Origin of the sequence: Candidatus Ulvibacter alkanivorans (assembly GCF_003333325.1) — a bacterium.
GTDB lineage: Bacteria > Bacteroidota > Bacteroidia > Flavobacteriales > Flavobacteriaceae > Ulvibacter_A > Ulvibacter_A alkanivorans.
On the sequence record NZ_QOLC01000115.1, the window covers coordinates 1 to 47,408 of the forward strand.

The 47,408-nt window shown below is 41.1% G+C and carries 49 protein-coding genes; 20 read left to right on the plus strand and 29 right to left on the minus strand.

The features are described 5' to 3' along the window. Nucleotides 1-131: 131 nt before the first annotated feature. The 3 genes from DWA30_RS12820 to DWA30_RS12830 all read left to right on the plus strand — a co-directional run bounded on the left by DWA30_RS12820 (nucleotide 132) and on the right by DWA30_RS12830 (nucleotide 6,437). Nucleotides 132-4,895: a RemA C-terminal-like gliding motility protein gene (locus DWA30_RS12820; protein ID WP_136073209.1), complete on the plus strand. Its 4,764-nt coding sequence runs from the start codon at nucleotides 132-134 to the stop codon at nucleotides 4,893-4,895. A 167-nt stretch (nucleotides 4,896-5,062) separates the two neighbouring features. Further along, nucleotides 5,063-5,425 (plus strand): DUF8840 domain-containing protein, encoded by a 363-nt coding sequence (locus DWA30_RS12825; RefSeq protein WP_114492928.1) that lies wholly within the window; start codon nucleotides 5,063-5,065, stop codon nucleotides 5,423-5,425. A gap of 1 nt (nucleotide 5,426) precedes the next feature. Next, nucleotides 5,427-6,437 (plus strand): FAD:protein FMN transferase, encoded by a 1,011-nt coding sequence (locus DWA30_RS12830; protein WP_114492929.1) that lies wholly within the window; start codon nucleotides 5,427-5,429, stop codon nucleotides 6,435-6,437. 2 nt (nucleotides 6,438-6,439) lie between these two features. Here the strand turns inward: DWA30_RS12830 and DWA30_RS12835 are convergent, their stop codons facing one another. The 6 genes from DWA30_RS12835 to DWA30_RS12860 form a co-directional block, all read right to left on the minus strand. Beyond that, entirely contained in the window at nucleotides 6,440-7,216 is a 777-nt protein-coding gene (locus tag DWA30_RS12835; RefSeq protein WP_114492930.1) for a methyltransferase domain-containing protein, read from the minus strand. 11 nt (nucleotides 7,217-7,227) lie between these two features. Beyond that, nucleotides 7,228-8,046, minus strand: coding sequence for a type I methionyl aminopeptidase (gene map, locus DWA30_RS12840; RefSeq protein ID WP_114492931.1), 819 nt, complete (start codon nucleotides 8,044-8,046; stop codon nucleotides 7,228-7,230). Nucleotides 8,047-8,055: 9 nt separating this feature from the next. After that, entirely contained in the window at nucleotides 8,056-8,457 is a 402-nt protein-coding gene (locus DWA30_RS12845; protein ID WP_114492932.1) for a BT0820 family HAD-type phosphatase, read from the minus strand. A 43-nt stretch (nucleotides 8,458-8,500) separates the two neighbouring features. Next, nucleotides 8,501-10,015 (minus strand): 2,3-bisphosphoglycerate-independent phosphoglycerate mutase, encoded by a 1,515-nt coding sequence (gpmI, locus tag DWA30_RS12850; protein WP_114492933.1) that lies wholly within the window; start codon nucleotides 10,013-10,015, stop codon nucleotides 8,501-8,503. A gap of 61 nt (nucleotides 10,016-10,076) precedes the next feature. Then, a complete protein-coding gene (locus DWA30_RS12855) occupies nucleotides 10,077-10,838 on the minus strand; it encodes a M48 family metalloprotease (RefSeq protein ID WP_438829902.1) in 762 nt (253 codons plus the stop codon). 30 nt (nucleotides 10,839-10,868) lie between these two features. Further along, complete coding sequence (locus DWA30_RS12860) at nucleotides 10,869-11,609, minus strand: M15 family metallopeptidase (RefSeq protein ID WP_114492935.1); 741 nt, start codon at nucleotides 11,607-11,609, stop codon at nucleotides 10,869-10,871. Nucleotides 11,610-11,645: 36 nt separating this feature from the next. On the opposite strand from DWA30_RS12860, the gene DWA30_RS12865 reads away from it, so the two are divergent. Further along, complete coding sequence (locus DWA30_RS12865; RefSeq protein WP_245933920.1) at nucleotides 11,646-12,092, plus strand: GNAT family N-acetyltransferase; 447 nt, start codon at nucleotides 11,646-11,648, stop codon at nucleotides 12,090-12,092. On the opposite strand, the gene pepE is transcribed toward DWA30_RS12865, so the two are convergent. Next, a complete protein-coding gene (gene pepE, locus DWA30_RS12870; protein ID WP_114492936.1) occupies nucleotides 12,076-12,786 on the minus strand; it encodes a dipeptidase PepE in 711 nt (236 codons plus the stop codon). The genes DWA30_RS12865 and pepE overlap by 17 nt on opposite strands. Before the next feature lie 72 nt (nucleotides 12,787-12,858). On the opposite strand from pepE, the gene DWA30_RS12875 reads away from it, so the two are divergent. From DWA30_RS12875 to DWA30_RS12920, 10 genes are all read left to right on the plus strand, one after another. Continuing rightward, on the plus strand, nucleotides 12,859-13,665 hold the full coding sequence (locus tag DWA30_RS12875; RefSeq protein ID WP_114492937.1) for a carboxypeptidase-like regulatory domain-containing protein: 807 nt from the start codon (nucleotides 12,859-12,861) through the stop codon (nucleotides 13,663-13,665). Then, nucleotides 13,652-14,425 (plus strand): carboxypeptidase-like regulatory domain-containing protein, encoded by a 774-nt coding sequence (locus DWA30_RS12880; protein ID WP_136073210.1) that lies wholly within the window; start codon nucleotides 13,652-13,654, stop codon nucleotides 14,423-14,425. The genes DWA30_RS12875 and DWA30_RS12880 overlap by 14 nt, the downstream gene beginning before the upstream one ends. A 52-nt stretch (nucleotides 14,426-14,477) precedes the next feature. Next, nucleotides 14,478-14,981 carry a DUF6702 family protein gene (locus tag DWA30_RS12885; protein WP_114492939.1) on the plus strand — a complete coding sequence of 168 codons (504 nt, stop codon included), beginning with the start codon at nucleotides 14,478-14,480 and terminating at the stop codon, nucleotides 14,979-14,981. A 69-nt stretch (nucleotides 14,982-15,050) separates the two neighbouring features. Further along, a complete protein-coding gene (locus DWA30_RS12890; protein WP_114492940.1) occupies nucleotides 15,051-17,354 on the plus strand; it encodes a M1 family metallopeptidase in 2,304 nt (767 codons plus the stop codon). Between the two features lie 83 nt (nucleotides 17,355-17,437). Further along, entirely contained in the window at nucleotides 17,438-17,725 is a 288-nt protein-coding gene (locus tag DWA30_RS12895; RefSeq protein ID WP_114492941.1) for a Sec-independent protein translocase subunit TatA/TatB, read from the plus strand. Next, complete coding sequence (locus tag DWA30_RS12900; RefSeq protein WP_114492942.1) at nucleotides 17,726-18,307, plus strand: phosphatase PAP2 family protein; 582 nt, start codon at nucleotides 17,726-17,728, stop codon at nucleotides 18,305-18,307. A gap of 573 nt (nucleotides 18,308-18,880) precedes the next feature. Further along, nucleotides 18,881-19,354, plus strand: coding sequence for a hypothetical protein (locus DWA30_RS12905; protein ID WP_114492943.1), 474 nt, complete (start codon nucleotides 18,881-18,883; stop codon nucleotides 19,352-19,354). A gap of 8 nt (nucleotides 19,355-19,362) precedes the next feature. Further along, nucleotides 19,363-20,004: a hypothetical protein gene (locus DWA30_RS12910; RefSeq protein ID WP_136073211.1), complete on the plus strand. Its 642-nt coding sequence runs from the start codon at nucleotides 19,363-19,365 to the stop codon at nucleotides 20,002-20,004. Continuing rightward, on the plus strand, nucleotides 19,974-20,744 hold the full coding sequence (locus DWA30_RS12915; protein ID WP_114492945.1) for a sensor histidine kinase: 771 nt from the start codon (nucleotides 19,974-19,976) through the stop codon (nucleotides 20,742-20,744). The genes DWA30_RS12910 and DWA30_RS12915 overlap by 31 nt, the downstream gene beginning before the upstream one ends. Next, nucleotides 20,738-21,379: a response regulator gene (locus tag DWA30_RS12920; RefSeq protein WP_438829903.1), complete on the plus strand. Its 642-nt coding sequence runs from the start codon at nucleotides 20,738-20,740 to the stop codon at nucleotides 21,377-21,379. The genes DWA30_RS12915 and DWA30_RS12920 overlap by 7 nt, the downstream gene beginning before the upstream one ends. A gap of 1 nt (nucleotide 21,380) precedes the next feature. Here DWA30_RS12920 and DWA30_RS12925 read toward each other — a convergent pair whose 3' ends face one another. The 8 genes from DWA30_RS12925 to DWA30_RS12960 all read right to left on the minus strand — a co-directional run bounded on the left by DWA30_RS12925 (nucleotide 21,381) and on the right by DWA30_RS12960 (nucleotide 29,354). Next, nucleotides 21,381-22,022 (minus strand): O-methyltransferase, encoded by a 642-nt coding sequence (locus DWA30_RS12925; protein ID WP_114492947.1) that lies wholly within the window; start codon nucleotides 22,020-22,022, stop codon nucleotides 21,381-21,383. Next, on the minus strand, nucleotides 22,022-23,104 hold the full coding sequence (locus tag DWA30_RS12930) for an amidohydrolase family protein (RefSeq protein WP_114492948.1): 1,083 nt from the start codon (nucleotides 23,102-23,104) through the stop codon (nucleotides 22,022-22,024). Before DWA30_RS12930 ends, DWA30_RS12925 begins: the two co-directional genes overlap by 1 nt. 173 nt (nucleotides 23,105-23,277) lie before the next feature. After that, nucleotides 23,278-24,063, minus strand: a complete 786-nt coding sequence (locus DWA30_RS12935) for an SDR family oxidoreductase (RefSeq protein ID WP_114492949.1) — start codon at nucleotides 24,061-24,063, stop codon at nucleotides 23,278-23,280. Between the two features lie 36 nt (nucleotides 24,064-24,099). Then, on the minus strand, nucleotides 24,100-25,545 hold the full coding sequence (locus tag DWA30_RS12940) for an aldehyde dehydrogenase (RefSeq protein ID WP_114492950.1): 1,446 nt from the start codon (nucleotides 25,543-25,545) through the stop codon (nucleotides 24,100-24,102). A gap of 18 nt (nucleotides 25,546-25,563) precedes the next feature. Beyond that, nucleotides 25,564-25,980: a RidA family protein gene (locus DWA30_RS12945; protein WP_114492951.1), complete on the minus strand. Its 417-nt coding sequence runs from the start codon at nucleotides 25,978-25,980 to the stop codon at nucleotides 25,564-25,566. Nucleotides 25,981-25,984: 4 nt separating this feature from the next. Further along, nucleotides 25,985-27,409, minus strand: a complete 1,425-nt coding sequence (locus tag DWA30_RS12950) for an FAD-dependent oxidoreductase (RefSeq protein ID WP_114492952.1) — start codon at nucleotides 27,407-27,409, stop codon at nucleotides 25,985-25,987. Beyond that, nucleotides 27,406-28,668, minus strand: coding sequence for a kynureninase (gene kynU, locus DWA30_RS12955; RefSeq protein WP_114492953.1), 1,263 nt, complete (start codon nucleotides 28,666-28,668; stop codon nucleotides 27,406-27,408). The genes DWA30_RS12950 and kynU overlap by 4 nt, the downstream gene beginning before the upstream one ends. Nucleotides 28,669-28,670: 2 nt before the next feature. Beyond that, the gene (locus DWA30_RS12960) at nucleotides 28,671-29,354 is read right to left on the minus strand and encodes a hypothetical protein (RefSeq protein WP_114492954.1); all 684 of its coding nucleotides are present in this window, start codon (nucleotides 29,352-29,354) and stop codon (nucleotides 28,671-28,673) included. A gap of 66 nt (nucleotides 29,355-29,420) precedes the next feature. Here DWA30_RS12960 and DWA30_RS12965 point away from each other — a divergent pair, with 66 nt between their 5' ends. Then, the gene (locus tag DWA30_RS12965; RefSeq protein WP_114492955.1) at nucleotides 29,421-29,834 is read left to right on the plus strand and encodes a (4Fe-4S)-binding protein; all 414 of its coding nucleotides are present in this window, start codon (nucleotides 29,421-29,423) and stop codon (nucleotides 29,832-29,834) included. Between the two features lie 3 nt (nucleotides 29,835-29,837). After that, nucleotides 29,838-30,128, plus strand: coding sequence for a GNAT family N-acetyltransferase (locus tag DWA30_RS12970; RefSeq protein WP_114492956.1), 291 nt, complete (start codon nucleotides 29,838-29,840; stop codon nucleotides 30,126-30,128). Nucleotides 30,129-30,343: 215 nt separating this feature from the next. On the opposite strand, the gene DWA30_RS12975 is transcribed toward DWA30_RS12970, so the two are convergent. Continuing rightward, nucleotides 30,344-30,502 (minus strand): lmo0937 family membrane protein, encoded by a 159-nt coding sequence (locus DWA30_RS12975; protein WP_114492957.1) that lies wholly within the window; start codon nucleotides 30,500-30,502, stop codon nucleotides 30,344-30,346. Between the two features lie 178 nt (nucleotides 30,503-30,680). Here DWA30_RS12975 and DWA30_RS12980 point away from each other — a divergent pair, with 178 nt between their 5' ends. Continuing rightward, nucleotides 30,681-31,478, plus strand: coding sequence for a class I SAM-dependent methyltransferase (locus DWA30_RS12980; protein WP_114492958.1), 798 nt, complete (start codon nucleotides 30,681-30,683; stop codon nucleotides 31,476-31,478). Nucleotides 31,479-31,522: 44 nt separating this feature from the next. On the opposite strand, the gene msrA is transcribed toward DWA30_RS12980, so the two are convergent. The 3 genes from msrA to DWA30_RS12995 form a co-directional block, all read right to left on the minus strand. Further along, a complete protein-coding gene (gene msrA, locus DWA30_RS12985; RefSeq protein ID WP_114492959.1) occupies nucleotides 31,523-32,203 on the minus strand; it encodes a peptide-methionine (S)-S-oxide reductase MsrA in 681 nt (226 codons plus the stop codon). A 112-nt stretch (nucleotides 32,204-32,315) separates the two neighbouring features. Then, the gene (locus tag DWA30_RS12990) at nucleotides 32,316-33,098 is read right to left on the minus strand and encodes a zinc ribbon domain-containing protein (RefSeq protein WP_114492960.1); all 783 of its coding nucleotides are present in this window, start codon (nucleotides 33,096-33,098) and stop codon (nucleotides 32,316-32,318) included. Nucleotides 33,099-33,101: 3 nt separating this feature from the next. Next, complete coding sequence (locus DWA30_RS12995; RefSeq protein WP_114492961.1) at nucleotides 33,102-34,217, minus strand: Nif3-like dinuclear metal center hexameric protein; 1,116 nt, start codon at nucleotides 34,215-34,217, stop codon at nucleotides 33,102-33,104. Between the two features lie 44 nt (nucleotides 34,218-34,261). Between DWA30_RS12995 and lpxK the strand changes: the two genes are divergently transcribed. Beyond that, the gene (gene lpxK / locus DWA30_RS13000) at nucleotides 34,262-35,272 is read left to right on the plus strand and encodes a tetraacyldisaccharide 4'-kinase (RefSeq protein ID WP_114492962.1); all 1,011 of its coding nucleotides are present in this window, start codon (nucleotides 34,262-34,264) and stop codon (nucleotides 35,270-35,272) included. On the opposite strand, the gene DWA30_RS13005 is transcribed toward lpxK, so the two are convergent. From DWA30_RS13005 to DWA30_RS13035, 7 genes are all read right to left on the minus strand, one after another. Next, a complete protein-coding gene (locus tag DWA30_RS13005) occupies nucleotides 35,269-37,467 on the minus strand; it encodes a response regulator (RefSeq protein WP_114492975.1) in 2,199 nt (732 codons plus the stop codon). The genes lpxK and DWA30_RS13005 overlap by 4 nt on opposite strands. Nucleotides 37,468-37,572: 105 nt before the next feature. After that, the gene (gene gap / locus DWA30_RS13010) at nucleotides 37,573-38,571 is read right to left on the minus strand and encodes a type I glyceraldehyde-3-phosphate dehydrogenase (RefSeq protein WP_114492963.1); all 999 of its coding nucleotides are present in this window, start codon (nucleotides 38,569-38,571) and stop codon (nucleotides 37,573-37,575) included. Nucleotides 38,572-38,580: 9 nt separating this feature from the next. Continuing rightward, complete coding sequence (gene lipA, locus DWA30_RS13015) at nucleotides 38,581-39,453, minus strand: lipoyl synthase (protein WP_114492964.1); 873 nt, start codon at nucleotides 39,451-39,453, stop codon at nucleotides 38,581-38,583. A gap of 66 nt (nucleotides 39,454-39,519) precedes the next feature. After that, on the minus strand, nucleotides 39,520-40,734 hold the full coding sequence (locus DWA30_RS13020) for an Nramp family divalent metal transporter (RefSeq protein ID WP_114492965.1): 1,215 nt from the start codon (nucleotides 40,732-40,734) through the stop codon (nucleotides 39,520-39,522). Between the two features lie 2 nt (nucleotides 40,735-40,736). Next, nucleotides 40,737-41,303 (minus strand): RNA polymerase sigma factor, encoded by a 567-nt coding sequence (locus DWA30_RS13025; protein ID WP_114492966.1) that lies wholly within the window; start codon nucleotides 41,301-41,303, stop codon nucleotides 40,737-40,739. Continuing rightward, nucleotides 41,294-42,388: a glycosyltransferase gene (locus DWA30_RS13030; protein ID WP_114492967.1), complete on the minus strand. Its 1,095-nt coding sequence runs from the start codon at nucleotides 42,386-42,388 to the stop codon at nucleotides 41,294-41,296. The genes DWA30_RS13025 and DWA30_RS13030 overlap by 10 nt, the downstream gene beginning before the upstream one ends. A gap of 25 nt (nucleotides 42,389-42,413) precedes the next feature. Next, complete coding sequence (locus DWA30_RS13035) at nucleotides 42,414-42,617, minus strand: membrane or secreted protein (RefSeq protein ID WP_114492968.1); 204 nt, start codon at nucleotides 42,615-42,617, stop codon at nucleotides 42,414-42,416. A 92-nt stretch (nucleotides 42,618-42,709) separates the two neighbouring features. Here DWA30_RS13035 and DWA30_RS13040 point away from each other — a divergent pair, with 92 nt between their 5' ends. Then, nucleotides 42,710-43,318, plus strand: a complete 609-nt coding sequence (locus tag DWA30_RS13040) for a fasciclin domain-containing protein (protein ID WP_114492969.1) — start codon at nucleotides 42,710-42,712, stop codon at nucleotides 43,316-43,318. On the opposite strand, the gene murB is transcribed toward DWA30_RS13040, so the two are convergent. After that, nucleotides 43,315-44,328 carry a UDP-N-acetylmuramate dehydrogenase gene (gene murB, locus DWA30_RS13045; RefSeq protein ID WP_114492970.1) on the minus strand — a complete coding sequence of 338 codons (1,014 nt, stop codon included), beginning with the start codon at nucleotides 44,326-44,328 and terminating at the stop codon, nucleotides 43,315-43,317. The two genes, DWA30_RS13040 and murB, sit on opposite strands and share 4 nt — an antisense overlap. After that, nucleotides 44,328-45,488 carry a pyridoxal phosphate-dependent aminotransferase gene (locus DWA30_RS13050; RefSeq protein ID WP_114492971.1) on the minus strand — a complete coding sequence of 387 codons (1,161 nt, stop codon included), beginning with the start codon at nucleotides 45,486-45,488 and terminating at the stop codon, nucleotides 44,328-44,330. The genes murB and DWA30_RS13050 overlap by 1 nt, the downstream gene beginning before the upstream one ends. 183 nt (nucleotides 45,489-45,671) lie before the next feature. Between DWA30_RS13050 and DWA30_RS13055 the strand changes: the two genes are divergently transcribed. Continuing rightward, complete coding sequence (locus DWA30_RS13055) at nucleotides 45,672-46,955, plus strand: aspartyl protease family protein (RefSeq protein ID WP_136073212.1); 1,284 nt, start codon at nucleotides 45,672-45,674, stop codon at nucleotides 46,953-46,955. 52 nt (nucleotides 46,956-47,007) lie between these two features. On the opposite strand, the gene DWA30_RS13060 is transcribed toward DWA30_RS13055, so the two are convergent. Continuing rightward, nucleotides 47,008-47,406, minus strand: coding sequence for a DUF1573 domain-containing protein (locus DWA30_RS13060; protein ID WP_114492973.1), 399 nt, complete (start codon nucleotides 47,404-47,406; stop codon nucleotides 47,008-47,010). Nucleotides 47,407-47,408 lie beyond the last annotated feature (2 nt).

Sequence of the window (47,408 nt, forward strand, 5' to 3'; positions counted from 1 at the left end):
ATTGTAACGGTCTTTTTTTATTTAATTAACGAATATTTATGTATTTTATCGATAAAAAGTTGTATTTAATCGATAAAATGCTATTTTTGAAGATTAACTTTTAGTTTTTACGCCCTCAACTTCATATGCTTATGAGAAATTATATACTCTGCCTATTGGTGCTGTCATGTTTTTCTATGACTGCGCAGCAACTTCAGAAAGTTCGTAACCTTCCGCAGCAACGAACCGATACGACTAAATATGCTACTGCCATCAATGCGATCATCGCGAGTTATGATCAAAATAAGCTGTCACAGCAGTTTCAAGAAGCTTCAGAAAAAGAACTTTTAAATAAAGAAATAGCAAGATCCTATGCTTTATTGCATAACATTCCATTAAAAAAGTACAATGAGGACGGCTCGTTTTCCGAATTACAAAAAATTACTACCAATGGGATACCCATCTATTATGAAGTTCACAATGTGGATGCTGCAATTTCTACACGTGCCAACTATCTAAATACAGGTGGTGGTTTAGGCCTTACCGTAGATGGAGACGATATGACAGCTCACGTATGGGATGGAGGACCCACACGGCCAACACATCAAGAGTTTGATGGTGCCGGAGGGAACAATCGTGTGGCTATCAACGATGGTGTCTTTGGGCTAAATGGCAACAGTTTTCACGCACAGCACGTTACGGGGACCATCGTGGCATCCGGGTTTATAGGTGCAGCCAAGGGAATGGCCTGGCAAGGTAATGCCCTAACACACGATTGGAACAATGACCTGTCGGAGGCCACTAATGAAGCCTCGAATGGAATGCTATTGTCTAATCACTCGTACGGATATCAAGCTCCTAGCATCCCTAATAGTTGGTTCGGTCAATACGGAAGTGATGCAAGGGACTGGGACGCCTTAATGTATAGCGCCCCGTACTACCTGCAAATAAAGTCGGCCGGTAACGACGGTAACGATAACACTTCCAACGCTTCACCATTAGACGGGCAGAGTGGGTACGATAAATTAAATGGAGATGCGTGTGCTAAGAATAATTTAGTGATTGCGAATGCTCAAGATGCTAGTATCAATCCGGATGGTAGCTTGAATTCGGTTACTAAGAACTCGAGTAGTAGCGAAGGTCCAACTGATGATTACAGAATTAAACCCGACATTGCAGGAAATGGGACGGGACTGTATTCTACATACGATAATTCAGATAGTGCTTATAATTCTATTTCAGGAACATCTATGGCTGCGCCTAATGTTACAGGTACGCTATTGTTGCTACAAGAGCATTATAACAATGTGAATAGTGTATTTATGAAAGCAGCCACTTTAAAAGGACTTGCTTTACACACAGCAGATGATGCCGGTACTTCCGGTCCAGATGCTCATTTTGGATGGGGCCTATTAAATGCAAAGAAAGCAGCGGAAGCTATCACAGATGCAGCTGCTAATTCGGCAATCATTTCAGAATTAACCTTAAATCAAGGACAAACCTACCAGATCACAATCCAATCAGACGGGGTAAGTCCGTTGTTGGCATCCATCTCATGGACCGATCCGGCTGGGACCGTAAACAATGGCACCAACAGTAACACACCCGCATTGGTCAACGATTTGGACGTCCGATTAAACAATGGGACAACATATACTCCTTGGCGCCTTACCGGAGTGACCACAAATGGAACCGGTGATAATGACGTGGACCCGTACGAGCGAATTGATATTACAAGTGGAGCGACCGGACAATATGTATTAACGGTTACTCATAAGGGATCCCTTTCAGGAGGGTCACAAGATTTCTCTTTGATCGTTACAGGCGGTGTGATCGCTGCGGCAACTCCTGAAATTTCCTTCGGAACCACTACGGCACAAACTACAGAAGGAAGCGATTGTAGCTACACCGATATTAACATACCTGTGAATATTGGTCAGGCTCCTTCGGCTAATGCCGATGTTAATTTTACGGTAGCCGGTGGCACAGCTTTAGATGGGATTGATGCAGAACTTTTAACCCCTCAACTTACTTTTCCGACGGGATCGGTGGCACCCCAAAACATTATAATTCGAGTGTATGAGGATGGTTTTATCGAGAGTGACGAGACCTTTGTTGTAGATTTTACAGTAAATGCAAATGGCGGTGATGCCACCGCAAATACCAATGCGGACTCAGTTACAGTGACAATTACCGACGATGATAGCGCTCCTCCGGTCTCCGATACCTATACGTTGTCTTCATACGATATGGAGGACACAACAGGTTGGCAAGGAATTGATGCCGATGGTGACGGTAATGCTTGGATATTGGTTTCAGGCTTGTCATATACAGGAATAGAGGGGACGTTTTTCGCTTCGGAAACCGATCTAACCATATTAACGCCTACCGCCAACCCACCTAATGCAAATCCGAATAATTACGTAATTAGTCCGATACAATCCATCCCTGCGTCTACTACCAATGTTTCATTTAGCTTTGGGATTGGAGGCTATCAAAACTCGGAGTACTATGCTGCCTATTGGACCACAGATATCAGCAATGAAGCTGCAATAACAAGTGGTATTTTATTATCACAAGGAAACACCCCAAATGGAGCCGGTGCTATTATTACGGTAAATGAGTCTTCTATTGCCGGACAAGATGGCTATTTTGTGGTAAGGCATCACAATTCCGATAGCAACAATGGCTTGTTATTGTTCGATACGTTAACAATCGATCTTACCGTCGATACTTCTGTACAAACGGCGACTAATATTGCTACAAGTGATGAAACCAACCTGCCTACTTCAGGAAGTATGTTTATGACCGATAGTTCCAGTGGAGCACTAATGGCGGAGATTGACAACAACACTATTCACGACTATGGTTGTGTCGAAGTCTATGTTTCACGTGCCGGCACGGGAGCCCAAGCCTATAATGGCAGCACTTCACCTAATCTTGTCATGGATAAGGTCTTTACAGTAAACAGAGACAATCTTGCTACTACCGGTGATGTTACAATTACATTTTATTTCACTGAAGCTGAAGTTTCAGGATGGGAGACGGCCACCTCACTTAATCGAACTGCGTTAGTTGCCGCAAGGGAAGATGGCGGGTTTTTAGCTGAAACATCCAATCTAACGATTGGCTCCTTTGGGGCGCATGTAACTTTGACCGCTACCTTCACCGAATTAAGCGATACCTTTTACTTTGGCCCGTCATCTGCATTTATTGCATGTCCCGGCGTGGCCAAGATATGGAATGGTGTAAGTTGGTTGCCACCCGGAGATCCAACTTCGCTAGATGCAGTCACGATAGATGGCGATCTTACGTTAGCTGCAAATGATCTTGAAGCTTGTACGCTAAGCATCAATGCCGGGAATACCGTAACCGTTACGGCCGATCAATATCTACGTGTAAATGGAGATATAACGGTAGACGGAAGCCTAATAGTAGAGCATCAAGGGAGTGTTGTACAAGTTGACCCTTCGGCAACTGTAACCAAAAATGCAGGAGGGGTGATAAATGTTGAAGTAACGACTCCGGTGTTAAGCCCAAGAGATTTTATGTTAATGGGAACGCCAATGTCTGCCGAAACTAGAGAAGGTGTTTATACCGATGCATTCTTGGTATTAGATTTTACTCCTCAAAACTTTATTCCACATCCGTTGGTGCCTGCAGGAGGTACGAATTTTGCCGATGATGACGGAGATTTCTACAATGAATATTCAGGAGGACTAACCGTGGGGGAAGGTTATTTGGTTCGTCCGCAAACCGGATATTCGCATCCAACTACCGAGTCATTCAATATGACCTATACCTTAGGCACCTTAAATAATGGGAACATATCGCATCCAGCGATCTTTAATAATATAACCGACAACCCTGACGGAACTCCGAATATTTTTGGAAACCCATATCCGTCGGCCATATCTGCTAACGACTTTATCAATGGAAACCCACTAATAAACGAAGTGTATTTCTGGGAGCATCTAACGCCACCAAGTAGTTCCTTTCCGGGTGCAAATCCTACTATGAATTTTAGCATGGACGATCTTTCTATGTATAATTTATCGGGAGGAACATCGGCAGCTAATGATCCTGGAACTAGTACAGAGCCAAATGGTGTCATTTCAACTGCTCAAGGCTTTGCTGTCAAGGTGTTCTCTGGAGGCAATGTAAATTTCACAAATAGCATGCGCCTAACTACCGGAAATACAACCTTACGACAAAGCGCTAATAATGACTTGATCGATAAGATCTGGCTCAAGTTGGCAAATACTACCTACGAATTAGGTAGTAATACGCTCATCGCATTTAACCCATTGGCAACACCGGATATTGATTCTGGATATGACAGTGAACGAATCTCTACCAATATTGGTCTATACTCGTTGCTAGAAGTTGGTGAAAACGAATTAGGCATACAAACTCGTGAGCAATTTGAAGACGGTATGAAAATACGACTTGGCTTTTCTACTCAAATCGCTGCGGAAGAACAGTACACTATTTCGTTGTCCGATTTGGAAGGAATTGCCATAAGTGAAGCAACTGTATATCTTATCGATACCTACGAAAATGTGATCACTAATTTGACTATGGAACCTTATAGCTTCCGAAGCAATAAAGGCGTATTTAATAATCGATTTGTACTTCAGTTTAAAAGTGATGACATTTTAAATAATCAGGAAGCAGCCTTGGAAATGATCTCTGTATTTCCAAATCCGACAAAAGATCGGGTGCATGTGGTGTCACCTCAAATTCAAATTGATCGAATTGAAGTATTGGACATGCAGGGTAGAACAATTCAGCAGTTAGATACTTCCAATCAATCAACGCATGAATTAGACCTTTCAGCATTGCGATCTGCAATTTATTTCGTTACTATTTCTACCAAAGAAGGAAGTGTAACGAAGAAGCTTATTAAAGAGTAAACACTAACGTATAATTCTCTAATTTCGCCCTCAAGCAGTTGAGGGCTTTTTTTGCTATATTTCTTAAAAACACTTTCTCGTGTTTGAATATACATGGGGTTCGATTGAAGCGAGTGGCTAAAAATGATTAATTTTGCCGATGAAAACGCTACAGTAATTTTATAACTATGGCAGTAAAGCTTACACAACAGGAACTCCATAATCTTGCGATGAATATTGTTGGCAAGGATCTGGAAGAAAATGGATTCGAATTTTTAGGGGTTAACTCAAAATTAAAACGCGACCCGCAATTCGTAGCACTTAAAGATAAAGATCTGCATTTTGTAATTGTAAGGGCTATCTCGTATCCCGATGATGCGAATACCTACGATGCAGAATTTATGCAAAAGATCAAAAAGCACGCCGATTCGTTTGAAGCCAAAACCTATTATGCAGGTGTTGGATTAGGTCACGGCACCGATTACGCTTTGCCCGTAATTAAGGACGAAGCCTATACCATGGTGTATAACGGACTGCAACAAATAGAATAGTATGACACGTGTTTTTTATTTTCTAATCTTCTTAATGGTAAGTGTCGCTTGCGTCGAAAAAACGCCACAGCCTAAGGTGCAACAAGGCAATGCGTTTGGAACGACCTACACCATTCAGTTTTATTCGGAAAGGAATGTTGATATGTCAAGAGGGGTCGATTCGGTGATTAACCAAATCAACCAATCGGTGAGCACTTATATGCCAACCAGCGATATTTCTAAGATCAACAAAGGCGACTCCACTATTGTAGTCGATGATATCTTTAAGGAGGTGTATGTTATTTCTGAAAAGGTATATAAGGAGTCCAGTGGATACTTCGACCCGACTATCGGAGTGCTTCGGAATGCATACGGATTTGGTGATGTAAAGCCATTAGAACGAATCGATAGCCCAGTATTAGATTCTTTAATGCGTTATGTTGGATTTCAGAAGGTGTCAATCACTTCCGAAGGAACCGTTAAAAAAGAACATCCCGAGATCTATTTCGATTTTAATGCTGTGGCCAAAGGATATGGAATTGATAGAATAGGTGCCTATCTCGAAGCTGAAGGTATCGAGAACTTCCTAATAGAACTAGGGGGAGAGTTATTAGCAAAAGGACAAAATATTGCCAAGAACAAGCCTTGGGTGGTAGGAATTGAAGCAGTTGATTCTGCATTGGATAATCGAAATTATGAAGCGACCGTGCCGTTGGTAGATCGAGCTATGGCATCTTCCGGGAACTACCGAAAATTTAGGATCGACTCCATCACCGGAAAACGATTTGTACATACCATAAATCCGTTAACAGGCTCTGCCGAAAAAAGTGATGTGACGAGTGCGACCATTCTTGCTCCAACCTGTGCATTAGCCGATGCATATGCCACCGCTTGCATGGCCTTGGGGTTAGAAAAATCAAAAGTATTATTGGCGTCGCTCCCCAATGTAGAAGCCTACCTTACCTATCAAGATGGTGAGCAATCAAGGGTGTATCAAACACCGGGAATGGCTGCGATCATGAAAACCAATTAAGATCATTTCTGTATTGGTTTTTTACAAACAGGCAAAAGCTCACCTTTTGCCAGACGATAGGTATTGATCTCTTCTTCGGAAAGGGTTGCGGTATAGTCTACGGCATTTACTTCAAATCCAACCGATCTTAGCTTGTCAAAGTAGTCCATTCCATACACACGTACATGGTCGTATTGTCCAAAGATGGCTGCCCGTTCTTTGGGATCGGTAATGCTATCGTCCTCGAATGTATGTTCTCTATCGGCCGCGTACGGCACTTGTAATATTGCCGTTCCTCCGGGTGCCAATACCCTGTAGAGTTCCTTCATCGCTTTGGTGTCGTCTGGGATATGCTCTAACACATGGTTGCAAAAGATAAAATCGTAGCTATTATCTGAAAAGGGGAGCGCGCAAATATCGGCTTTTACTTCTGCCAAAGGAGAGTTTAGATCGGTGGTGGTATATTTTATATGCTTCAGTTTTTTAAATCGATAGTAGAAGGCTTGTTCGGGTGCAAAGTGAAGTACCTTGTGTTCTTCTGAAAAAAAATTGGTTTCATTCTTCAGAAATAACCATAACAATCGATGTCGTTCTAACGATAAGGTGCTTGGCGATAATACGTTTTCCCGCACTTTTTCGTAGCCGTAGGGTAAAAATTTTCTAAAGGATCTTCCGTCTATAGGATCGGTATAAGTTTCACCACGCAAAAAGAAAGCTACCAAAGGGCGTACTAAAAAACTAAGTCGGATAAGAATGGTCCTTGGAAATAGATTCAGAAAGAATTTAAAGAATTTTTGCATGATGCCTTGTTTTAAAGCACCAACGCTTTTTCACGAAATTCATTTTCTTCATCACTTTCAATACCCAGCGCTTCATATACATAAGCGAAGGTTGAAAGTAATTCGGGCTTTCCGTTTATTAATGCAACATTGTGTTCAAAATGTGCCGAAGGTTTTTTGTCTTGGGTGACTATGGTCCAGCCATCGTTCAACTGACTGATTCGTCGAGTACCCATATTGATCATGGGTTCGATCGCAACCGTCATTCCTTCCACAAATTTTTTGCCTCTGCCACGACGGCCATAATTGGGCATCTCGGGATCTTCGTGCATTTTTCTACCTAGACCGTGTCCTACCAATTCACGGACCACTCCGTAGCCATGTGCCTCACAATATTTTTGAATGGCAAAACCAACATCTCCAACGCGATTATTGGCTTTAAATTCACGAATTCCAACATAGAGAGATTCTTTGGTCACTTGCAGCAACTTCTTGGTTTCTGCCGCCACTTCACCAACTTCGAACGTATAGGCATGGTCTCCATAAAATCCATGTTTTATCGCACCACAATCGATCGCAACAATATCGCCTTCTTCCAATGGTTTGTCGGTAGGTAATCCGTGGACAACTGCTTCATTTACGCTGGTGAGTAAGGTAGAAGGGCAATCGTATAAGCCTAAGAAACCCGGTATCGCATCTTGATCTCGTATATAGGCCTCGGCCATATCGTTGAGTTGTTGAGTGGTAACACCCGGCTTAACTTTGGTCGCCAGCATCCCTAAGGTTTTAGAAACCACTAAAGCGGCTTCTCTCATCAATTCAATTTCTTCTCTAGTTTTAGGTATGATCATGATGCATAATTAAAATGAAAACCAACCTTTTTTCTTTTTAGGTTGTGGGGTAGTGGGAGTACGCTCTCCGGTTAACAGTTGGTATATTTCTCCCCAACCCATGAGCCCGCCAATATTGCGGTCGTCTATAAAATAATCGGCATTTATTTTTCGACTATGACTAGGATCAAATTCTTCTTCGGGAAAACTCTTGTTAACAGCATAGAACACCACACCGTTATCTTTACAAAATTGTACGGCCTCATCTAAAGCTCTACCTTTTCTATACGTCCAAAGGATCAATCGATGTCCCTGCGACTGCAATTTTTTCATGGTATCGAAGGCAAATATGATCGGTTTCCCAATTTTGGGATATTCGTCTTCTACGATGGTACCGTCGAAATCGATCGCAATGTTATAGGTTTCAGTCATAATAGTGGGCAAAATTACAAAGAAAACTCTCGATTGGAAAGTTTTAAATTAAAGACTTACCGGTCATTTCTTTTGGTGGTTCAATTCCCATTAATTGCAATACAGTAGGCGCGATATCTCCCAAGACGCCGCTTTTTACTTCGGAAAGGTCATTGTCTACGACTATGATAGGGACCGGATTTGTTGTGTGAGCCGTATTTGGGGACCCGTCGGGATTTCGCATGGTTTCACTGTTGCCATGATCGGCTATGATAATAGTAGTATAGTCGTTCTCTAAAGCCGTTTGCACGATGTTCTTGGTGCATTTATCCACCGTTTCACACGCGGCAACAGCTGCTTCAAATACGCCTGTATGTCCAACCATATCCGGGTTGGCAAAATTTAAGCAAATGAAATCTGCCGATTTGTTTTCCAATTCGGGAATGATCTTGTCTCGTATCTCATAAGCACTCATTTCGGGCTTAAGGTCGTAAGTGGCAACTTTTGGTGACGGACATAAAATACGACGCTCACCGGTAAATGGAATTTCACGCCCTCCGGAAAAGAAGAACGTTACGTGAGGGTATTTTTCAGTTTCAGCAATTCGAATTTGTGTTCTATTATGTTGTTCCAACACCTCACCTAAGGTCATCTTTATGTTTTCTTTGCTGTAGACTACACGAATTCCCTTAAATGCATCATCATAATTAGTGAGTGTCACAAAATGCAAGGGCATTGTTTTCATACCAAAGCCTTCATAATCTTGCTGCGTGAGTACTTCGGTAAGTTGTCGTCCGCGATCGGTACGAAAATTAAAGAAAATGACTACATCCTCAGCTTCAATCGTTGTTAATGGTTTGTCATTTTCGGCATATACGATAGGCTCTAAAAACTCATCGGTAATACCGTTTTCGTAACTGCTGCGAATGGCTTGGACAATGTTCGTAGTTTGCTCTCCTTTTCCGAAGCGCAAAAGATCGTACGCCTTTTTTACCCGCTCCCATCTTTTGTCACGATCCATCGCATAATACCTGCCAATTACAGAGGCTAGCTTTGCCGAAGTTTGACTAAGTGTTTTTTGCAACTCTTCAATAAAACCTGCTCCAGATCTTGGATCGACATCACGACCATCGGTGAAGGCGTGAACGTAGACATTGCCTACTTTTTTCTCTGCTGCCGCTTTAAGTAGGCCTTTTAGATGATCTATGTGTGAATGCACACCACCATTAGAGACCAAGCCAATAAAATGAACGTTTTTATTATTCGCTTTGGCATAGTCGAAAGCTTCGGTTAAAGTGGACTCCTGCAGCAAGGTGTTGTTTTTTACTGCCATGTTGATCTTTGCTAGATCTTGATACACGATGCGTCCTGCGCCTAGATTCATATGCCCAACTTCACTGTTACCCATTTGGCCATCAGGCAAACCTACATTCATACCATGCGTGAGAAGTTGTGCGTTGGGATAAGCGGAATTCAGTGAATCGATAAACGGTGTTTTGGCTTGCGAAATCGCCGAAACTGAAGGATCTTGTGTAATTCCCCAGCCGTCGAGTATTAGTAAAAGGACCTTTTTGTTCATGGTACAAAGATAATGACAAAATCCTGCTTAGTGTAGCAATATGGCCGAAATGACCACTTGTTTAGCCGCCATATTTTTGAATAGATTCTTCGATCTTTTGTATCCTATTGTCCGGATCGGGATGTGTGCTTTTAAATTCTGGCGCGCGATTGGGCCCCGAAGCAGCTTTTAATATTTCCATGACGCGTATCATTTCACGTGGCTCATATCCGGCCTTGATCATAAAACGTACACCCAGATCGTCACTTTCCAGTTCGTCCTCACGACCGTTGCCTAACAATACATTTTGACCAATCCCGGCTACTAAACCGCCCGCATCGGCACCCACAGAAGCTCCGGTAGAAATAGTTTTCCAAAATTCGCTATTGGCAATTCGTTCTGCCGAATGTCGCCCTAAGACATGACCAATTTCATGCCCGAGCACTCCAGCTAGTTGGTCTTCGTTCTCCAGCTGAGAATACAATGCATAGGTGATGAATATTTGTCCGCCAGGCAACGCAAACGCATTTACGGTATTCGAATCGGCCAGTAAATGAAACTCGTATTGGTATGGAGTGTCGCGTGCAACACTATTTTGAACCAATTTGTTGCCTACCAAGTCGACCAATGCTTGTGCATTTTGGTCCGGATACATACCGCCATATTCGGCAGCCATTTGAGGCGCACTTTGTAATCCGATCCTAATTTCCTCTTCGGTAGACAAAGAGATCGCTTGGTCTTTACCGGTATACGGATTTTCTTCGGTATTTGCACATTTCTTAAAGAACGCAAACGCCACGATCGCTAAACCAATCAAAATTCTGATCTTCCAATTGCCTCTCATTCGCATACCACTACTTTTTATGATTTAAAGTTACGAAAGTAATTTGGGATTTATGTCTAGTATGTTGTTGGCTCGATACCGTTCAATAAATGCTTCGGAAAAATGCTCGGCGCCAAGAATCTTTTCCTCAAGCACCAATTGCTTTAGGTCTAATTTTTTATAGGCTTGTAGCATTGGTATGGAAACGGGAGCATAACTAAAATGCCATGGTTCGTACGCAAACCCCTTTCGCAAGGCGTTGTCGGTGTACGTTTCATAAAATCCGAATTCGGCTGCGTGCTCATCCATCCATGCTTTAAACTTGCAAAAAGGGCCATTGCCATGAAAGTGTTTTGCTTGTAATACGCTGGCCGGGCGCGGCGCATTGGCTTGAATAAGGTCTAGATCGGTGCCCCAATGATGTCTTGAGGTGCCAGGGATCGTAGAATACTCGATGATCTTTTCAATAGCATCGGTAGGTGATAACCCCTGCTTTGTAAATCGATCGTATTTTCCCTCAAAGATCTCTTTTTGACGCTGAAAACTCCGGTAGGCAGAAACTACTTCAATTTCGATATTGGCCTTAGCGGCGGCACGTTTCATTTTTGTTAATGCTTCGGAAGCTTCGCGATGCATGGTCGAGGTATAAGTATCACCAACAAGATCTTGATTTCCTTTGCCAATAAGTTGATTCCGACTAAAAGATTGTGTCCCGGAAAAAGACAACTGCGGTAGGACAGCTATACCAATTCCACCCAAGCCGGTAATTTTAATAAATTTATTTCGGTTCATTTTATATCTTAGTATGGATTTAAAAGTACTATAATTTTGAACGAATCTCCTATCTCCTTTCGTATTATTCCGGCTTCAGAAATACACAGCATTCTTCCTTTATTAAAGATGCTTAGTAAGAAAACACCTTCCGAAGCCATATTAAAAACTCGCCTCACCGAAATGGCACAACAAAATTACGAATGTGTTGGTATTTATCTCGATTCGGTACTTATTGGTTGTTGTGGGCTATGGTTTCAAACGAGACACTACGCAGGTAGAAGTATAGAAATGGACCATGTGGTGGTCACCGACGAACATAGAAACAGTGGCATTGGCAAGAAATTGATGAATTACGTATATGAGTACGCCAAAAAACATGATTGTAACTGGGTAGAATTAAATACCTATGTCGATAATTTTCTCTCTCACAAGTTTTATTACAGTCATGGATTTGTTGCAAAAGGCTATCATTTTATTAAGGATATTACACAAACAACCTAGCGAAATTGGTACCGGGACCTAGTTCGATTGCCGACTTGTTTTGTTCGAATACGCGCGCACTGAGGTCTCCTTTAAGAATAATTTCGTGATTGGTAGCTCGTAACCAACTCCCTTCTCGTAACCCTACGACAGGAACCGTATTTTGAGTATGAAATTCGTTGATACGAGTTTCACGCGTTTCACCCATATGCTCGCTATTGGATATAGGATCTAGATAGTGCGGATTAATATTGAACGGTACTATACCAAGCGTTTTGAATGAAGGAGGATATACAATAGGCATATCGTTCGTGGTTTGCATAGTGAGTCCGCAAATATTGCTGCCTGCGCTAGTACCAAGGTAAGGTAGTCCGTTTAAAATGGCCATTCGTAACGGTTGCATCATCGCATGCTTGTATAGTTGAGAGACCAACAAGAAGGTGTTTCCACCACCGGTAAATACTCCGGTTGTCTTTTTTAACGCGTCTAATGGATCGGAAAAGGTGTGAATACCGACAACTTGCTTGTCTATTTGCTGAAATGCTTCGGAAGCTTTTGCCGTGTATTCGTCATGCGATATACCGCTGGGGCGAGCGTAGGGGATGAACAAGATCTCATCGGTATCTTTGTAAAGTTCTGAAAGCGCGTTTAGTAGATAGTCAAGGTAACTCCCGCCGAAAAGTGTGGAAGTGCTGGCAATAACACAATTCTTCATAGAAATAATTATTGCATAAATTTAACAAACGAAAAGGAATAACTCTCGTCTTTATAATGTAATTTCAAACTTATGAAAGCTCGATTCCTTCTTATACTATTGCTGTTGCCATGTTTAATGTTGGCACAAGAAGTGGATCGTGTCACAATTAACGGAGTGATAACTGCACCCGAAGGGGATGACGTAGAAGGCGTGAATGTGTATAATAGCTCTTCCCAACGAGGCACTGTAACCGATGCCGACGGAACCTTTACTTTGGATGTAGCCGAAAATGACAGAGTGCAAATTACGGCCTTACAGTTTCAATCTTTTACGGTAATTGTGGATAAAGGCGTCCTGGATGCCAAGCAAATGGCCATTTATTTAAATCCGGCTGTAAATGTTTTAGAAGAAGTTATAGTGCGACCGTATGATCTTTCAGGAAACATACGAGCCGATGTGGCGCGCATAAAAACGGTAGACCTCGATACCGAATGGGCCTTAGACTATGAAAACCTTGAATTCGAATACGGTTTTATTGTGGATGCGCAAACATCGATTCGTGGGAATAAGGCCGAAGAAGCCTATTACAACGGACAAAAACCGTATGGAGGCAATATTTTGGGGTTAATCGGGTTGTTGCTTCCGAAGAAAAAGAAAAGAGATTCTTCGGCAAACGCACAAGAGTTGCTCTTGTACAACGCCCTACGCCAGCGATTTAGCAATGCATATATTGTGGAAACTTTCAACATACCACCTTCTCAAGCAAACGATTTTATCTACTTTGCAGAAGAAAATGGGGTTCGAGCGAGCATGCTACGCGCCGAAAACGAATTGGAACTGTTGGCATTTATGTCAGAAAAGGCAGAAGCCTATAAACAACGTCGTGCAAAACAATAGCAGCTATTTATGTGTTCTTCTTTTATTTTTTGTCGCTCTGGTGAACGGACAGGAAAAGGAGATTCATGGAACCATTACCAACGAATCTGAAGTGGAAGGGATTCATATTCTAAATACGACCTCCAGATATAATACAGTAACCAATGCCTTCGGAAACTTTTCGATCGAAGTAAACCTAAACGATACCCTATTAATATCTTCGGTAAAATATATGCCCGAAAAAGTGGTGATCACCGATTCGATTTATGAAAACCAAATATTGACAATAGAATTACGGGAGTTGATCAACGAGCTGGATGAGGTGTTCTTGAGACCCAAGCTAACCGGTAACCTAGAAACCGATCTCAAAAATATAAAGACCGAAAAACCCATTAATTTCGATGATGTTGGAATCCCCGGTTTTAAAGGAAAACCGGAAGAGAAGATCGTCCCTATTGTTCCATCGCTTGGAACGTTTACCACTGTAGATCTGGAAGCCATGTACAAACACATTAGCGGTTACTATAAAAAATTAAAGATTAAACGAAAGTGGGAGGCTCAAAACACCGACGCAGCCAAGATCATCAATTTTTATACGCGTAACTTTTTCTTCGAAGCGTACAATATCCCCGAAGGACGACTGTACGATTTTATGTTATTTTGTATCGAAACTTCAAGCCTGCAGCGTGACTTTAAAAACGAGAATTACAATGCGGTCTTGGCAATTTTTTCTGAAAAAAGCGAAATGTATGTAAACAGACTTTCCGAAAAAAAGGAATAGTTATTGTAACAATACCGTTTAAAAAACGTCTAACGCAGTTAGAATTTACCATATGAAGTTTGTAAAAGTTGCCCTTATCTTGTTCCTGTTCCCTTTGCTAACAGCATCGACAGCACATAAATTTTATGTAAGCATCACCAAGATCGAGCATGTTGAAGAAACAGAATCCCTACAGATTATCACCAAGATCTTTATTGACGATATTGAAGATGTGCTTCAAAAACGTTACGATCCTAACGTCTCGCTCGCAACCACTAAAGAACGTGAGCAAGACGCCGCACTTTTAAAAAAATACATTCTTCAGAAATTAAAAATAAAAGTAAACGGCAAGCCTGTTACGTACGATTATATTGGTAGAAAATACGAAACCGATGTGGTCAAGTCCTTTATTGAGGTAAAAGGGGTCAAAGACATAAACTCGATAGAAATTGAGAACAAAGTGCTTATGGACCTCTTTCCTGAGCAGCAAAACATTGTTCATGTTAAAACCGATTCAAACAGAAGAAGCCTCTTGTTGGATGCAGATAATCCTAAAGGATTGTTAAACTTCAATTAAATAAATCATAACCGCACTAGAAAAGTTATTTTTAGAACCTTAAAATTTAGAAACCATAACTAATTACAAATGAAAGTAGTAAAGTATCTCTCTCTGGTCGCCCTTTTTCTGGCGGCAGGTATGACCTATGCGCAAGAAGAAGAAACAACCGAGCGCAAACCCGGACATACCAATAACAACCGATTTAAGCAATTATACGAAGAGTTTTCAACGCCAAACATGTTTCGTACGGCGAGTGGAGCTCCAGGACCGGAATATTATCAACAACAAGCAGACTATGTGATGAACATTGAGCTTGACGATAAGAATGCGCGAATTTACGGTGATGAAACCATTACCTACACCAACAATTCGCCGGACGAGCTAGAATATCTTTGGGTACAACTGGATCAAAATGTGAGAGCTCAAGATTCTCCTTCACCTCTTATTGAACCAAGCGGTGCTGCTCCTGCAGACGCAGTTGGAAGTTTCGTAACGAATTATATGGGCGCCGGCTTTGATGGTGGTTTTAAGATAGAACATGTAAAAGATACCAAAGGCGGTGATCTTCCTTACATCATCAATCAAACCATGATGCGTGTCGAAATACCAGAAAATTTAGAACCGGGAGAAAAATTCAGCTTTTCTATCAAATGGTGGTATAATATCCCGGAGCATACCGTAGACCGTGCCAGAAGTGGATATGAAACTTTCGATGACGGCAATCGCGGATATGTGATCGCTCAATTTTACCCTAGAATGGCAGTATACAATGATGTCGAAGGATGGCAAAATAGTCAGTTCTGGGGGCGTGATGAATTTGCGCTTCCCTTCGGAAACTTTGACGTAAACATTACGGTACCAGCAGACCATACATTAGATGCAACCGGTAAGCTACTGAACAGAAAAGAAGTTTTTAGTAAAGAAATGATGAATCGCTATGAAAAGGCGAAGAAGACGTACGATAAACCGGTAATAATTGTAACTGAAGAGGAAGCGGAAGCAGCTTCTAAAGGATTTGCAACAGCAAAGAAAACATGGAAGTTCCGTGCCGAGAATGTACGTGATTATGGTTTCGCTACTTCACGACGATATATCTGGGATATGATGGCGGTCAAGATTGGAGATAAAGATGTCATGGCGGTTTCAGTATATCCTCCCGAGGGGAACCCTTTATGGGAAGATTACTCAACCAAAGCAGTGGCTAGTACCTTGAAGACCTACTCAAGAATGGCTTTCGATTATCCGTATCACAAGGCGATCTCGGTTCACGCAAAGAACCAAGGGATGGAATACCCTATGATCTGCTGGAACTACGGAAGACCCGACAAGGACGGTAACTACAGCGAACGTACCAAATACGGGATGATAAGTGTTATTATTCATGAGGTTGGTCATAACTATTTCCCTATGATCGTTAATAGTGATGAGCGTCAATGGACGTGGATGGACGAAGGGCTAAATACCTTTGTTCAATATGTGGCAGAGCAAGACTTTGGAGAATGGTATCCAGATGCGATCGCACCAAATACGAAATACCCGTCGAGAAGAGGTCCGGCCAAGAACATCGTAGATTATATGGCAGGTGACCAAGATTACATGGCGCCTATTATGACCAAAGGATTAAACACCTATAACTTTGGAGCAAATGCCTATGCAAAGCCGGCGACCGGATTAAATATACTTCGTGAAACGATCATGGGACGCGAATTATTCGACTATGCATTTAGAACGTATTCACAGCGTTGGATGTTCAAGCACCCAACTCCCGAAGATTTCTTCCGTACCATGGAGGATGCCTCTGCAGTCGATCTAGACTGGTTCTGGAGATCTTGGTTCTATAGCACCGACTACACCGATATTGGTGTAAAAGAAGTGAAGAAATTCTATGTTACTTCAAAAATGAACAAGCAGGTGAGAGAATTGATCGAAGCCCGTGGAATGAAAGAAAGCGACCTCCCACCACTGGTATATTTGGTTGAAGAAGGAAGTGAAGATTTTGAAGAGAGTATGAGAACGGCTACACTAAACGATGTAACGACCTTGCAAGAATATCTAATGGACAACATGACGCCACAAGAGCGTGCTAATTTAGAACAGCCTAAATATTTTTATGAAGTAACTTTCGAGAAGCCGGGAGGTATTCCTATGCCTATCATTGCAGAGTATACCTACAGCGATGGTTCTACAGAGCGCATAACCTATCCTGCACAGATCTGGAGAAAGAATGATAGTTCGGTTGGAAAAGTAATCGCATCCGATAAGGAGATTACTAAAATTGTTGTAGATCCCGATGAGGAAACAGCAGATATCGACACTTCCAATAACACTTGGCCACAGCGCAATAAAATGGGAGAGTTCAATAGCTTTAAAGAAGACGTAAAAGGAGAATAATCTTTTTAACTCACTAATTAAAAGCCTCGTTACTTTAACGAGGCTTTTTTATTTATAGGCCGAAACTTGTTTATATTTGCAGCATGATCGCACAAGCACATTTTCTTTTTATTAGTGGAGCAGAGATAGGTTTTATCCTGTTCATAGTGCTATTGGTGTTTGGAGCCGACAAAGTGCCGGAGATCGCTCGTGGTCTAGGTAAAGGAATGCGACAAATTAAAAACGCTACCAACGATATCAAATCTGAGATCACAAAAAGTGCCGAAAAACAAGGTATCGATGTCGATATCACCAAAGATGTACGTGAAGAGATCGATAAAGTAAAAGAAGACATCGAAGAGGTTACAGGATCTGTAAAAAGAAAGTTCTAAATGCTGGAAACGCTTAAAGAATGGGATCGCGAGTTATTTCTATACCTTAACGGACTCGGTATCGAACGATTCGATAATTTTTGGATCTTCGTCACACAAATCGAAAGTTGGACTCCGCTTTTTGTACTTTTTATCGTGCTAATATTCATTTTTTATAAATGGCGAAAAGGAGGTGCTGTAGTCTTTTTTCTATTGCTCACTTTTGGCATTACCATGCTATTCACAGGTATCACTAAAGACTTTTTTGCGAGACTTCGTCCAAATAATGTAGAATCGTTTGCAGAATTGATACGCATCCTACAAAAACCGACCAACTATAGCTTTTTCTCAGGTCATGCTTCTTCCAGTTTTTCAGTAACAACCTTCATGGTACTGGCCTTGAGGCACTATACCAAATGGATCTATTTCGCCTTTATATGGCCGTTTATCTTTGTGTTGAGTCGAATTTATGTAGGTGTACACTATCCTAGTGATATCTTAGTTGGAGCACTGGTAGGGACCTTATTTGCATTTTTCTTTTATTATCTATGCCGAAAGGCCTTGATCCAAGTGTCACCCGAATCTGACGATATTGTTGTGTAGTACTGTTTGCTTCGGAAAGATGCTGGTCAATTGTTTAAGTTGTATCTAGTTTCCATCTAAATTTTTTATAACCATACCCCTAAAAAGGAAAGAGCTGAGCTTGTTAGATGCTCAACTCTTATTTATTGGTTAGTTAAATATGATATAAGAAACAAGGCCCTCCCCAAAGCTGCTTACGTCTTGAAGAGGGCTGTGCTTTTTCTTATAGGTCCTTCACAGGCTGCAAAGGATGGAAAGTTATGTTTAGTTGATCCATTCATACTATTGGTTAATAATTATACTACAAAGATGGTCGAAAAGTAGAGTCGAATCAAGAGGAAAAACACTGAAAATCATTACTATATAACCTGTTTTTTATTAGGTAAATTTCCAATTTGCTTACTTTTTTACTACCGTGAACATAGGGTAAAACCCCCTGTTTATGGGGGTGATTTCCACCTTTTTTACAGTGCAAAATTATTTAAGTTGCTATAATACAGTAGGTTGAGATGCTTGTGAAAAACCTGACCTTTCTTGGATATGCTGATTATTAGGATTTTAGTGTTAAATTTATAGAAACCTAAAACCTTTATTATGAAGCGCCCACTCACTTTTGTGCTACTAGTATTTATAACTTGTTTCTCTATTTCTTGCGAAGAACCACCTCAGGCACCACAACAAACGATCTCGGCCGAAGAGGCCAACACATTGGAAGAGGAGTTTAAGCAAACGCGAGCGGCAATAATTAACGATTCACTTGGATTTGAAGATACGCGTGAATTCGTATTCTCGCTTGATTCATTAAAAAAGTATATTGAATATGTAGAACATACTGCAGACGAACGCGGATTAGAGAACCTCGGATTACGAATCTACTTTGCAGCCTACCCCGAAAACAGTAATTACCCCGATGCCGGATATGCAACCGTATTTTTAGTCCCAACGGCACAGCAACAACCATCTAATGTGAGGCAAGGATTTTGGCCTACACAACCTAACGATGAAAATATAGAGGATATTGACCCATTGAATTTTTCACAAGGCGGTAGACCCCCAACCGACTATTAATATGATTAATGAAGTTAGAATACCTATTTTTTATTCCGGTCGTACTAGAACTAATGGCAGCCGTTACAGCTACCGTTCTGTATGACAAATATAAAGATGCACCTGAGAAATACTTTTTATATTTTTTGTGGTATACATTTTTGGTGGAGGTCATTGGAGCGATTTTAAAAAGGTATTTTGAAGTTGAGAATTATTGGCTGTACAATGCCTATATGATCACTAGCTTTCTGTTTTATTTTAGTTGGTATTATGCGATCTTAAAGAATCTGATCTTTAAAAGAACCGTAATAGTGTTCAGTATACTATTTATGATCGTGGCTTTACTAAGCGTAATTTTTGAAGATTGGGCCGAATATCATAGCTATACATTTGCAATGGGAGCACTATTTGTTTTGGTCTTGACGGTCTTCCACTTTTACCAATTGCTGTATAGCGATGTAGTATTGAACATAAAATACCATCTTGGATTTTGGATATCCATTGCACTATTGTTGTTCTACATGGGGATGCTTCCGTTAATGTTCTTATCCGAATTTCTCGATATTGAAGGCGTTAGCTACCTCATTATATTACTTATTTTAAATGCAATCCTTTATGGTTGCTATATTACAGGGTTCCTATGGACGAAAAAGAAGCACAATTATTTTTAATAATCTTTTCACTCATCGCTTTTTGCTTGGCCCTAACGGTGATCTTTATTTTTATCATCTTTCAGAAGAGAAAAAACAGATTGATTAGAGAACAGCAAGAAGCCGAAAACAGATTTAAGGAAGAGATCATTGAAACTCAGATCGAGATCAAAGAAGATACCTTGCGAAACGTTAGCTGGGAGCTACACGATAATATCGGGCAACTACTAACCTTAGCTAAAATTCAGCTACAAAGCGACCGAGACAACCCCGAAAGCGTAGACCAAGCAATAGAAACCATTGGAACCAGCTTAAACGAATTGCGAAGCTTGTCCAAGATGATTAACCCTTCTGCTTTAAGTAGTGTTTCGCTTTCTCAAGCACTCACCCAAGAAGTAGAACGCTTTAATCGATTAAATTATTTACAAGCTTCGATCCAACATACAGGTGATGATTTTTCACTGGATAACAAGATCGAATTGATCATTTTTAGAATGTTTCAAGAGTTTTTTACCAATACCATGAAACACTCAAAAGCAAGTAACCTTAGTGTTACCGTTGATTGTACCCAAAGCGTCCTTCGAATTACAGCCAAGGACGATGGCGTAGGATTCGACACCGGTACGCTCCACCCCAAAAGTGGTATTGGGCTAACAAATATGAAGAATCGAGCCGAACTAATTGGAGCAAAAGTTACTATAACTTCTCGGCTAAATGAAGGCACCCAATTAGATTTCGTGTATAAAATAAACACATTATGAAATATACTGTAGTGGTCGTCGATGACCATAACTTACTCTCACAAGCCATTGGCGGATTGATCTCCGATTTCGAAGATTTCGAAGTGTTATATCTCTGTAGTAATGGTAAAGAATTACTCGATAAGCTCAAGAACCCTAAGAACATTCCCGATATCGTCCTTATGGATGTAAACATGCCAATAATGAACGGTATCGAAACAACCACAATATTACGTGAAGAATACCCGCAGATTAAAGTGTTGGCACTTTCCATAGAAGAAGACGAAAATATAATCTTAAAAATGTTGCGAGCTGGAGCCAAGGGGTACTTGATGAAAGATACCAGAAAATCTGAATTAAAGAATGCACTTTCCGAAGTAATGGAAAAGGGCTATTACCACACCAATACAGTGGCTAAGGTATTGGTAAACTCATTAAAAACTGAAAAAACAGGTGTTTCCGCACTAAAAGAACGAGAGATCGAATTTATAAAACACGCGTGTACCGAAAAAACCTATAAAGAGATCGCCGATGAAATGTGCCTAAGTTATAAGACCATAGAAGGATATCGCAACGCCCTTTTTGAAAAATTGAATCTGCGCAATCGCACCGGACTCGTAATTTACGCGATCAAGAACAAGATCTATACCCCTTGATCTAAATAACCCTCGATATGGTAAGTCCGTCACGTATAGGAAGCACCACTGTTTCCAACTTCGGGTGTTCATTCAAAGCCTTGTTATACTTTAATAAGGCCTTCGTATCGGCATCATCTGGGGCAACGGCTTGGGTAACCTTGCCGCTCCATAACACATTGTCACTTAATAGTACAGAGCCTTTGGTGAGCTTCGGAAGCACGATCTCTAGATAATTCGGATAATTGTGCTTGTCGGCATCTATAAAGACCAAGTCAAACGTAGGACTAAGCGTAGGGATAATATCCAACGCATTTCCGGTATGTTGCACGATTTGCGAACCATAACCGGAAGCATCAAAATAACGACGCTGTAGATCGTGTAATTCTTCGTTAATATCAATGGTATGTAGTTCGCCACTAGTCTGCATTCCCTCGGCCAAACAAATGGCAGAATAACCGGTATAAGTACCTATCTCCAAAATATATTTTGGAGCGATTAACTTGGAGAGCATGCTCAACACTCTACCTTGCAAATGTCCGCTTAACATTCTTGGGGCTAGTACTTTTTGCCAGGTCTCTCGGCTCAATTGTTGTAGCAATTCAGGTTCGGCTTGCGAATGCTCGATTACGTAATTCTCAATGTGTTCAGGTAGAAAGTCCATTAGCCTAGTATTCGATTTACCAGTTTGGTTTTTGCGGCTTCATCTTCGCCACACAGCCATTGTATCACATTGTCATGCCACATCGCATCACATTCTTCCGAAGAAAGAATATTACGCTCCATCGCCAAGTCGAGGATCTTACCCGGATACGAAGATTGAGGAGCACTCTCCATCTCCCCTAAAGGATAAGGATCATCTAAGCCCACCAACACTTGCTTCGAGCCTTGGTTCTCCACTAGCAATTTTAAAGATCCGGTATCATGAACCAGCGTATCAAAAAAGATGTTCTTATGCCCAACCGATTTTCGTGGGTGAACTTTCCCTTCAAATAGATCGGGTCGCCCGTCAAACCCTTGTATACGACGTCCTAGATTTATTTGTGCCAACTGACCGCCATGGGCAAAACAGGTGCGCATATTCGGATACTTATCAGCATAGCCGTTCAACGTTAAAAAGTGATAGGCGTCTGCACATTGGGCTAACATCCAAATAAGATGAAAACGCCAAGAGGTGTTTTCTAACAAAATAAATTTTTCGCCGTCATACGGATGTATCTCCACCGCCAAATTGTACTTACTTGCAAGTTCAAATATAGGTTCGTTCTCCTCATCAAAAATACAACGCCAAGTCCCTATAGTATCCATATAATGCGTGGGCAGGCACAGTAGTTGTAGTCCCAATTCTTCGACACAGCGCTCAATTTCCCACAGTGCGCCACGCACAAAACCGGGATGCACCACAAATCCACACGTAAATTTCGACGGATGGTCGTGCTGTATCTTGGCATTAAAATCGTTCTGAAATCGCAACGCCTGCTTCATTTCTTCAACGCGCAACCCATTTCCATACAATTGCGACAAATTAAGTACCACTGCATGATCGATCTTAAATCGCTCCATCCAAGCCAACTTCTCATTCAGAAAAAAACTCGAATCGGTTACCGGCCTGCTCCAATTCTTTTGAAGCATGAACTTGCGATCCTTATCCACCCAAAAGATTCCCTTATCCTTCATAAACTGTGGGATCTCCTCGGGATACGGCAATAAATGCGAATGACCGTTTATGCGTAGTTTGCGTTTCATACAATAGTTGGGATTAGTTTAATTTGCTGAAAATTCGTTATCCTATCCATTCGTTGGGCGTGACCCGCCTTTGTCGGGTCGGGCTTTCCGCTGTATCTTTTTTAACGTTGTATAGCTTACAACGGTAACAAAGGATGCCGCTTCAATCCCTCACGCGTACAACTTGGTTAAAGTTACAAAGATTTTGTTCGACCACCATCAACCGGTAAGTTGATGCCATTTATATAGCTGGCAGCTTCGCTGGCTAAAAATCCAACCGCATTGGCGACTTCACCCGGCTGTGCAAATCGACGAGCCGGTACGAGATTCTTCATAAATTCACTGGCTTCTTCTTCGGTCTTGTTCATTTTTTTGGCAGCATTGGCTACTATGTCTTCTAAGCGATCGGTGGCTGTAAACCCGGGCAATACATTATTTACCGTAATTCCAAACTGACCCAATTCGTTGGCCAAGGTCTTGCTCCAATTGGCAACAGCACCGCGAATCGTGTTGCTCACTCCCAAGCCGTCAATTGGTTGCTTTACCGAAGTAGAGATGATATTGATGATGCGTCCGTAATCGGCCTTCTTCATCCCGGGAACAACTGCCTGTACCAAGAGTTGGTTACACACCAAATGTTGAGAGAACGCATTGGTGAATTCCTCGGTATCTGCAGCGAAAACAGGTCCAGGCTTCGGTCCCCCGGTATTGTTCAATAAAATATGAAAGGTCTTATTGGCTGCAGCCTTGTTTACTTTTTCTTTTAATGTTTTGGGATCGTTAAAATCAACGACCAAATAATTGTGTTTTTGCCCATCTTGAAATGGTAGCTCTACTAAAACCGATTTCAACTTATCCTCGTCACGTGCTACCAAGGTCACTGTCGCTCCCATGGCGGCTAACCGCATAGCAGTAGCTTTTCCTATGCCTGCAGTACTTCCGCAGACAAGTGCATTCTTATTTTTTAGGTCTATGTTCATAGTTGATTTTTTTTAAAGCGTATCGTTTAATATACATTATTCATAGCGAATACACACATTTTTCGCTTCCGTAAAGAACCGCAATGCCTCAAAACCACCCTCACGTCCAACACCACTGGCTTTCATTCCTCCAAAAGGCGTTCGCAGATCACGATTGAGCCAAGTATTCACCCAAACGATCCCGGCCTCTAATTCTTTGCTGAGTCGCATGGTTCGATCGATGTTGCTGGTCCATAGCGTAGCTGAAAGTCCGTACTTTACACTATTGGCCATTTGCAGCACTTCGGTTTCAGTATCAAAAGGCATGATGGTCACGACCGGACCAAAGATCTCTTCTTGGTTTACACGACATTGATCATCTTCAATTTCAATTACCGTTGGCTCTAAATAATAGCCTTCTTCAAGTCCCTTTACTTTTACTTCGTCTCCGCCACACAAAACGATACCTCCTTCTTCTTGTGCCAAGGCAATATATCCTTGAACTTTTTTCATATGCGATTTAGAGACCAAGGCTCCAACATTGGTTTTGGCTTCAAAAGGATCACCTACTTTTAACTGCTTTACTTTGACGACGAAATCAGACTTAAATTTATCATAGATCGATCGCTCCACAAAAATCCTGCTTCCGCAGAGACAGATCTGTCCTTGGTTAGCAAAGGAAGAGCGTACTGTGACTGCAAGCATTTTATCATACTCGCAATCTGCAAAAATTAAATTCGGATTCTTGCCACCCAGTTCTAGCGACAACTTTTTAAACATAGGTGCGGCCGTTCTGGCAATATGAGCGCCTGTTTCGGTCCCTCCTGTAAATGAGATTGCCTTTACCTCAGGATGTGCTACTATCGCTTGTCCTGCTTCAGGGCCTGTACCTTGCACAATATTAAGTACGCCTTTGGGTAAACCGGCTTCGTTGCAGATCTCACCCAACAAGTATGCCGTCATAGGTGTGACTTCACTAGGTTTAGCAATTACGGTATTTCCACTCGCCAAGGCCGGAGCGATCTTCCAAGTAAAAAGATACAAAGGGAGATTCCATGGGGAAATACATCCCACTACACCCAATGGCTGTCGTAGTGTAAAGTTCATGGTTTGCAGTCCCACACTTTCATGCGATTCGCTAGAAAATTGTGTTATGGCATTCGCAAAAAAGCGAAAATTGGACGCAGCTCTTGGAATATCTACTGCTAAGGCCAAACTTAGCGGTTTTCCGTTGTCTTTGGCTTCGGCTTCGGCCAATGAAAGCAATCGGTCTTCTAACAGATTACTAATCTTAAGCATGATTCTACTTCGTTCTTCTAAGGTGGTGTTAGACCAAGTAGGAAAGGCTGCTTTGGCCGCTGTATAAGCGCGATCTACATCGGAAGCGTTCGAACGTGTGATCTGCGAATAGACCGCACCATTCGACGGGTTGTAATTATCTAACCACTTCCCACTTTGAGATTCGCAATAGGTTCCATCGATAAAATTTAGGATCTTTTCCATAGCCTTGCTTGTTGTGTACTACAATGGTTTATAAGCCATCGCTTTAATCTCTACCACTAAGTGTGGGTGAGGTAATTGATGCACCGCCACCGTAGTTCGTGCCGGTCCTGTTTCTGCCTTAAAGAATTGACCATACACTTCATTATAACCGGCAAAATCGTTCATATTGACAAGAAAGGTAGTTACATCGACCACGTCTTCCATGGTTGCGTTTTCAGTAGCGAGGTAATCGCGAATGTTTTCGAGTACCGCTTTGGTCTGTTCTTTCACATCCAATCGCATGCTGCCCATCTCATCTACTTGATGCACACCGGCAAAGGTGTTGTCGGGTAGTCGTGAACTCGTACCTGAAACAAAAATAAAATCACCCACACGTTTTACATGTGGATACGCACCTCTTGGTGTGGCTTTTCCGTCAACTAATCTGCTTTTCATACACTTATTTTAAGTTCTTTACCACTGCATCGTCATGCAGGATCTCTTTGGTTTCTCTCTTAACTAATTTCAACTTTTCTTCCAACGACATGTTATCGGGAAATTTTCTGTCGTCTAATAAATTGAGTATGGCCTTGTCTTGAGCCCGACCTTGTTTCAATGCTTGCTCATAACTTATATCTTCGTTGAACGTTACTAGTGAGTATTTAGAGTAATACTGACTAGGGAATTCGGCTTCAAAGGCGGTTTCTAATTTTCTTTTTTGTTGAAACAATTCGCTAGCCGTGTGTTCTTTCATTTCGTGGAAATTGTCAACCGCAAGATCGGCAATCGCATCGGTGTCTTTCTTTCGCATTGCTTCATATTTTTGAAAAACCAACTTCCAGTCGAGTGCCGACCCGGAACTGTTTTCTTCATGTGCTCCCAATAAGGCGTCAAAAACCAATACGTCTTCAAAAGAAGCATTCATACCTTGACCGTAGAACGGAACGATCGCGTGCGCCGCATCGCCCAGCAATAAGGTTTTACCATAGCTGCTCCATGGTGAACATTTTATGGTTCCCAATGGACCTGTTGGGTTTCCGAAGAACTCTTCAACCAGATTGGGCATCAATGCTACCGCATCCGGAAATTCTTGTTTAAAATATCGATTTACCATCTCGGGCGTAGTTAACGTATCGAAACAATAGTCGCTATTAGAATACGGCAGGAACAAGGTCACAGTAAAACTACCGTCCAAATTTGGTAAGGCGATTAGCATATCTTCCCCACGCGGCCAAATATGCAATGCATTTTTATGAGTTCGATAACCTCCATTCTTGGCCGGAGGTATCGAAATTTCTTTATATCCGTGCGTTAGCCATTCTTGAGAATAGCTGAAGAGAAATTTTTTATGTAGGAACATGCTCTTGCGGACAGCAGAGCCCGCTCCATCGGTTCCAAACAACACATCGCCACTCATTTCGACTTCTGTGTTGTTTTCGTAATTTTTAAAGGTAGCTTTTGCTTCGGAAAGTGCTACCGATTTACAACCGTGGTTAAAGTAGATCGTTACATTGTCCATGGCTTCAGCAGCATCTAACAACAAACTGTTAAGACCGGGTCTCGACACCGAATTTATATATTCATTAGTTCGTCCACTGTACTTGCTCAAAAAAGTATTGCCTTTTTTATCGTGGATCATTCGGCCGTGCATTGGAATACACAGTTCTTTTACGGCTTCTTCAACTCCTGCGAGTCGCAATGCTTTTAAACCGCGATTAGATAATGCTAGATTGATCGATCGCCCTGCATCTTGATCGATCTTGCGAAGGTCGGGTCGTTTTTCGACCAAAGTGATTCTATAGCCGCGCTGGGCCATCCGAAGTGCGAGTAAGCTACCACAGAGACCGGCTCCAATTATTAAGAGATGTTGCTTTTCGGACCTCATGTACGTAAAATGTTTTTTAAGCGGGTTACAAAATGATATACGTCTTCAAAACTATTGTAGAGCGGAGCAGGCGCCACACGAATTACATCAGGTTCTCGCCAATCGCTAATCACGCCGGCTCCTGTTAATTTAGCATGCATTTGCTTGTCGGTCTCTGCCACTTGAATAGAAAGTTGACAGCCACGTTCTTCCGGGTTCGTTGGGGTAATAATTGAAATACGTTCATCCTGAAGGTCGTTAAGTAGAAATTCGAGATAACCGGTAAGCCGTTTGGATTTTTCTCTTAAATTCATTATTCCGGCCTCGGCAAATAGATCAAGTGACGCGCGAATTGCAGCCATGGAGAGAATTGGCGGATTACTTAATTGCCAACCTTCTGCACCCGGCAGAGCATCAAATTCGTGTCGCATGTTAAACCTAGTGTGTTTGTTGTGTCCCCACCAGCCGGCGAAGCGTTGTAATTCTTTATTGTCTGCATGTCGCTCGTGTACAAAACAGCCACCTAAACTTCCAGGTCCGCTGTTCAGATATTTATACGTACACCAAACTGCGAAATCGGCACCGCTCTCATGAAGGTTTGGTACAATGTTTCCGACGCCATGCGCAAGATCAAATCCAACGATGCATCCATGTTTATGACCAAGTTCCGTTATTTTCTGAAGCGGGAACGACTGCCCGGTGTAATAATTTGTACTACCGATCATTAGCAAAGCGATCGCATCACCTTGTTCGTTCATAATGGCCTCTAAATCTTCAAAACGGCACAGGTCTTCTCCTTGTCGTGGTTTCCAAAGTATTAATCCGTCGCTAGGATCGATTCCGTGAAATCGCAACTGACTTTCCACTGCGTATTTATCGGAGGGAAAGGCATCACTTTCGATCACGATCTTGTATCGAGCTTTTGTTGGACGGTAAAACGACACCATCATTAAATGTAGGTTGGTGGTGAGCGTGTTCATAATAACCACTTCTTGTGGTTTAGCACCTACGACATCAGCCATCGCTTGGGTTAGAAATTCGTGATACGGCATCCAAGGATGCTTTGCATCTGTGTGGCCTTCTACGCCTAAGGCCGCCCAATCGTCTAGTTCTTGTTGTAGATAGGACGCGGTAGACTTTGGTTGTAGGCCCAATGAATTTCCGCAGAGATAGATCAGTGGGTCACCATTTGTGTGGGTGGGAATATGAAATTTTTCTCTAAAGGAGCGAAGGGAATCATTTTGATCTTGTTCTTTAGCGTATGTAAGTGTGTTTTCCATTGTTATTGAACCGAAATATCTGAAAAGTAGAGTTTAAATGTTCCGGTACTGTCCGTATGCATTTTTGCGATTTTAATCGAGTTGAACGTTTCGTAATCTTCCCAAGTGGTTGCCATGGTAGGCACCGAATCATTTCCTTTTCTAAAAATCCATTCGCGTACTATAAAATCATCCGAATAGAAGAAATCGTAGGCATCTCCGGGCGTATATCCGCCCTCGTTCGAATAGGTCACGGTTAATTGATTTAAAGTGTCTTTGGAAATAGGAGCGACCACGTTCTTTTTTTCGGTAAAGGAAGTGCCTTCGTCCCACATAAGATTAAACGGCGCAAGTAGCCAGTACTTATCATTAATAAAGGCTTGGTCGGCCTTAATTGAGGTACTGTCCAGTTGCGATCGGTTGTATTGAATGGTATCGTTAGCCGATTGCAGCATTACCGTATTTTTTTTTGGATGCCATGTCCAAGTACGTTCAAAGTGATTTTCGCCTCTGTCTACATTAAAGGTAAATTGAATGCGTGCTACAGAATCCCAGTGTTCATAACCGTTTTTATATGCGATCGCCTCTACGGTAGTAAGAGTATCGTTGTTTTTTGTTGTTTCTTCGGAAGCTTCCGAAGTCGCGATATCGTTCTTACAACTTATAAAAAATAGGCAACAGCAGCAAAGGAGTGCGAATCGAAACATGGAGAATGGTTTTTCAGTAAAAATACATAAACTATTAATGTTGCCATAATTTTCGTATTTTTAAATATGGCTACAAACAAAGAATATACAAATGGTGAGGTGACGGTAACATGGAACCCTAAATTGTGTATACATTCGGGTAAATGTACCAAAGGGCTTCCTGCGGTATTTAGACCCAAAGTGCGACCTTGGGTACAAATCAATAATGCAACCACAGACGAGATCATAGAAACGGTAAACGCTTGCCCCAGTGGTGCGCTAAGCCACTATATGAATGCCATGGGACAAACAGAGGTAGATAAGGAAGACAAAAAGGATATGATTAAAGTAGAAGTGATGGAAGGCGGACCACTTATGGTCTATGGCGCATTGGCGGTGAAGCACGATGATGGTAGGGAAGAGCAAAAGCACAAGGCCACTGCATTTTGTCGCTGCGGAAAATCCGGGAACAAACCATTTTGTGATGGTTCGCATAAATAAGATATGGAAGTAGTGGTTACACAAAATGAAGCGCGTAAGCGTTTTGAAGCAGAGGTAAACAATAAGTTAGCACTTATAGAATACATAAAGACAAAAGACAAGATCTATCTAACCCACACCGAAGTGCCTAACGAACTAGAAGGGCAGGGAATCGCATCTAGCATGGTGAAACAGGTTCTCAATCGTATTCGTGAACAGGAACTGGCACTTATTCCTTTGTGTCCGTTCGTCGCAGGATATGTGAATCGGCATCCGGAATATGCATCCTTGCTTGCAAAAGGCTATAATGTGTAAAAGCCCTTTTAGAAAACGATCTAAAAGGGCTTCAACATAAGAAGGAAGTATAGATTAATCTACGGCATCTTCAGCATCATCTACCACATCTTCTACTTCGTCTTCTACTGTATTTGTTTCGCGGCAGCCAATAAAGCTAGTGCCTAATAATCCGACTGCAAATAACATTAAAATTGTTTTTCTCATAATAGTTTGGTTTAAAAGTTAGTTGTTAGTTAAGGTCTTCGGCCTGTTGCTAACCGATAAAGTATACCGATGATAGCAAGTACCAATAAAATGTGAATTAAACTACCAACAGCATCGCCGAAACCGAAGTATCCAACTAGCCATCCAATAATTAAAATTACGACAATCAACCAGATTAAATCTCTCATAAGGATTGGTGTTTAAATTAGTTACTTAAAAGTACAGGAATCAATTATACCAAAAAAGAGGTTTAACCTTGGTTTAACGAATGTTGTTAGTAATTAGTGAAATATGATCACCGGTAATTTTGAAACTTTTTGGAGTGTTGGCGCCTTCAAAATAGTATTTTAGCGTAAAATTTATTCCATGGATTACCACAAAGCCTTTGAAACCAATCGTGAAACTTGGAACAAGAAAGTGGCTATTCACGCGGCAAGTGATTTTTACGACCTACAAGCGTTTAAGCAAGGTGCCAATAGTTTAAAATCATATGAGCTAGCAGCCTTAGGAGATGTTGCCGGAAAGTCATTGCTGCACCTGCAATGTCACTTTGGACAAGATACATTAAGTTGGTCACGCATGGGTGCCAGCTGTACAGGAGTCGATATCAGCGAAGAGGCGATCAAGCTCGCAAGACAACTTAATACAGAATTAGAGTTGGATGCAGAATTTGTGTGTTGTAATGTATTGGACACAAGCAATAATGTTTCTAAGACCTTCGATATTGTGTTTACTAGTTATGGTGTAATTGGCTGGCTTCCCGATCTTAAGCCTTGGGCAAAGATGATCGCAGAACGATTGAAAACCGGCGGCGTATTTTATATGGTCGAATTCCACCCGATCGCCTGGATGTTCGATTATACGGTAGCACCACCTGCTATGCGCTATGGCTATAGGCAAGAAGATGCAATTTATGAAGAATACCAAGGCACCTATGCCGCAACCGATTCAGAAATGACTAGTAAGGAGTATGGATGGAATCATGGCTTAAGTGACGTGGTAACAGCATTATGTGAAGCCGGATTGACCATCGAATATTTAAACGAACACGAGGCATCGCCCTATGATGTTTTTCCAAATTTAGAAAAACAATCCAACGGGATGTATAGACTGCCGGAAGGGTTATATCCATTATTATTCGAACTTAAAGCCTCCAAAAAATAAAGAAGCAGCCAATGAGTGGCTGCTTCTTTTATAAGGTTTGCATCTTAATGGGATGCATCTTCTTTAAGTATGTCAGGAAATTTTTCCTGAAATCTTTTTAAACGAGGTATGGATACATTCTGTATGTATGGATTCCCAGGATTATTTTCTTCATAATCTTGATGGTACTCTTCGGCTTTCCAAAACTTTTCAAACGGCATCACTTCTGCGGCCACTTCATCGTTGGTAAGTTCTGCGTTTAATTCTGCGATTTTATCATTGATAATTTTTTTCTGGGCATCGTTCTGATAAAAGATGATCGAACGGTATTGTGAACCTCGATCCGGACCTTGTCCGTTCTCTCGTGTAATATTTTGTGAACCAAAATATACATCTACTAACGTTTTAAAGCTTACCACATTCGGATCGTAGATCACTTCTACTGCTTCAGCATGCCCGGTACGACCTGTGTTGCTCGATTCGTAGGTAGGATTCTTTGTATGGCCGCCGCTATAGCCCGATATGGCTTCTTCTACACCTTTAACACTTTCGTAAATGGCTTCAACACACCAAAAACAGCCACTTGCAAAATAAGCGCGCTCCATGCCATTTTGGGCAGGAACTTCGACGGGAGTGATTTCTTTTTGGGCTACGTTATCTTTCGAATTATCCTTGTTAGAAGGTTTACAAGCAGCGGTAGTAGCAAACAGTATACATGCAGTTACTAATAGTGTGTATTTTTTCATCTCTTTTTCTTTTTTTTACTCTGACGGATTTCGTTTTAAATCCTTTCAATAAGGTAATAAAAAAAGCCCTCACAATACGTGAAGGCTTTGTTATACAAATGCTAAAGTGTTACTATTTTACTTTATCGAATAGTTTGTCCATTTTTTCTTTTTCTTCGGAAGCCAACTCAGGGTCCACCAATATACGACCACTGTGCTCATCGGTAATGATCTTTTTGCGAGAAGCGATCTCCATTTGCACCTGTGGTGGAATGGTAAAGAAAGATCCTCCAGAGGCCCCTCTTTCTACAGGCACTACAGCGAGACCATTCTTAACATTGGTTCTAATTCTGTGGTAGGCCTTTACCAATCGGTCTTCGATCTTTTTCTCGTAGCTGTCTGACTCCTTCATCAAGGCTTTTTCTTCTTTTTCAGTTTCAGCTAAGATCTCATCCAATTCGTTTTGTTTGTGCTTTAAATGCTCTTCACGTTCTTTTAAACGCTCTTTGGTTTCATCGATCACTGCTTTTTTCTGCTCGATCTGTGCCTTGAATTCTTTAATGTGCTTATCGGCCAACTGGATTTCAAGCTCTTGAAACTCGATCTCTTTGCTTAAAGAGTTGTATTCTCGATTGTTTCGAACATTGTCCTGCTGTGCAGTATATTTTTTAATAAGTGATTTTGCTTCCTCGATGAGGTTCTTTTTGCCTTTGATATCCTCCTCGAACACCTCAAGCTCATCTTTCAGTTTATCAAGACGCGTATTCATACCGGCCACTTCATCTTCTAAGTCTTCCACTTCTAAAGGGAGCTCACCACGTACATTTCTAATTTCATCGATTCGAGAGTCGATCAATTGAAGATCGTACAACGCTCTTAATTTTTCTTCTACAGTAATTTCGGTCTTTTTTGCCATATTCTAATAATAGCTAATAGGATTGGTGTTTGTTTGTGATAAAACGATCCTGCCTTCCGGCAAGGCAGCTGCAAAATTACTAATTTTTTTTGTAAGGACATTAACTAAAAGGTCTTTTGTGTATTGCTCACTTTCATAATGTCCAATATCGGCTAATAGTATTTTATTCTCTGCTTTAAAAAAGTCATGATATTTTAAATCGGCCGTCACGAACGCATCCGCTCCGGCTCGCTTGGCGGCTTCAATCGCAAAACTGCCGCTACCTCCCAACACGGCTACCGTTCGTATGTCTTTCCGAAGTAATTGAGAATGACGTACACAACCGGTCTTCATCTTATCTTTCAGAAGCGCTAAGAATTCCTCTTCTGTAACCGCTCTCGATAAATCACCTACCATGCCCATACCTAAATGTTGATTGGTGTTTTCTAAGGTAGTAAGTTCGTACGCAACTTCTTCGTAAGGATGTGCCTTGAACAACGCCGATAGCACGCTAGATTGCAAATGCTTTTGGAAGGTGATCCCAATTTGTACTTCCGCTTCAGAATGTGTTTCTCCTTTTTTTCCCACCGTCGGATTCGAATCTTCATTACCTTTAAAAGTACCTTTCCCCGTTACATTAAAACTGCAGTGATCGTAATTACCTATTGCACCCGCTCCGGCATTAAAAAGTGCTTCGCGAACAGCATCGGCTTCATTCTCTGGCACAAAGGTGACTAGTTTTTTTACCGTTGCTTTTTTCGGAATTAAAATTCGTCGGTTCGTAAGTCCTAATTGCTCACATATCATTGCGTTTACACCATTCCAGTCGTTATCAAGTGCGGTGTGTATGGCATATATATGAATATCATTTTTGATGGCTTTTTGCACGACTCGCTCCACATAATTGCTACCGGTGATCTGTTTTAATCCTGAAAACACTATGGGATGAAAACTCACAATGAAGTTACAATTATTGGCTATCGCCTCGTCTACCACTGCTTCTAGCGTATCTAAGGTGACAAGGATACCCGTAACTGTAGCTTCGGAATTTCCTACCAATAGTCCTGTATTGTCAAAATCTTCAGCATAGTCCCTAGGGGCTATAGATTCCAAAATTTGTATCACTTCCTGTACCTTCATGGTTTTCTATTTTACGGTAAAGATAAAAAAGTTACTTTCGTTATATGAAATTGCTTCGGAAACTTCTTTTTCCTTTTTCACTTCTATATGGTGTAATAACCTATTTGCGAAACAAAGCCTATGATAAAGGGTGGCTGTCTAGTAAGCAGTACGATCTACCCGTTATCTGCGTAGGCAACCTTTCGGTGGGCGGCACCGGTAAATCTCCTATGATAGAATACCTACTGAGTTTTCTCTCCACCGACTATAAAGTGGCGGTATTAAGCCGTGGATATAAGCGAAAAACAAGTGGTTTTTTAGAAGTGTTAGAAACACATACGGCTGCAGAAGTTGGTGATGAACCGCGACAGATCAAACAAAACTTTAATCAGGTAACCGTGGCGGTTTGCGCCGATAGACAAGAAGGCATCGAGCGGCTAAAACAACAAGCTGAAGTTATTTTATTAGACGATGCGTTTCAGCATAGAAAAGTGGTTGCTTCCACGAATATACTACTCACCCCCTTCGACGATCTATACATTCACGATTCAATGTTGCCAACCGGCAATTTGCGTGAACCAAGGGCAGGAGCGAAGCGAGCCGATATAATTGTAGTAACCAAATGTCCCGATGGAGTCGCGTATTCGAAATTGCAAGAGATCCAATATGCATTAGGATTGCAATCACATCAAAAACTATATTTTTCAAAAATTAGTTATGATTCACAAATATTCGGTATTTCAGAAACACTTCCATTGCATTATTTGGCAGACAAGCGATTTACACTGGTAACCGGAATTGCGAATCCAAAACCATTGGTTGAATTTTTACTTCGGAAAGAATTTGATTTTTCGCATGAAAAGTTTCCCGATCATCACAATTTCACTGACACTGAAATTAAACGACTACAACAAAAGGAGTTGATCATTACTACCGAAAAGGATTTTATGCGATTACAACCAAAGCTGAAAAAGTTTGCTTTGTATTACTTGCCTATTAAGACGCATATTTTAAATGATCAGGAACAGTTTTTCAAGGAATTGATTCAGCGTCGTATAAGAGAAGCGATGCATTAACTGCCAATAGGCGCGTTCTTGCTTTCAAGGGTACGATAGATCTTTTCGAAGAAGTCTTCTGTTTTAAATGGCTTCGGAATAATTTCGTTGAATCCGGCGCGATAGAAGTCATCTAGATTCTCATCTATCGTTACCGCAGTCAGAGCTAAAATTGGAATCTGCTTATTAAACTCTCGTATTTTTTGAGTGGCTTCGATTCCGCTAATGCCCGGCATGTGAATATCCATTAGTATTACATCGAAATCATTTTCTTTCACCATTTTAATAGCGTCCATCCCATTGTCTGCTACCAAACACTTCATCTTGTTCTTCTCTAAGATCTTTTTGGTGATCATTTGGTTGATCTTATTGTCCTCTACAACTAAGACGCTTCTGTTCTCTAAAGCAACATAATCTACATCGTATATAACGTTTCTCGGATTCTTGTCTTCTTGTATTTCTTCAGCAATACCAAAATTGATATTAAACCAAAACTTTGAACCTTTCCCGAGCTGACTCTCTAAATGGATCTTACTGTCCATCAACTCTAACAAATTCCTAACGATGGATAATCCAAGTCCGGTACCACCAAACTTCCGATTGATTTGCAATGATGCTTGTGAGAAGGTCTCGAAAATACTCTTTTGTTTTTTCTTAGAAATTCCAACCCCATTATCTTCGATCTCGAAATGCAGGGTGACCTTATTTTGCTTCTGCCCAATATTCTTAATTCGCACCACGACATCACCATTCTGAGTAAACTTCACTGAGTTCCCAATTAAATTGATCAAGACTTGAGATAATTTAAGTGGGTCACCCATTAATTTGTTTGGGATGCTTTCGTCAAACTCAAGATGGAGGTTGTTCTTGCGGTCGTCTGCCGATTTCTTTAAGGCTATAAGTACATCGTTTATACGTTTCTTTAGATTAAAGCTGGTTTTTTCGATCTCAACCTTATTAGCTTCAAGCTTATTTAAGTCTAGAATATTGTTGATCAACGACAAAAGATAGTCTCCCGAAAATTTTAATGAATTTAAATGGTCCTTTTGATGTGGTTTTGGATCCTCTTCTAATAACAGATGTGTAAGTCCGGTTACAGCATAAAGCGGTGTTCGTAGTTCATGCGTAATCGTCGACAAGAACTGTGCTTTCGCTAACGATGCTTTTTCGGCCTTTTCTTTGGCTAGTTGCAGTTCACTATTCTTATCCTGTAACAAGTCGTTTGCCTTGGCCCGTAAATTATTGTTCTTATATAACGATAAAGTTAACAACGATAAGATCACGATAAGAGCGATACTTAAACCAGTTGTCATCTTACCAAAGTTTATCGACTTTTGCTGCTTATCCAGATCATCCTTTTGCGTGGCGATGATCTCGTTAAGATCTCCGACATTGGCTTCAGATTCTACACTTTTCGAAACCGCATTTAAGTAGACTTGATACAGCGAATCACTTTTTCTTTCATACAAATCGATGTTGCGTTGGGCCTCGCTGTATTGGTTGCTCTTCATTGCCAGATAAGAGGCAATTCGATAACTTTCAATTCTTAATTTGTTAAAATTGTGCGTATCGATGATCTGTGATGCGTTTGCTAAGGCTGTTCTTGCCTGCTGTAGCACATTTTGATTGGCTGCATTGTTAAGATAATGAAGCGCCTCGGCTTTGTTTAGATAAGCCGTTGCTTCTTGATACGGTGAATCGTGGTCTCTAAATAATGGAATGGCCGCTTCAAAATAATTAATAGCAGGGGTGTAGTTGCCTTTTTTTAATTCGAGCAGTCCAAAACCTAAAATCACATTGGCTTGATTCAACTCATCGTTCTGCTTGGTATAGATCTTATCGGCATCTTTTAAAAATCGCTCTGAAGCATTGTAATCTCCCATTTTGGTCAATACCAGACCTTTTAAGAGGTAGGCTTGTGCCAACGCAGCTTGATCATTGTTCTTTTCTAGGAATACCAAGGCATTGTCTAATTCTCTTGACGCTTTGGTATAATTCTGTAAATAATAATGTAATTCAGCCGTATGTAGACGTACAGCGATCTTAGCAGGGATGTCTTGAATTCTTGCGGCTAATTTATTTGCTTTATTCAATTCTAGGACGGCCGTGTCGAAATCTTGTTTAGACATGGCCTCATAGGCTTGCTGTCGATACGTCTCAATTTGTACAATAGAGTCGTTCTTGCGCTCCTGTGCCGAGAGGACAGAAACGGCCATAAACAACAGCAGATTAAGGGCTACTAGGTAGCTTTTTTGTAAGACAGGGCGCATCTTTCTTATGTACTTAGGCGATAAATATAGTTATTTCCTCGAAAAAATTAGCTATTTCCTTGATATTTGTAGGATTAAGTCCTGAATTCGAGCAGCATAAGCCGTCTCATTGTCATACCAACCAATGATTTTCACCATCTTACCGATGACCGAGGTCATTCCGGCGTCAAAAATACACGAATGCGTATTTCCAACTATATCGATAGAAACGATAGGGTCTTCGGTGTATTGAAGAATACCTTTTAATTTTTTTTCTGAAGCTTGTTTAAATGCACTGTTTACTGCTGCTATCGAAACTTCTTGCTTTACGTTAATGGTCATGTCTGTCAACGATCCGTTTGGCACAGGAACTCGAATACCACATCCACCAATTACGGATGCCAGATCGGGAAAGATCTTTGTTAGGGCTTTTGCAGCTCCGGTGGTAGTAGGGACGATCGACTGGCCAGCTGCTCGTGCACGCCGAAGATCGCGATGTGGTTGATCATGTAAACTTTGGTCGGTGGTATACGAATGTACGGTCGTTATATACGCTTGCTCAACACCGCATAGATCACGTACTATTTGCAACATAGGTGCCGCATTATTGGTGGTGCAGGACGCATTCGAAATAATTTGGTCCGATGGTGAAATTATATCTTCATTTACGCCTAGAACGATGGTTTTAATATCATCTTCTAGCGGTGGTACAGACAAGATGACCTTATTTGCACCGGCTTTTAAATGAAGTTCAAGTTGGGATCTAGATTTAAATTTTCCCGTACACTCTACGACTATATCTATACCTTTCCAGTTGAGGTCTTTCAGATCTTTTTCCGAAGAAAAGCGAATAGCGGTATTATTTACTACGATCTCATTTTCTGAAGCTTGAATGCTACCATCAAAAACTCCGTGAATACTGTCGTATTTTAGTAAATGACCTAATGTTTTAGCATCGGCGGTGTCGTTAATTGCAACTACCTTAATTTTTGGATGATCTTGCAATAATCGGAAGAGTCGACGTCCTATACGACCGAAACCGTTGATTCCTACTTGTACTGTTTCCGCCATTATGGTAAACTATGTTAGATGTTTTTGAGCTTTATATGAAGATCGTACCAAAGGACCACTCTCTACATGACGGAAGCCCATTTCGAGTCCGATGGTCTCATATTTCTTGAATTGCTCCGGACTAATAAATTCTTTTACCGGTAAGTGTCGTTTGGAGGGTTGCAAATATTGACCAATCGTTACAATGTCCAGATCAACCTTGCGCAGATCTTTCATGGTTTGTATCACCTCGTCTTCTTTTTCACCCAGACCAAGCATGATCCCGCTTTTTGTACGCGTAATACCTTCACTTTTAAGATAGCGCAATACTTCTAAGCTTCGCTCATATTTTGCTTGAATTCGCACTTCGCGGGTCAAGCGCTTCACTGTTTCCATGTTGTGGGACACTACTTCCGGTTGCACATCTACAATGCGATCTATATTTCGGGTCACGCCTTGAAAATCCGGAATTAGGGTTTCTAGGGTGGTCTCCGGATTCATTCGGCGAATTGCCTTCACGGTTTCAGCCCATATAATTGATCCCATATCTTTCAAGTCATCACGATCTACCGAGGTGATTACGGCGTGTTTGATTTCCATGATTTTGATCGACCTCGCCACTTTTTCCGGTTCATCCCAGTCAACCGTTTCGGGCCGTCCGGTTTTTACGCCGCAGAACCCGCAGGACCGTGTACACACGTTTCCTAATATCATAAAAGTAGCAGTTCCTTCGGTCCAGCATTCGCCCATATTTGGACAGCTTCCGGAGGTGCAAATAGTGTGCAGATCGTACTTGTCAACGAGTCCGCGTAATTCGGTATACTTTTTACCGGTGGGTAGTTTAACCCGTAACCATTTTGGTTTTGGAGCCGGTTTTTTTATGTCTAAGGTTTCAGTACTCATAAGCGAGCACAAAGATACAATTTTAATACCACGAACAACAATTTAACGAATAAGTCCCATGGTGGATTAAGAGCCAAGGGTTTGTAGATACCACAAGCTAAATCCTACTAGGATCACAATCGATAGTACACTGTAAAAACGCATTGCACGGGAAGGGCGTTTAGCTTTCGGAGTATGTTTGCTGCAAATTAGTTTGAAGTTGATGATGGCGTAGAAAGGAGCGGTTAAAAACGACAAAATCGTTGCTATATCTATAAGTAAGGTCATTTCAGAAAGCAAGAAAAAGAAAATTCCCAGGGTTCCAACGATCAATATCAAGATCCAAAACAGATAACCGCGTTTAAATTTTTTATTTAGGATCAATTCCGAAGTGGTATGCATTACTCGTGGAGAGGCATCTAAAGTAGTTAGGGTAGTGCTAAACATGGTGGTTAACGCGGCAACACCAATTAAAATTTTTGTACTGTCCCCTAAGCTATAGGTGTACATAGAAATTAACTGATTGGCGAATTCTCCTCCTGAACTAGAGAAGGTAGCACCACTATTAAACATTACAAGTGCGCCCAATGCGAGAAAGCCAATGGCGAGAACAGTTGTGGTGACAAACCCTACGTTAAAATCTAAGCGGGATTGTTTGTGCGTGACCGTCGGGTCAATTTTTTTCTTTTCTACCGTCCAAATCGATTGCCAAATGGAAATATCTAAAGGAGCAGGCATCCACCCCATAAAAGCAATTAGAAAGGCAACGGCTGTAGTTTCCGAAGGGATTCGTTGCGACCATGAAATCGCCTCTTGCTTGGGTATGGCCAACACAACTGCGACTATGGTACTTAGGGTCAAACAGATCACAATGATTTTCATTAGCGTATCGAGCACCTTGTACCTACCAACGATTAGAATACTAAAACAAAAAGAGGTGATGATAGCGGTCCAAAGGACAATAGAGCCTGAGCCGAACAGGCTCTGTGCAATTCCGGCTGTAACGATGGTCACAGCTGTTTGAATTGTGAACATGGTGGCAAAAGTGAGGAGGAAGTAAGCAACCAACACGCCTTTACTCATGGTATGATACCCATGCAATAAACTGCGGCCTGTGGCAGATGCGTATCTTGGACCGTATTCAAAGAAGGGATATTTTACAATGTTAATTAACAACAGTGCCCAAAGAAGTCCGAAACCGAAATCGGCCCCTGCACGTGTAGATTGCACCAAATGAGACACTCCAATGGCAGCGCCGGCAAATAAAAAACCTGGACCCAGTCTTTTAAGCGTTCGACTCAAGTTTAATGATTTTGCGTAATTATTTCTGAAAGTAATTTACGAGCTCTAAGCAATCGTACCTTTACATTATTAAGCGGTTCTTCTAAGCGTTCAGAAATTTCGTTGTAACTCATTTCTTGAAAATATCTCAGGTTGATCACTTCTTGGTAATGCGGTTTTAACTGCTTGATAAAGCGCAGTAGTTCGGCTAAGTTCTGTTCTCTAATTAGTTCATCTTCAGGCGTGGGTGCAACATCTGGAATTTTCTTTATTTGTTCTTCGGAAGTATACGAGGTGTGTTGATAAAGCGTAGCATTCTTCTTTCTACTTTTATCTATTTGGATGTTTTTTGAAATAGCGATTAGCCAAGTTCCGAAGGTATAGTTCTCATCAAAAGTTTCGATTTTATCGAAGGCTTTTGAAAAAGTTTCTATGGTAATATCTTCGGCCTCATACTCATTGCGAACTCGTTTTAGCTGAAATCCGTAGACCTCATTCCAAAAATGGTCTAATAGAAAACTAAACGCTTTTTGCTTGCCATTTTTAGCTTTTTGAATGTGATGTAAGATATTCTTATCGGTTATTTCCAACGGCTGTTTTTTGATGTGCTCTTGGTAATAAAGATACTCAATTGTAGGCACACTAAAAATAATTCGTAAAACGGGAGTAGTGGAATAAGCGTCTCTTCTTTTAGTCTTTTCGCCGACTTGCCCACCACTATGTATTGCATAAGGAACCTAAAACCAATTAACACCAACGCAATTCTCCAATCTGAGAATACCAAAGCTGCAATGGCTAACAACCAGAATAATAGGTTAGATAAAAAGTAAACACCCAGCAATAATTTATGCTTGCTCTTATAGCGAGATGCCGTACTAATGTGTCTTCTTTTTTGACGAATCCACGCTTTAAATGTTTGCTTAGGAATAGAATAGGTGAATGCTTCAGGTTCTAAGCATAAACTCGTGTTCGAGGCCGTAGCTGTTTCGTTTACCAGAAGATCGTCATCTCCCGAGGGAAGTTTTATATGCGAAATAAAACCATTGTTCTCATAATAGACGCGGCTTGTATATGCCAAATTTCTTCCTACTCCCATATATGGCATTCCTACGGCTGCATACCCAAAGTATTGCATCGCTGTGTGTACAGTTTCAAATCGGATGAGTTGATTAAGTAGCCCCGGTTGTTTTTCATAGCCTCCATAGCCTAAGATCACTTCTTTTTCTTCGGAAAAATGAGCAGCCATATGCGACAACCATAAGGAACTGGCCGGTCGGCAATCTGCATCTGTAAAGACCAATTGGTTGTTTGCTGCTCTTTTAATTCCAAGAGTAAGGGCATACTTTTTACTAGCCCAAAAAGCCTCATTGTTTTCTACATTAACGATCTTGATACGGCTATCCTGTTCTGCAAATTGTTCCATCACTTCCAGCGTGTTGTCTGTGGAAGCGTCATTTATTAGAATAAGCTCGTAAGTAGGATATTGTTGTTCCAACCATAGCGGAATATATTTCTGAAGGTTGGCAGCTTCATTTTTAGCACAAACGATCAAAGAGACTGGTGCGGAGTCTGAAGCATCGGCATTTGTAGAAGATGAAAAGGCAAATTTTGAAAAAATAAAATAGTAGACGCAGTTAAGAAATACTACTGCAGCTAGGAAGTAGAGTAGCAGCATAGGCACTGAAACAGGTTAATTTAACTTATTGATGAGTTTCTTCTGTGCAGTTTTCAAATTGGTCGGGTGTTTTACCACAAAAGCCACAAGTTTCTCCTTCTTTGTTTAAAAAAGGATTCTGACTTGCACACGTACCTGCAAATTTTCCGTCTTTTTTTCCCCAGATTTTAATTGCGATTCCACCAACCGCCAGCGAGAGAAGAAGTAAGGTAATTAAAAATAGTTCCATGGTTCCAATTTTGAAGTACAAAAGTACAATCTTTCTTGGTGAAGTGGTGAGATTTTAAGTATTTTTAGCTTCACTTTTCAATAAATTTAACCATGAAGCAATTCTATCGCACTTTTTTAGTTTTTTCAACGATTGTTCTCTTGTTTTCTTGTAAACAAGATGTGAAAGAAACAAGTACTTCCGAAGCCATAAAAACGGACACACTTGTAAAAAAAGAGCGTGTAATTCCTACCCAGGAAGATAAAGATCGTGCCAACAGTGTCTTGACCAAGTTAATGGTAACCCCAGAGTCTAAAAAATTTACGAATTATTTGGTTACGGCGCAGATGACAGATGATCTCATGAAGAACAAAGGACCCTATACGGTTTTTGCACCTTCTGCCGAGGCGCTCGATGGACTTTCCGAAGAAACGCGTCAAGATTTTATGAAACCTGAGAATAAAGAAGCATTGGCAACCATGTTACGTCAACATATAGTCGAGGGAGGATTAGATTCTGCCACTTTGGTTCAAAAAATTCGTGAGAATAACGGAAGTCTGGCGTTAACGACTATTGGAGGTACACAACTAACAGCATCTAGATCTGGTAGTGATATTGTGATCACGCATAGTAATGGAACCAAAGCAGTTGTAGGTAAAAGTGATATTCAAGGCTCGAACGGCGTATTACACATTGTAGATGCCGCTTTTATTCAAAATTAAATAATGTTTACTTCGGGTTCAATGTAGATTCCGAATTGCGCTTTAACGGCTTTCTGAATACGCAATGCAAGTTCCCAAATATCATTGCCCGTTGCAGTACCGTGATTTATAAGAACTAAGGCTTGACGGTCATGAACGCCGGCGTCACCAAATCGTTTTCCTTTAAAACCTGCTTGTTCTATTAACCATCCCGCCGGAATTTTAAACTCGGTAGGTGACACCTCGTAGAAAGGTGCATCGGGAAAGTTAGAACGAAATTCTTGAAACGCATCACTATCTATTACCGGATTCTTAAAGAAACTACCGCTATTGCCCAACTTGGCCGGGTCGGGTAACTTAGATTGGCGAATAGCGATCACGGCTTTAGAAATAGCTTCTATGGTTGGTTCGGTAACTTGTTGCTCCTTCAATTCTTGCTGAATCGCACCGTATGAAGTACTTAAGGTATGGTCCTTTTTGGTAAGCGTTAAGGTAACACTGGTAATAATGTATTTACCTTTTGCTTTATTTTTAAATATGGAATCCCGATACTGAAATTCGCAATCGCTTTTATAAAAGGTCTCTTCTGTGAGGTCCTGTACATTTAATGCGGAACAACTGTGAAAAACATCCTTTAATTCTACGCCATAAGCACCAATATTTTGAATAGGAGCTGTGCCGATGTTTCCGGGGATTAACGACAGATTTTCGATGCCACCATACCCCTGCTCGATGCAATACAACACAAAGTCATGCCAATTTTCACCCGCCATTGCTTTTACTTGAACGTGTTGTTCGTCTTCGGAAACAACAGAAATACCCCTAATGTCAACGTGTACCACCAAAGCGTCTATATCCTTTGTTAACAACATATTGCTTCCGCCACCAAGGATAAATATCTCTTTGTTGGCATATTTAGATAACACTTCTTTAAGTGCTGTGACGCTTTTTGCAGAAATAAAATAACGGGCGTTGCAGTCAATACCGAACGTATTATAGGCTTTAAGTGATTTGTGCTCTTCCAATACCATTATCCCGGATATTGTTCTAGTGCGATCTTTAAAATATTCACAGCTTTGATCAAACTTTCTTTATTAAGCACATAAGCAATTCGAATTTGATTTTCTCCTACACCAGGGCTTGAATAGAAACCGGCAGCCGGAGCAACCATGATGGTTTCACCATTGTGATCGAAGCTTTCTAACAGCCATTGTGCAAAATCGTCGCTGTTGGCTACGGGCAGCTCTACGATACAATAAAAAGCACCTTTTGGTTCGCCTACTTTAACTCCGGGAATCTCTTTTAGGTGTTGTACCAACAGGTCACGTCTTTCTTTGTATTCTGAAATTACTTCATCAAAATAGCTCTGTGGGGTTTGTAAGGCTGCTTCACAGGCAATTTGAGCGAAGGTTGGCGGACTTAATCGTGCCTGCGCAAATTTAAGTGCAGTAGCGATCACTTGTTTATTTCTGGAAACCAAACAACCAATTCGTGCCCCACACATACTATATCGTTTAGAGACCGAGTCGATAATGATACCATGTTCGGCCATGCTTTCCTCTTGGAGGATGGAATAGTGGTCGACACCGTCGTAAGTAAATTCACGATATACTTCGTCTGCAACCAAAAACAAATCATGCTCCTTTACGATCGCCGCAAGTTTTTGAATTTCATCTTTAGAGTATAAGTAGCCCGTTGGATTCCCCGGATTGCAAATTAATATGGCCTTGGTTTTGGGTGTGATAAGTTTTTCAAATTCAGAAATAGGGGGTAAGGCAAAATTATTTTCAATTTTTGAGATCACGGGTACTATAGTTACGCCCGAGGCAGTGGCAAAGCCATTATAATTTGCGTAGAAAGGTTCCGGTATTATGATCTCATCTCCCACATCGGCAATACTTCCCATCGCAAATAGCAATGCTTCGCTGCCACCTGTAGTGACGATTATATCGTCTGATTCGACCGGAATTTGATGTTTATGGTAATATTTGGCAATCTTTTTGCGGTATCCTTCTGAACCTTCGGAGCGTGTATATGCTAAAATCTCTAACGAGTGCAATGCGACAGCATCCATAGCGATTTGTGGCGATTTAATATCCGGTTGTCCAATATTTAAGTGATATACTTTTTTATTTGGTTGATATGCCTTTTCAGCAAATGGAACTAAGTTTCTAATCGGAGATTCGGGCATGTTAGCGCCCTTTTTTTATACGATAGGCATATGACTGGATTTAAAGAACAAAGTTGCGAAATATATTTTATAATTCACAGCATGCACAACAGCAATGATTAAAATTTTATATATTTAATTCTCTTGAAACTCTCTTGTCAAATAAAGCACATACTACTATGTCTTTCGCTCCTATGTTGCGGTTTGCCATCGGTATTCGCGCAAGATGGATTTGCATTACCGGCTAACAAAAAGAAGGACAGGGTTTCTTTTAAGCTCGTCAACAATCTTATTATTATTCCGGTTACGGTTAATGGGACCGAATTGTCATTTTTATTGGATACCGGAGTAAACTCTACCATTATTTTTAGCTTGACTAGCGAAGACTCATTAGAGATTAAAAACACTACGCCTGTAAAGCTACGCGGATTGGGAGAAGGCGAAGCTGTCGATGCGCTTAGAAGTGATTTTAATACGGTAGTTGTTGGCGAAGCTGTAGACAATACACATAGTATATTTTTAATATTTGATGCATCACTTAATTTTTCTCCGCGTATGGGAGTCCCTATTCATGGAATCCTTGGCTATGATTTTTACAAGAACTTTATTGTAAAGACCAATTATGTCAATGAGGTGATCACATTTTATGATCCCACTAAATACAGTCCGAAGGTATGCAGGCGCTGCGAAGCTTTCGACCTAACACTGTATCGAAATAAGCCTTATGTGAATTTGGACCTTGTTATTAATAGCGAACGCATTAATTCTACATTGTTAATTGATTCGGGATCTAGCGATGCATTATGGTTATTTGACGATGAAGCATTTATACAAGAAGAACCTAAGAATTACTTCGAAGACTACCTCGGCTTGGGGCTTAGTGGAGGGATCTACGGAAAGCGATCTCGTATCGCCGAAGCTTCACTTGGCAACTTTAAGTTAAAGGAGATCAATGTTGCATTTCCCGATGAAGCCGCTATTCAAGGTGCGCGAAGCTATGAAGACAGAGTTGGAAGTTTAGGAGGCAACTTATTAAAGCGCTTTACTACCATTATAGATTACCCAAATCGGCAAATTATTCTAAAGAAGAATAAATACTTCAATGACCCTTTTCATTATGATATGAGCGGATTAACCATTCAACATGATGGGGTTACAGTTGTTAAGGAACGAAAGTCCAATAGTAATCGCAATATGGTAGGTGCCGAAAGTGGTGCGGTTTCCGGAATTGTTGAATCGCCTTCATTTACCTTCAATTTGGCGCCAAAGTTTGTAGTTGCTGAGGTGCGTGTAGCTTCTCCAGCCGATGAAGCAGGTATTAAAATAGGTGATGAGATTATTAGTATCAATAACAAGAAGGCTCAAAACTACGAGCTGTACGAATTAATTGAGATGTTCTCATCAAGACCTAATCGAAAATTTACACTTGAAATTGGTCGTGATGGACAAGTGCTTAAAAAAAGAATTGTCCTTAAAAAGGTATTATAAAAAAAAGCGCCTTCAAATGAAAAGGCGCTTCTTACTATAATTACTTATTTGGTTATTCTGTTTTTTCAAGAAGACTTTTGTCATCTCCTAAAACCTCACCCTTTATTTTTAACGCTTTAACAGGTTCACTGGCATTCGAATAAACGGTTACTGTTTTACGAATAGGACCAACGCGATTGGTGTCATATTTTACTTGGATCGTGCTTGATTCACCAGGTGCAACAGGGCCATCCGGTTTTTTTGGAACGGTACAACCACAACTCGATTTTACATCGGTTACAATTAACGGTGCATTTCCTGTGTTCGTAAACTTGAAAACACGTACTCCATCACTTCCTTTTGCTATTTCACCGTAATCGATGGTATCCGACTCAAAGTCGATCACTGCTTGCGAATGTGCAGTTGTTAGCCCAACGAATGCGATAATAGCTATTAGAACATATTTTTTCATAA

Bases quoted from the DNA above. Each gene is read 5' to 3' on its own strand.
- DWA30_RS12930 (WP_114492948.1), bottom strand. From the start codon at position 23,104: ATGAAACGCAAACTACGCATAAACGGTCATTCGCATTTATTGCCGTAT.
- DWA30_RS12945 (WP_114492951.1), bottom strand. From the start codon at position 25,980: ATGAAAAGCAGATTAGTTGACGGAAAAGCCACACCAAGAGGTGCGTAT.
- lipA (WP_114492964.1), bottom strand. From the start codon at position 39,453: ATGAGTACTGAAACCTTAGACATAAAAAAACCGGCTCCAAAACCAAAA.
- DWA30_RS12935 (WP_114492949.1), bottom strand. From the start codon at position 24,063: ATGAACATAGACCTAAAAAATAAGAATGCACTTGTCTGCGGAAGTACT.
- DWA30_RS12905 (WP_114492943.1), top strand. From the start codon at position 18,881: ATGAAGCGCCCACTCACTTTTGTGCTACTAGTATTTATAACTTGTTTC.
- DWA30_RS12820 (WP_136073209.1), top strand. From the start codon at position 132: ATGAGAAATTATATACTCTGCCTATTGGTGCTGTCATGTTTTTCTATG.
- DWA30_RS12845 (WP_114492932.1), bottom strand. From the start codon at position 8,457: ATGACTGAAACCTATAACATTGCGATCGATTTCGACGGTACCATCGTA.
- DWA30_RS12915 (WP_114492945.1), top strand. From the start codon at position 19,974: ATGGACGAAAAAGAAGCACAATTATTTTTAATAATCTTTTCACTCATC.
- DWA30_RS12965 (WP_114492955.1), top strand. From the start codon at position 29,421: ATGGCTACAAACAAAGAATATACAAATGGTGAGGTGACGGTAACATGG.
- DWA30_RS12910 (WP_136073211.1), top strand. From the start codon at position 19,363: ATGAAGTTAGAATACCTATTTTTTATTCCGGTCGTACTAGAACTAATG.
- DWA30_RS12895 (WP_114492941.1), top strand. From the start codon at position 17,438: ATGATCGCACAAGCACATTTTCTTTTTATTAGTGGAGCAGAGATAGGT.
- map (WP_114492931.1), bottom strand. From the start codon at position 8,046: ATGATCATACCTAAAACTAGAGAAGAAATTGAATTGATGAGAGAAGCC.
- DWA30_RS12890 (WP_114492940.1), top strand. From the start codon at position 15,051: ATGAAAGTAGTAAAGTATCTCTCTCTGGTCGCCCTTTTTCTGGCGGCA.
- DWA30_RS13005 (WP_114492975.1), bottom strand. From the start codon at position 37,467: ATGGCCGTTTCTGTCCTCTCGGCACAGGAGCGCAAGAACGACTCTATT.
- DWA30_RS12970 (WP_114492956.1), top strand. From the start codon at position 29,838: ATGGAAGTAGTGGTTACACAAAATGAAGCGCGTAAGCGTTTTGAAGCA.
- DWA30_RS12940 (WP_114492950.1), bottom strand. From the start codon at position 25,545: ATGGAAAAGATCCTAAATTTTATCGATGGAACCTATTGCGAATCTCAA.
- DWA30_RS12860 (WP_114492935.1), bottom strand. From the start codon at position 11,609: ATGAACCGAAATAAATTTATTAAAATTACCGGCTTGGGTGGAATTGGT.
- DWA30_RS13040 (WP_114492969.1), top strand. From the start codon at position 42,710: ATGAAGCAATTCTATCGCACTTTTTTAGTTTTTTCAACGATTGTTCTC.
- DWA30_RS12835 (WP_114492930.1), bottom strand. From the start codon at position 7,216: ATGCAAAAATTCTTTAAATTCTTTCTGAATCTATTTCCAAGGACCATT.
- DWA30_RS12830 (WP_114492929.1), top strand. From the start codon at position 5,427: ATGACACGTGTTTTTTATTTTCTAATCTTCTTAATGGTAAGTGTCGCT.
- DWA30_RS12925 (WP_114492947.1), bottom strand. From the start codon at position 22,022: ATGGACTTTCTACCTGAACACATTGAGAATTACGTAATCGAGCATTCG.
- msrA (WP_114492959.1), bottom strand. From the start codon at position 32,203: ATGAAAAAATACACACTATTAGTAACTGCATGTATACTGTTTGCTACT.
- lpxK (WP_114492962.1), top strand. From the start codon at position 34,262: ATGAAATTGCTTCGGAAACTTCTTTTTCCTTTTTCACTTCTATATGGT.
- DWA30_RS12855 (WP_438829902.1), bottom strand. From the start codon at position 10,838: ATGAGAGGCAATTGGAAGATCAGAATTTTGATTGGTTTAGCGATCGTG.
- DWA30_RS12995 (WP_114492961.1), bottom strand. From the start codon at position 34,217: ATGAAGGTACAGGAAGTGATACAAATTTTGGAATCTATAGCCCCTAGG.
- DWA30_RS12990 (WP_114492960.1), bottom strand. From the start codon at position 33,098: ATGGCAAAAAAGACCGAAATTACTGTAGAAGAAAAATTAAGAGCGTTG.
- DWA30_RS12875 (WP_114492937.1), top strand. From the start codon at position 12,859: ATGAAAGCTCGATTCCTTCTTATACTATTGCTGTTGCCATGTTTAATG.
- DWA30_RS13035 (WP_114492968.1), bottom strand. From the start codon at position 42,617: ATGGAACTATTTTTAATTACCTTACTTCTTCTCTCGCTGGCGGTTGGT.
- DWA30_RS13060 (WP_114492973.1), bottom strand. From the start codon at position 47,406: ATGAAAAAATATGTTCTAATAGCTATTATCGCATTCGTTGGGCTAACA.
- DWA30_RS12960 (WP_114492954.1), bottom strand. From the start codon at position 29,354: ATGTTTCGATTCGCACTCCTTTGCTGCTGTTGCCTATTTTTTATAAGT.
- DWA30_RS12885 (WP_114492939.1), top strand. From the start codon at position 14,478: ATGAAGTTTGTAAAAGTTGCCCTTATCTTGTTCCTGTTCCCTTTGCTA.
- kynU (WP_114492953.1), bottom strand. From the start codon at position 28,668: ATGGAAAACACACTTACATACGCTAAAGAACAAGATCAAAATGATTCC.
- DWA30_RS12900 (WP_114492942.1), top strand. From the start codon at position 17,726: ATGCTGGAAACGCTTAAAGAATGGGATCGCGAGTTATTTCTATACCTT.
- murB (WP_114492970.1), bottom strand. From the start codon at position 44,328: ATGGTATTGGAAGAGCACAAATCACTTAAAGCCTATAATACGTTCGGT.
- DWA30_RS13030 (WP_114492967.1), bottom strand. From the start codon at position 42,388: ATGCTGCTACTCTACTTCCTAGCTGCAGTAGTATTTCTTAACTGCGTC.
- DWA30_RS12980 (WP_114492958.1), top strand. From the start codon at position 30,681: ATGGATTACCACAAAGCCTTTGAAACCAATCGTGAAACTTGGAACAAG.
- DWA30_RS12825 (WP_114492928.1), top strand. From the start codon at position 5,063: ATGGCAGTAAAGCTTACACAACAGGAACTCCATAATCTTGCGATGAAT.
- pepE (WP_114492936.1), bottom strand. From the start codon at position 12,786: ATGAAGAATTGTGTTATTGCCAGCACTTCCACACTTTTCGGCGGGAGT.
- gap (WP_114492963.1), bottom strand. From the start codon at position 38,571: ATGGCGGAAACAGTACAAGTAGGAATCAACGGTTTCGGTCGTATAGGA.
- DWA30_RS12950 (WP_114492952.1), bottom strand. From the start codon at position 27,409: ATGAGGTCCGAAAAGCAACATCTCTTAATAATTGGAGCCGGTCTCTGT.
- DWA30_RS13050 (WP_114492971.1), bottom strand. From the start codon at position 45,488: ATGCCCGAATCTCCGATTAGAAACTTAGTTCCATTTGCTGAAAAGGCA.
- gpmI (WP_114492933.1), bottom strand. From the start codon at position 10,015: ATGAACAAAAAGGTCCTTTTACTAATACTCGACGGCTGGGGAATTACA.
- DWA30_RS12975 (WP_114492957.1), bottom strand. From the start codon at position 30,502: ATGAGAGATTTAATCTGGTTGATTGTCGTAATTTTAATTATTGGATGG.